General features: G+C 64.4%; 66 protein-coding genes and 2 tRNA genes. 59 read left to right on the forward strand and 9 right to left on the reverse strand.

Going from position 1 to position 48,223, the window contains the following annotated elements:
* A partial coding sequence (locus CH276_RS13915; RefSeq protein WP_254925921.1) for a TPM domain-containing protein occupies nucleotides 1-1,884 on the reverse strand: 1,884 nt, incomplete at its 3' end.
* A gap of 221 nt (nucleotides 1,885-2,105) precedes the next feature.
* Between CH276_RS13915 and CH276_RS13920 the strand changes: the two genes are divergently transcribed.
* The 7 genes from CH276_RS13920 to dnaG are packed head-to-tail and all read left to right on the forward strand — an operon-like array spanning nucleotide 2,106 to nucleotide 9,612.
* Nucleotides 2,106-3,020, forward strand: a complete 915-nt coding sequence (locus CH276_RS13920; RefSeq protein WP_094628765.1) for an ABC transporter ATP-binding protein — start codon at nucleotides 2,106-2,108, stop codon at nucleotides 3,018-3,020.
* Nucleotides 3,017-3,820, forward strand: a complete 804-nt coding sequence (locus CH276_RS13925; RefSeq protein WP_094628767.1) for an ABC transporter permease — start codon at nucleotides 3,017-3,019, stop codon at nucleotides 3,818-3,820. Before CH276_RS13920 ends, CH276_RS13925 begins: the two co-directional genes overlap by 4 nt.
* Nucleotides 3,821-3,866: 46 nt before the next feature.
* Nucleotides 3,867-4,976 carry a sensor histidine kinase gene (locus CH276_RS13930; protein WP_094628865.1) on the forward strand — a complete coding sequence of 370 codons (1,110 nt, stop codon included), beginning with the start codon at nucleotides 3,867-3,869 and terminating at the stop codon, nucleotides 4,974-4,976.
* A gap of 12 nt (nucleotides 4,977-4,988) precedes the next feature.
* The gene (locus CH276_RS13935; protein WP_094628769.1) at nucleotides 4,989-5,597 is read left to right on the forward strand and encodes a response regulator transcription factor; all 609 of its coding nucleotides are present in this window, start codon (nucleotides 4,989-4,991) and stop codon (nucleotides 5,595-5,597) included.
* A gap of 55 nt (nucleotides 5,598-5,652) precedes the next feature.
* The gene (locus CH276_RS13940; protein ID WP_094628771.1) at nucleotides 5,653-6,369 is read left to right on the forward strand and encodes a YdcF family protein; all 717 of its coding nucleotides are present in this window, start codon (nucleotides 5,653-5,655) and stop codon (nucleotides 6,367-6,369) included.
* Complete coding sequence (locus tag CH276_RS13945; protein ID WP_094628773.1) at nucleotides 6,370-7,644, forward strand: deoxyguanosinetriphosphate triphosphohydrolase; 1,275 nt, start codon at nucleotides 6,370-6,372, stop codon at nucleotides 7,642-7,644.
* A 51-nt stretch (nucleotides 7,645-7,695) separates the two neighbouring features.
* The gene (dnaG, locus tag CH276_RS13950) at nucleotides 7,696-9,612 is read left to right on the forward strand and encodes a DNA primase (RefSeq protein ID WP_094628775.1); all 1,917 of its coding nucleotides are present in this window, start codon (nucleotides 7,696-7,698) and stop codon (nucleotides 9,610-9,612) included.
* Here dnaG and CH276_RS13955 read toward each other — a convergent pair.
* Nucleotides 9,609-9,854 carry a hypothetical protein gene (locus CH276_RS13955; protein ID WP_032394749.1) on the reverse strand — a complete coding sequence of 82 codons (246 nt, stop codon included), beginning with the start codon at nucleotides 9,852-9,854 and terminating at the stop codon, nucleotides 9,609-9,611. The genes dnaG and CH276_RS13955 overlap by 4 nt on opposite strands.
* 160 nt (nucleotides 9,855-10,014) lie before the next feature.
* Here CH276_RS13955 and CH276_RS13960 point away from each other — a divergent pair.
* Nucleotides 10,015-10,087 (forward strand) — tRNA-Asn (locus CH276_RS13960).
* 267 nt (nucleotides 10,088-10,354) lie between these two features.
* Nucleotides 10,355-11,269 carry a ScbA/BarX family gamma-butyrolactone biosynthesis protein gene (locus tag CH276_RS13965; RefSeq protein WP_045194788.1) on the forward strand — a complete coding sequence of 305 codons (915 nt, stop codon included), beginning with the start codon at nucleotides 10,355-10,357 and terminating at the stop codon, nucleotides 11,267-11,269.
* Here the strand turns inward: CH276_RS13965 and CH276_RS13970 are convergent.
* On the reverse strand, nucleotides 11,247-11,888 hold the full coding sequence (locus CH276_RS13970) for a ScbR family autoregulator-binding transcription factor (protein WP_032394476.1): 642 nt from the start codon (nucleotides 11,886-11,888) through the stop codon (nucleotides 11,247-11,249). The genes CH276_RS13965 and CH276_RS13970 overlap by 23 nt on opposite strands.
* An 82-nt stretch (nucleotides 11,889-11,970) precedes the next feature.
* Here CH276_RS13970 and CH276_RS13975 point away from each other — a divergent pair, with 82 nt between their 5' ends.
* The 3 genes from CH276_RS13975 (at nucleotide 11,971) to CH276_RS13985 (ending at nucleotide 14,229) form a co-directional block, all read left to right on the forward strand.
* Entirely contained in the window at nucleotides 11,971-12,438 is a 468-nt protein-coding gene (locus CH276_RS13975) for an NUDIX domain-containing protein (protein ID WP_032394475.1), read from the forward strand.
* A gap of 74 nt (nucleotides 12,439-12,512) precedes the next feature.
* Nucleotides 12,513-12,710, forward strand: coding sequence for a hypothetical protein (locus tag CH276_RS13980; RefSeq protein ID WP_032394474.1), 198 nt, complete (start codon nucleotides 12,513-12,515; stop codon nucleotides 12,708-12,710).
* 52 nt (nucleotides 12,711-12,762) lie between these two features.
* Nucleotides 12,763-14,229, forward strand: coding sequence for an MFS transporter (locus CH276_RS13985; protein WP_094628777.1), 1,467 nt, complete (start codon nucleotides 12,763-12,765; stop codon nucleotides 14,227-14,229).
* A 9-nt stretch (nucleotides 14,230-14,238) separates the two neighbouring features.
* Here CH276_RS13985 and CH276_RS13990 read toward each other — a convergent pair whose 3' ends face one another.
* Entirely contained in the window at nucleotides 14,239-14,994 is a 756-nt protein-coding gene (locus CH276_RS13990; RefSeq protein ID WP_032394472.1) for a GAF and ANTAR domain-containing protein, read from the reverse strand.
* A 114-nt stretch (nucleotides 14,995-15,108) separates the two neighbouring features.
* Here CH276_RS13990 and CH276_RS13995 point away from each other — a divergent pair, with 114 nt between their 5' ends.
* The 4 genes from CH276_RS13995 (at nucleotide 15,109) to CH276_RS14010 (ending at nucleotide 18,467) form a co-directional block, all read left to right on the forward strand.
* Nucleotides 15,109-15,576 carry a universal stress protein gene (locus tag CH276_RS13995; RefSeq protein ID WP_032394471.1) on the forward strand — a complete coding sequence of 156 codons (468 nt, stop codon included), beginning with the start codon at nucleotides 15,109-15,111 and terminating at the stop codon, nucleotides 15,574-15,576.
* A 106-nt stretch (nucleotides 15,577-15,682) separates the two neighbouring features.
* A complete protein-coding gene (locus CH276_RS14000; RefSeq protein ID WP_094628867.1) occupies nucleotides 15,683-17,473 on the forward strand; it encodes a TIGR03767 family metallophosphoesterase in 1,791 nt (596 codons plus the stop codon).
* Nucleotides 17,470-17,820, forward strand: coding sequence for a hypothetical protein (locus CH276_RS14005; RefSeq protein ID WP_032394469.1), 351 nt, complete (start codon nucleotides 17,470-17,472; stop codon nucleotides 17,818-17,820). The genes CH276_RS14000 and CH276_RS14005 overlap by 4 nt, the downstream gene beginning before the upstream one ends.
* Entirely contained in the window at nucleotides 17,817-18,467 is a 651-nt protein-coding gene (locus CH276_RS14010; RefSeq protein ID WP_141214710.1) for an EI24 domain-containing protein, read from the forward strand. The genes CH276_RS14005 and CH276_RS14010 overlap by 4 nt, the downstream gene beginning before the upstream one ends.
* Here the strand turns inward: CH276_RS14010 and CH276_RS14015 are convergent.
* From CH276_RS14015 to CH276_RS14030, 5 genes are all read right to left on the reverse strand, one after another.
* A complete protein-coding gene (locus tag CH276_RS14015) occupies nucleotides 18,408-19,025 on the reverse strand; it encodes a YdeI/OmpD-associated family protein (protein WP_094628869.1) in 618 nt (205 codons plus the stop codon). The genes CH276_RS14010 and CH276_RS14015 overlap by 60 nt on opposite strands.
* A 286-nt stretch (nucleotides 19,026-19,311) precedes the next feature.
* The gene (locus CH276_RS14020; RefSeq protein ID WP_094628781.1) at nucleotides 19,312-20,415 is read right to left on the reverse strand and encodes a tyrosine-type recombinase/integrase; all 1,104 of its coding nucleotides are present in this window, start codon (nucleotides 20,413-20,415) and stop codon (nucleotides 19,312-19,314) included.
* Complete coding sequence (locus tag CH276_RS28205; protein WP_141214711.1) at nucleotides 20,412-20,639, reverse strand: DUF3263 domain-containing protein; 228 nt, start codon at nucleotides 20,637-20,639, stop codon at nucleotides 20,412-20,414. The genes CH276_RS14020 and CH276_RS28205 overlap by 4 nt, the downstream gene beginning before the upstream one ends.
* The gene (locus tag CH276_RS28210) at nucleotides 20,636-21,061 is read right to left on the reverse strand and encodes an ImmA/IrrE family metallo-endopeptidase (RefSeq protein ID WP_176459251.1); all 426 of its coding nucleotides are present in this window, start codon (nucleotides 21,059-21,061) and stop codon (nucleotides 20,636-20,638) included. The genes CH276_RS28205 and CH276_RS28210 overlap by 4 nt, the downstream gene beginning before the upstream one ends.
* 66 nt (nucleotides 21,062-21,127) lie before the next feature.
* Nucleotides 21,128-21,763: a helix-turn-helix domain-containing protein gene (locus CH276_RS14030; RefSeq protein ID WP_094628785.1), complete on the reverse strand. Its 636-nt coding sequence runs from the start codon at nucleotides 21,761-21,763 to the stop codon at nucleotides 21,128-21,130.
* A 273-nt stretch (nucleotides 21,764-22,036) separates the two neighbouring features.
* Here CH276_RS14030 and CH276_RS14035 point away from each other — a divergent pair, with 273 nt between their 5' ends.
* The 43 genes from CH276_RS14035 to CH276_RS14250 form a co-directional block, all read left to right on the forward strand.
* A complete protein-coding gene (locus tag CH276_RS14035) occupies nucleotides 22,037-22,294 on the forward strand; it encodes a transcriptional regulator (RefSeq protein ID WP_094628787.1) in 258 nt (85 codons plus the stop codon).
* A gap of 57 nt (nucleotides 22,295-22,351) precedes the next feature.
* Entirely contained in the window at nucleotides 22,352-23,167 is an 816-nt protein-coding gene (locus CH276_RS14040; RefSeq protein ID WP_094628789.1) for a phage antirepressor KilAC domain-containing protein, read from the forward strand.
* Entirely contained in the window at nucleotides 23,164-23,427 is a 264-nt protein-coding gene (locus CH276_RS14045; protein ID WP_094628791.1) for a helix-turn-helix domain-containing protein, read from the forward strand. Before CH276_RS14040 ends, CH276_RS14045 begins: the two co-directional genes overlap by 4 nt.
* A complete protein-coding gene (locus CH276_RS14050; RefSeq protein WP_217901353.1) occupies nucleotides 23,424-23,843 on the forward strand; it encodes a dATP/dGTP pyrophosphohydrolase domain-containing protein in 420 nt (139 codons plus the stop codon). Before CH276_RS14045 ends, CH276_RS14050 begins: the two co-directional genes overlap by 4 nt.
* A 58-nt stretch (nucleotides 23,844-23,901) precedes the next feature.
* Nucleotides 23,902-24,210 carry a hypothetical protein gene (locus CH276_RS14055; RefSeq protein WP_094628793.1) on the forward strand — a complete coding sequence of 103 codons (309 nt, stop codon included), beginning with the start codon at nucleotides 23,902-23,904 and terminating at the stop codon, nucleotides 24,208-24,210.
* A gap of 47 nt (nucleotides 24,211-24,257) precedes the next feature.
* Entirely contained in the window at nucleotides 24,258-24,485 is a 228-nt protein-coding gene (locus tag CH276_RS14060; RefSeq protein ID WP_141217272.1) for a hypothetical protein, read from the forward strand.
* Nucleotides 24,482-24,853: a hypothetical protein gene (locus CH276_RS14065; protein WP_094628797.1), complete on the forward strand. Its 372-nt coding sequence runs from the start codon at nucleotides 24,482-24,484 to the stop codon at nucleotides 24,851-24,853. The genes CH276_RS14060 and CH276_RS14065 overlap by 4 nt, the downstream gene beginning before the upstream one ends.
* A 184-nt stretch (nucleotides 24,854-25,037) precedes the next feature.
* Nucleotides 25,038-25,250 carry a hypothetical protein gene (locus CH276_RS14070; RefSeq protein WP_094628799.1) on the forward strand — a complete coding sequence of 71 codons (213 nt, stop codon included), beginning with the start codon at nucleotides 25,038-25,040 and terminating at the stop codon, nucleotides 25,248-25,250.
* Nucleotides 25,251-25,416: 166 nt separating this feature from the next.
* Entirely contained in the window at nucleotides 25,417-26,187 is a 771-nt protein-coding gene (locus CH276_RS14075) for a hypothetical protein (RefSeq protein WP_141214714.1), read from the forward strand.
* Between the two features lie 211 nt (nucleotides 26,188-26,398).
* Complete coding sequence (locus tag CH276_RS14080) at nucleotides 26,399-27,703, forward strand: helicase-related protein (RefSeq protein ID WP_094628803.1); 1,305 nt, start codon at nucleotides 26,399-26,401, stop codon at nucleotides 27,701-27,703.
* On the forward strand, nucleotides 27,700-28,665 hold the full coding sequence (locus CH276_RS14085) for a DNA-methyltransferase (protein WP_094628805.1): 966 nt from the start codon (nucleotides 27,700-27,702) through the stop codon (nucleotides 28,663-28,665). Before CH276_RS14080 ends, CH276_RS14085 begins: the two co-directional genes overlap by 4 nt.
* Entirely contained in the window at nucleotides 28,662-29,513 is an 852-nt protein-coding gene (locus CH276_RS14090) for a PD-(D/E)XK nuclease-like domain-containing protein (protein WP_094628807.1), read from the forward strand. The genes CH276_RS14085 and CH276_RS14090 overlap by 4 nt, the downstream gene beginning before the upstream one ends.
* On the forward strand, nucleotides 29,506-30,624 hold the full coding sequence (locus CH276_RS14095; protein WP_217901354.1) for a hypothetical protein: 1,119 nt from the start codon (nucleotides 29,506-29,508) through the stop codon (nucleotides 30,622-30,624). Before CH276_RS14090 ends, CH276_RS14095 begins: the two co-directional genes overlap by 8 nt.
* The gene (locus tag CH276_RS14100; protein ID WP_094628809.1) at nucleotides 30,621-30,953 is read left to right on the forward strand and encodes a hypothetical protein; all 333 of its coding nucleotides are present in this window, start codon (nucleotides 30,621-30,623) and stop codon (nucleotides 30,951-30,953) included. Before CH276_RS14095 ends, CH276_RS14100 begins: the two co-directional genes overlap by 4 nt.
* A complete protein-coding gene (locus CH276_RS14105) occupies nucleotides 30,950-31,159 on the forward strand; it encodes a hypothetical protein (RefSeq protein ID WP_094628811.1) in 210 nt (69 codons plus the stop codon). Before CH276_RS14100 ends, CH276_RS14105 begins: the two co-directional genes overlap by 4 nt.
* Complete coding sequence (locus CH276_RS14110) at nucleotides 31,156-31,419, forward strand: glutaredoxin domain-containing protein (protein WP_094628813.1); 264 nt, start codon at nucleotides 31,156-31,158, stop codon at nucleotides 31,417-31,419. Before CH276_RS14105 ends, CH276_RS14110 begins: the two co-directional genes overlap by 4 nt.
* Nucleotides 31,416-32,204: a hypothetical protein gene (locus CH276_RS14115; RefSeq protein WP_094628815.1), complete on the forward strand. Its 789-nt coding sequence runs from the start codon at nucleotides 31,416-31,418 to the stop codon at nucleotides 32,202-32,204. Before CH276_RS14110 ends, CH276_RS14115 begins: the two co-directional genes overlap by 4 nt.
* Complete coding sequence (locus CH276_RS14120; RefSeq protein WP_094628817.1) at nucleotides 32,201-32,605, forward strand: hypothetical protein; 405 nt, start codon at nucleotides 32,201-32,203, stop codon at nucleotides 32,603-32,605. The genes CH276_RS14115 and CH276_RS14120 overlap by 4 nt, the downstream gene beginning before the upstream one ends.
* Before the next feature lie 337 nt (nucleotides 32,606-32,942).
* Nucleotides 32,943-33,323: a hypothetical protein gene (locus tag CH276_RS14130; protein ID WP_094628821.1), complete on the forward strand. Its 381-nt coding sequence runs from the start codon at nucleotides 32,943-32,945 to the stop codon at nucleotides 33,321-33,323.
* On the forward strand, nucleotides 33,320-33,829 hold the full coding sequence (locus CH276_RS14135) for a hypothetical protein (RefSeq protein ID WP_094628823.1): 510 nt from the start codon (nucleotides 33,320-33,322) through the stop codon (nucleotides 33,827-33,829). The genes CH276_RS14130 and CH276_RS14135 overlap by 4 nt, the downstream gene beginning before the upstream one ends.
* A complete protein-coding gene (locus CH276_RS14140) occupies nucleotides 33,826-34,143 on the forward strand; it encodes a hypothetical protein (protein WP_094628825.1) in 318 nt (105 codons plus the stop codon). Before CH276_RS14135 ends, CH276_RS14140 begins: the two co-directional genes overlap by 4 nt.
* On the forward strand, nucleotides 34,140-34,736 hold the full coding sequence (locus CH276_RS14145; RefSeq protein WP_094628827.1) for a hypothetical protein: 597 nt from the start codon (nucleotides 34,140-34,142) through the stop codon (nucleotides 34,734-34,736). Before CH276_RS14140 ends, CH276_RS14145 begins: the two co-directional genes overlap by 4 nt.
* 139 nt (nucleotides 34,737-34,875) lie before the next feature.
* Nucleotides 34,876-35,226 carry a hypothetical protein gene (locus tag CH276_RS14150; protein ID WP_094628829.1) on the forward strand — a complete coding sequence of 117 codons (351 nt, stop codon included), beginning with the start codon at nucleotides 34,876-34,878 and terminating at the stop codon, nucleotides 35,224-35,226.
* Nucleotides 35,227-35,404: 178 nt separating this feature from the next.
* Nucleotides 35,405-35,842, forward strand: a complete 438-nt coding sequence (locus CH276_RS14155; protein WP_094628831.1) for a hypothetical protein — start codon at nucleotides 35,405-35,407, stop codon at nucleotides 35,840-35,842.
* Entirely contained in the window at nucleotides 35,839-36,669 is an 831-nt protein-coding gene (locus tag CH276_RS14160) for a hypothetical protein (protein WP_094628833.1), read from the forward strand. Before CH276_RS14155 ends, CH276_RS14160 begins: the two co-directional genes overlap by 4 nt.
* Nucleotides 36,666-36,911, forward strand: a complete 246-nt coding sequence (locus tag CH276_RS14165; RefSeq protein ID WP_094628835.1) for a hypothetical protein — start codon at nucleotides 36,666-36,668, stop codon at nucleotides 36,909-36,911. The genes CH276_RS14160 and CH276_RS14165 overlap by 4 nt, the downstream gene beginning before the upstream one ends.
* A 540-nt stretch (nucleotides 36,912-37,451) precedes the next feature.
* Nucleotides 37,452-38,216, forward strand: a complete 765-nt coding sequence (locus CH276_RS14175; RefSeq protein WP_141214715.1) for a hypothetical protein — start codon at nucleotides 37,452-37,454, stop codon at nucleotides 38,214-38,216.
* Between the two features lie 329 nt (nucleotides 38,217-38,545).
* A tRNA-Ser gene (locus CH276_RS28505) sits at nucleotides 38,546-38,629 on the forward strand.
* 84 nt (nucleotides 38,630-38,713) lie between these two features.
* The gene (locus tag CH276_RS14180; RefSeq protein WP_254923849.1) at nucleotides 38,714-39,091 is read left to right on the forward strand and encodes a hypothetical protein; all 378 of its coding nucleotides are present in this window, start codon (nucleotides 38,714-38,716) and stop codon (nucleotides 39,089-39,091) included.
* A 12-nt stretch (nucleotides 39,092-39,103) separates the two neighbouring features.
* On the forward strand, nucleotides 39,104-39,331 hold the full coding sequence (locus tag CH276_RS14185; protein ID WP_094628841.1) for a hypothetical protein: 228 nt from the start codon (nucleotides 39,104-39,106) through the stop codon (nucleotides 39,329-39,331).
* Between the two features lie 139 nt (nucleotides 39,332-39,470).
* Nucleotides 39,471-39,800: a hypothetical protein gene (locus tag CH276_RS14190; protein WP_094628843.1), complete on the forward strand. Its 330-nt coding sequence runs from the start codon at nucleotides 39,471-39,473 to the stop codon at nucleotides 39,798-39,800.
* Nucleotides 39,760-41,388 carry a hypothetical protein gene (locus CH276_RS14195; RefSeq protein ID WP_094628845.1) on the forward strand — a complete coding sequence of 543 codons (1,629 nt, stop codon included), beginning with the start codon at nucleotides 39,760-39,762 and terminating at the stop codon, nucleotides 41,386-41,388. Before CH276_RS14190 ends, CH276_RS14195 begins: the two co-directional genes overlap by 41 nt.
* Nucleotides 41,389-41,401: 13 nt before the next feature.
* Nucleotides 41,402-42,673 (forward strand): DUF935 domain-containing protein, encoded by a 1,272-nt coding sequence (locus tag CH276_RS14200; protein WP_254923850.1) that lies wholly within the window; start codon nucleotides 41,402-41,404, stop codon nucleotides 42,671-42,673.
* Nucleotides 42,670-43,923, forward strand: a complete 1,254-nt coding sequence (locus tag CH276_RS14205) for a head maturation protease, ClpP-related (protein ID WP_141214716.1) — start codon at nucleotides 42,670-42,672, stop codon at nucleotides 43,921-43,923. Before CH276_RS14200 ends, CH276_RS14205 begins: the two co-directional genes overlap by 4 nt.
* Complete coding sequence (locus tag CH276_RS14210; protein ID WP_094628849.1) at nucleotides 43,923-44,333, forward strand: structural cement protein Gp24; 411 nt, start codon at nucleotides 43,923-43,925, stop codon at nucleotides 44,331-44,333. Before CH276_RS14205 ends, CH276_RS14210 begins: the two co-directional genes overlap by 1 nt.
* Nucleotides 44,334-44,336: 3 nt before the next feature.
* The gene (locus CH276_RS14215) at nucleotides 44,337-45,266 is read left to right on the forward strand and encodes a phage major capsid protein (RefSeq protein ID WP_094628851.1); all 930 of its coding nucleotides are present in this window, start codon (nucleotides 44,337-44,339) and stop codon (nucleotides 45,264-45,266) included.
* Complete coding sequence (locus CH276_RS14220; RefSeq protein WP_141214717.1) at nucleotides 45,242-45,649, forward strand: lipase chaperone; 408 nt, start codon at nucleotides 45,242-45,244, stop codon at nucleotides 45,647-45,649. The genes CH276_RS14215 and CH276_RS14220 overlap by 25 nt, the downstream gene beginning before the upstream one ends.
* A gap of 15 nt (nucleotides 45,650-45,664) precedes the next feature.
* Nucleotides 45,665-46,012, forward strand: coding sequence for a hypothetical protein (locus tag CH276_RS14225; RefSeq protein ID WP_094628855.1), 348 nt, complete (start codon nucleotides 45,665-45,667; stop codon nucleotides 46,010-46,012).
* Nucleotides 46,012-46,344 carry a hypothetical protein gene (locus tag CH276_RS14230; RefSeq protein WP_094628856.1) on the forward strand — a complete coding sequence of 111 codons (333 nt, stop codon included), beginning with the start codon at nucleotides 46,012-46,014 and terminating at the stop codon, nucleotides 46,342-46,344. The genes CH276_RS14225 and CH276_RS14230 overlap by 1 nt, the downstream gene beginning before the upstream one ends.
* Nucleotides 46,337-46,663 carry a hypothetical protein gene (locus CH276_RS14235; protein WP_094628858.1) on the forward strand — a complete coding sequence of 109 codons (327 nt, stop codon included), beginning with the start codon at nucleotides 46,337-46,339 and terminating at the stop codon, nucleotides 46,661-46,663. The genes CH276_RS14230 and CH276_RS14235 overlap by 8 nt, the downstream gene beginning before the upstream one ends.
* A complete protein-coding gene (locus CH276_RS14240) occupies nucleotides 46,663-47,070 on the forward strand; it encodes a hypothetical protein (protein WP_094628859.1) in 408 nt (135 codons plus the stop codon). The genes CH276_RS14235 and CH276_RS14240 overlap by 1 nt, the downstream gene beginning before the upstream one ends.
* 66 nt (nucleotides 47,071-47,136) lie before the next feature.
* Nucleotides 47,137-47,817 (forward strand): hypothetical protein, encoded by a 681-nt coding sequence (locus CH276_RS14245; protein ID WP_094628861.1) that lies wholly within the window; start codon nucleotides 47,137-47,139, stop codon nucleotides 47,815-47,817.
* A 125-nt stretch (nucleotides 47,818-47,942) separates the two neighbouring features.
* On the forward strand, nucleotides 47,943-48,223 hold a 281-nt coding region (locus CH276_RS14250; protein ID WP_141214718.1), incomplete at its 3' end, for a hypothetical protein.

Below are 48,223 nucleotides of genomic sequence, written 5' to 3' on the forward strand. Positions count from 1 at the left end.
ACCGAACCCGCCGCCACCGACGCCGCCGCGAAGCACACTGTTGATCAGAATGCCGCCGAGCACTGCGCCGGCGATGTTGCCGCCGCCGCTGCCGCCGCCGCGAGGACCGTGACGATTCTCCCAGTTCTGCACATCGGACTGGGCGATCTGCGATGCGCGCGAGGCCAATTGGCTGGCAGCGTGAGCATGCTTGAGGGCTTCGTCGGGGTTGTCCTGGCCCAGCTGCCGAGCCGCGCCGAGGTGGCGTTCGGCCTCGGACAGGCGCGTTCTGGCGTCGGCCCCCACACCGCCACGGCGGGTCGAGATGTAGTCCGCGGCCGCGGTGATCTGCGCCTGAGCGGCCGCGATATCGCGATCCAGACGGGCCCGCAGTTGGTCCTCGGCAGCCTTGTCCGCCGAGGCCTCGTCGACGATCTTCTCGAGTTCGGCGTCGGCCGCCGCGAGCGCGGTGTAACTGCCCAGAGGGTCCGAGGACTGCGCGGTCTCTGCGTTCTTCAGAGCCGCCTGCGCCGCCGTCATGGCCGACTGCAGTTCGGCCCCACCGTGTTCGGCCAAACCACGCGCCTGCTCGATGTCGCGGCGAACGTCCGCGATGGCGTCGGGCAGGGTGGCGATGGCATGCCGGATGTCGTCTCGCGCATGGTCGACGCCGTCGAGCAGGGTCTTGGCCTGATCGACGGCTCGTTCGGCCGTTCGAATGGCGGTCACAGCAGGTCCCTGCTTACCGGGCGGGAGTGCTGCCGCCTTGCGGCCGGCCTCGATGTTGTCCTCGGCCAGGGCCATTCGGTCCTTGGCCATCGTGACGTTGTCTGCGATCGAGGCCAGGGCGGAGGCGGCGAATTCCGAATGCAGCTGCGCGAGAACCGACTCGGATTGCGGAATTCTCACCGTCAAGCCGACGACCGCCTGGGTCAGCTCGTCGAGGTGGGCGTCTGCGTTCATCACGAGATCGCGGAACCCGTCGAATTCCTCCACCCGCGAATCGAGTTCGCGATCGGCCTGGCCACAGGAGGAGATGATCTCGACGAGCATCGCGCGACGCTGATCGGGAGTTTCCGGAATGGCGTCGTCGAGGCGTTGGCGGATCTCGAAGGCGGACGCGAGGGCCCGTTTGGCGTTGTCGTGGGCGGCGATGAAGGGTGCGGCCGCAGAATCTCCGAACTCTCCACGAGCGAGGTTCAATTCCTCTTCGCTGGCGCGTACTGCATTGTCGGTCTCGACCAGAATTTCCTTGGCACGGGTGTCGAGTACGTCGATGGGGAAGGCGGCCAGTGCGGCCGGATCGCTCGGGTCGATCTTCGCCACGGCCTCGACCTCGGCGGCGACGCGGGCCTTCTTGCGCCGCGACGAGTAGACGACGGCTCCGCCACCGGCCACGGCCAGTACGCCGACGCCGATCAGCAGGGGTGCGGACGAGCCGCCGCTGCCGCTAGAGGCGTACGCATCGCCGAGCGCACCCGCTGCTGCGATGGCCGCACCGGACCAATCTTCTTCGCGCAGTGCGGGTTCGACGTCATTGACCCGAATATCTTCCTGCTCGGACGAGGTGATCTGCGACAGTCCGGTGTTCACACCGAGGTAGTACGAACGGTCCACGGTCGCCACCGCGAGCAGAACGTCGCGCTGCCCGAGATCGCTCCTCGATGCAGTCTGCTCGGCCCAGCTCGCCGCCGACATGTTGTCGAAGTCAGCGACGTACGTGACCCACAACCGAAGCTGGCTGCTGCCGTAGAGGTCGTCGACGGAGGTCTGTACCTCGGCCATCGAGTCGGGGTCAAGTGCCTGGACGTTGTCGGTGATCTGCGTGGGCAGGCGCGACGGAGCCTCTGCTGAGGCGACCCCTGGCGCGAGCAGGACCGCCGCGAACAGGGTCAGGGCACCCACGGCGGCGAGACGACGAAATCGATGGACCGAGCTTCGGGCGGCTGACTTTCGAACGACTGTGGCGCTGCTGTGCCGCCGGTGCTGGACTGCCATGCGCTGAAATCTACCGGCTGGGCGGCGAGTAGATCGAGCAGGTCGATGTGGATGCATGACAGTTGTCACCTCGCAATCGTGACGCTCGAACGAGGTCGACGCTGCTCGATCGCAGCAGAGTGATTCCCATGACCACAACGAAGGCAGTCGAACTGCGAAACGTCACCAAGACCTACGGCTCGGTCCGGGCGGTCGACGGGCTCAGCCTGTCCATCGAACCGGGCGAGGTCGTCGCATTTCTCGGACCGAACGGAGCGGGAAAGACGACCACCATCGACATGATGCTCGGCCTGGCGACACCCACCACCGGGTCGGTGTCGGTGTTCGGGGGAACACCCGCGGACGCGATCGCCCAGGGCCGCATCTCGGCCGTCATGCAGACCGGCGGTCTGCTTCGCGACCTGACCGTCCGAGAAACCGTCGAATTGACGTCGGCACTGTTCGCCCGCACACGGTCGGTGAAGGAAGTCCTCACCCGGGCCGGCATCGCCGACATCGGAGATCGCCGAGTGGCCAAATGCTCCGGCGGACAGCAGCAGCGACTGCGATTCGCGCTGGCACTGCTACCCGATCCGGACCTGCTGGTGCTCGACGAGCCGACCACCGGAATGGACGTCGAAGGACGTCGCGACTTCTGGAACGCCATTCGCCAGGACGCCAGCACCGGCCGAACGGTGCTGTTCGCAACGCACTACCTCGACGAGGCCGACGCGTACGCGGACCGAATCGTGCTGGTGCGGCACGGCAAGATCGTCGCCGACGGCAGCGCCGCCGAGGTGAAGAACCTGGCGGCAGGGCGCACCGTCACCGCCACACTGCCCGGCGTCGACCAGTCGGTGTTGCTGGCTCTGCCGGGAGTGGACCGCGTCGACACACGTGGCGACCGGGTGATCGTCCACGGACGCGACTCCGACGCGGTGGCCCGGTACCTGCTCAACGACGCACACGCGACCGATCTCGAAATCGTCTCGCGCAACCTCGAGGACGCATTCCTCGCCCTGACCACCGACTCCGAAAACAACCTCGCCGGGAGCATCCGATGACCACGACTACGCAGTCCACAACCACCCGCACATCCGGCAGAGCCGTTGCCTGGGGCGGATTCTCGACCACGTTCCTCGGACTCGAAATCCGCAGACTGTTCCGAAACAAGCGCACGCTGATCTTCACGTTGGTCATGCCGCCGGTGTTCTTCGTCATCTTCGGCACGCAGTCGGACTTCCGCACCGACTATCCCTTTGCGCACGGCAACGTCACCGGTTACATCGCCCTCAGCATGGCCGTCTACGGAGCGATGCTGGCAACGACCAGCGGGGGAGCGATGGTGTCGGTCGAGCGGGCACAGGGGTGGAGCCGACAGCTTCGCCTGACGCCGCTCAGGCCCGTCGCCTACATCGTCACCAAGGTGCTCGTGGCCATGACGATGGGCGCGGCCTCGATCGTGGTGGTGTTCGTCGTCGCGAAGTTCCTCGGGGCGGACATGCCGATCTGGGTGTGGATCGTCAGCGGCCTGATCGGCTGGATCGGCTCGGCGGTGTTCGCCGCGTTCGGACTGTTCATGGGCTACCTGCTGCCCTCGGAGAACGTGATGCAGATCCTCGGACCCGTGCTCGCGTTCCTGGCGCTGGCAGGCGGACTCTTCGTTCCCCTCGGTGACAGCGGCTGGTTCCCGATGTTGGCCCAGTTCACCCCGCTCTACGGCTTGGCCACCGTGTCCCGGGCCGCGTTCGCCGGGACCGAAACCGGAACGTTGCTGGTCGCCGTGATCAATCTGGTGGTCTGGGCGACGATCTTCGTCACAGGCGCGGCGATGCTGTTCCGGAGAGACACCAAGCGTGCCTGAGACCGAAACCACTGATCGTGTCGCCCACAGGGATACCGTGGGCGACATGACCACGTTCACCGCCGATCTCCCCGAGGGCCGGGTCTGGCGGTACGGCTGGATGTTCGGAGCCATCTGGCTCATCTATCTGATCTATCCGTTGAACGAGATTCTGTCTCTGGAATCCGTGCCGGCCCGGGTCTTCGGGATCGTCGTGATTCTCGGCTTCGGTGTCGTGTTCACATCCACCTTCTGGCGTTTCCGCAACGGACACCGCCGAGGACATCCACTGCCGACGTCGCAGGCATGGATCGCGCTCGGGGTGATGGTGGCCCTGACTTTCGCGATGAGTGCCTTGGTCGGTACCACCGGTTTCGGCGCGACCGTCTACATAGCGGTTCTGGCGATGATGACCCTGCCGGTCCGGCAGGCCTGGGCGTTGGTGGCGGCGATGGTGGTGATCGTCGAAGCGGCTCCACGCTTCGTCGATTCCTGGGAGCCCGACAACTTCTTCGCCTTCCAGCTGCTGATCAGCGCGGCCGCGGCTTGGGGAATCACTCAGGTCTTCCAGCGCAATCACGAATTGGCCGTGGCCAGGCAACAATTGGCAGACCTGGCCATCGTGGCCGAACGCGAGCGCATGAGCCGGGACGTGCACGACATCCTCGGTCATTCCCTGACCGTCATCACCGTCAAGAGCGAACTGGCCGGCAGGCTCATCGAGATCGACCCCGCCCGAGCGGCCGTCGAGATCGCCGAACTGGAAACCCTTGCCCGGCAAGCACTTGCCGATGTGCGCAGCACCGTCGGGGGAATGCGACAGGTCGACATCGGATCCGAGTTGGCCAGTGCACGAACCGCATTGACCGCTGCGGGAATCGATGCCGAACTTCCCGATGACGCCGACGTGGTGCCACTGCGACATCGAGAACTGTTCGGTTGGGTGATCCGGGAGGCGGTGACCAATGTGGTCCGCCACTCGAGCGCACGACATTGCCGAGTGACGCTGACGGCGTCGAGCATCTCCATCGTCGACGACGGAGTGGGACCGGCAGACAAGGATTCCGGCGGCAACGGTCTGCGGGGTCTGGGAGAACGAGTGGCCGCCGCGGGTGGTGCACTGACGATCGCCCGGGTGCCGACCGGTGGTTTCAGGGTGGAGGTACACGGTGAATAGGACGCAGGCGCAATGACCATCACACTCCTGCTGGCGGACGACCAAGCCCTGGTGCGGGGAGCGCTGGCAGCTCTGCTGGGGCTCGAACAGGATCTCGACGTCGTCGCCGAGGTGGGACGCGGGGACGAGGTCGCCGCTGCCGTTCTCGAACATCGACCCGACGTCGTCCTGCTCGACGTGGAGATGCCCGGTAAGAACGGTATCGAGGTCACCGCCGAACTGGCCCTGATCGCACCGGAGTCGAGAGTGCTGATCGTCACCACATTCGGGCGACCCGGCTACCTGCGGCGCGCGATCGATGCGGGTGCATCGGGTTTCGTGGTCAAGGACACCCCAGCCAAGCAGTTGGCCGACGCCGTTCGGCGCGTGCACATGGGGCTTCGCGTGGTCGATCCGACGCTGGCGACCGAAACCCTCACCGACGGCGTCTCTCCACTGACGGCCCGAGAGCAGGAGGTTCTCCGGGCGGCCGCCAAGGGCGGGACGGCGGGATCCATCGCTGCTCAGGTCCACCTCTCGGAGGGCACAGTACGCAATCATCTGTCGTCGGCCATCGGTAAGACCGGCACCACTACCCGGGCCGAGGCGGTACGGGTGGCCGAGGACAGAGGGTGGCTCTAGGTCGTTCGGGGCGCGCCGTGACCACGCCGACGAGCAGGCCTGGCAAACTCGAGGGGTGAATTCAACTCTCGACCGAGATTCGTACGGAGATCCGTACGACGATCGGTATGCCCCGGACCCCGGTCCCGAGCGCCTGGGCTTCTTCGGAACGCTCGGACGCTGGACCGGTCGGCTCGTCGCGGGAGTGGTGCTGATGTCGCTGGTGCTGGTCGCGGGAACAGCAGTGCGGGTGTGGCAGGTAGCGCGCATCGACGACTATTCCAAGGCGGACGCCATCGTGGTGCTCGGTGCCGCGCAGTACAGCGGCACGCCGTCGACGGTGTTCGAGGCACGACTGTCCCAGGCCGCGTCGCTGTACGAGCAGGGTATAGCCCCCGAGATCGTCACCGTCGGTGGCAAGCAGGAGGGGGACCTGTTCACCGAGGCCGCATCGGGCCGCAACTATCTGATCGATCAGGGCGTTCCCGCCGACGCCATCGTTGCCGTCGAGACCGGCTCGGACACACTGGAGAGCATCGAGGCCGTGAGCAACACCCTGCGCGAGCAGGGCAAGTCGTCGGTGGTGTTGGTCAGCGATCCGTGGCATTCACTTCGCACCCGAACCATGGCGCGCGACGCGGGCCTGGACGCCTGGACCTCGCCGACGCGCACCGGTCCGGCCGTCTACACCAGAGAATCCCAGGCGCACGGAATCGCCAGGGAGACAGGCGCTCTGCTGTGGTATCAGCTGACCCACTTCACCGCGGACTTCTCCTACACGGCAGGCCAGTAGATGACCGGCACGTACTCGGCCCACGACGTCGAACGATTCGTCCCCGAACCGCCCAAGACCGCGGGACTGCGGGCCGGGGCAGACAACGCCTCGCACCGAAGCGCCTTCGCGCGCGATCGAGCGCGCGTGTTGCACTGCGCCGCACTGCGCAGGCTCGCCGACAAGACCCAGGTCACCGGACCGCGAGACGGAGACACCCCACGCACGCGGTTGACGCACTCGCTCGAAGTTGCCCAGATCGGCCGCAGCATCGCCGAAGGACTCGGCAGCGATCCCGATCTGGTGGACCTGGCCGGGCTGGCGCACGACATCGGCCACCCGCCGTACGGGCACAACGGCGAACGCGCCCTCGACGAAGTGGCCCAGGATTGCGGTGGGTTCGAGGGCAATGCGCAGAACCTGCGCATTCTCACCGGACTCGAGCCGAAGATCCTCGATGCCGACGGTCGCAGCGTCGGGCTCAACCTGACCCGAGCCTCGCTCGATGCCGCCACCAAGTACCCCTGGATCCGACCAGCCCCGGGCGCGAAATTCGGTGCCTACGACGACGACTCCGCCATTCTGGGTTGGGTGCGTGACGGTGCCCCGGACAAACACAAGTGCCTCGAAGCGCAGAGCATGGACTGGTCCGACGACGTGGCGTACTCGGTGCACGACGTCGAGGACGGTGTGATCGACGCTCGAATCGACCTGCGGGCGCTGTCCGATCCGATCGAGCGACGCGCCCTCGCAGAACTCGGCGTCTCCGAATTTCGCGGACTCGATGTCGATGAACTGATCGAGGCCGCGGATCGCCTGTCGAGGATGCCCGTCGTGGTCGCGGTCGGACGCTACGACGGAACTCTCGCCGCATCGGTAGCGCTCAAGCACATGACCAGTGAACTCGTCGGCCGCTTCGCCACCGCCGCCATCGAGGGCACGCACGAGAAGTACGGCACCGCGCCGTTGAGTCGCTACGACGCCGATCTCGTGGTGCCGTCGATCGTCGGCTCGGAGGTTGCGCTGCTCAAGACCATGGCCCTGCGGTACGTGATGTCCGACGCCGGACACAAGATCCGCCAGGAGCGTCAGCGCGATCGCATCCACCGCGTCGCCGAGTGGTTGATGCGCTCGGCTCCGGGCGAGCTGGACCCCATCCTGGTGCCCGCCTGGCAGCGGGCCGACAGCGATGCCGAACGGACCCGAGTGGTCGTCGACCAGATCGCGTCGTACACCGAGAGCCGACTCGAACTGATCGACAAGCGTTCCCTCGGAGCTCAGGCCAGCTGGGGCTGACCGCTCGCGACCGAATGTGGGTGCGTCGGGATCGGGACTAGACTGCCCTTCGTGGCCGGCCGAATTCCTGAACGCGACATCGCCGCCATTCGCGAACGCACACGGATCGAAGACATAGTCGGCGACTACGTCTCTCTCAAGCGCGCGGGCGGCGACTCCATGAAGGGGTTGTGCCCCTTCCACGACGAGAAGTCTCCGTCGTTCCACGTCCGTCCCAACCACGGTCACTATCACTGCTTCGGCTGCGGCGAGGGAGGCGACGCCTACTCCTTCCTCCAGAAGATCGAGCACATCTCCTTCGTCGAGGCCGTCGAGCAATTGGCCGATCGGTTGAACTACTCGATCTCCTACGAGGGCGGCGGGCCGTCGGTTCAACGCGATCGCGGCACCCGAGCGCGCCTGATCGCCGCGAACGCGGCCGCGCAGGAGTTCTACGCGGGCAGGCTCGGCGGTCCCGACGCCCAGGCTGCGCGGGACTACCTCACCGAGCGCAACTTCGACGGGCATGCCGCCTTGGCATACGGCTGTGGTTACGCGCCCGACGGCTGGGACACCCTCACCAAACACCTGCTGGGCAAGGGCTTCGAGGCCAAGGAAATAGTCGACGCGGGGTTGGCGACACCCGGTAAGCGGGGGACGCCGATCGATCGCTTCCGGCGTCGGCTGGTGTGGCCCATTCGCAGTCAGAGCGGCGACGTCATCGGCTTCGGCGCGCGCAAGCTGTTCGACGACGACACGATGCCGGGCAAGTACATCAACACCCCGGAAACGATGCTGTACAAGAAGTCTCAGGTGTTGTTCGGCCTCGATCTGGCGCGCAAGGAGATCGCGAAATCGCATCAGGCCGTCATCGTCGAGGGCTACACCGACGTGATGGCGATGCACCTGGCAGGCGTCAAGACTGCGGTGGCGTCCTGCGGAACCGCATTCGGCGAGGATCACCTGGCGATGCTGCGTCGATTGATGATGGACGACAGCTACTTTCGCGGTGAAGTGATCTACACCTTCGACGGCGACGAGGCCGGCCAGGCGGCCGCGATGAAGGCATTCGAGGGTGATCAGAAGATCGCCGGTCAGACGTTCGTCGCCGTCGCGCCGGACGGAATGGACCCGTGCGATCTGCGCCTGAAATCCGGCGACAACGCCGTTCGCGATCTCGTGGCCAGGCGCACTCCGATGTTCGCTTTCGTCGTCAAATCGCTGCTGCGAGAACATGATCTCGATACGCCCGAGGGGCGCGTCGAAGCATTGAAGCGAACCGTCCCCGTGGTCGCCCGCATCAAGGATGCGTCGCTGCGGGACGAGTACGCGCGGCAGCTCGCCGGCTGGACCGGGTGGGACGACACCGCGATGGTGCTCGCCCGCGTGCGCGACGAGGCGAAGAAGGGTGCCCGAGGCGACTCGAGTGGAAAACGCGTGCCGTTCGAGAAGCGTCAGGCAGCGCCCGCCGAAGCCCCCGCCGGGCCGCCGCGTCCCAATCCCACCGATCCGTCCCTGTGGCCGCAACGGGAAGCGCTCAAGGCGGTATTGCAGATGCCCGCGATGGCAGGAACGGTGTTCGATTCGCTCCCGCCGGAAAGCTTCCATCACCCGGCGTACGCGGCTGTGCGCGACGCAGTGGCCGCTGCCGGCGGCACCGCTGCCGGGCTGGGCGGAGGGGAGTGGGTCGACGCCGTGGCCAAACAGGCCAAGGACACCGTTGTCGTGTCGTTGGTCACCGAGCTCGCCGTCGACCCGATGCGCGTGGCCGACGACGCCCTCACCCGCTACATCTCGGGCGTGCTCGCGCGACTCCAGGAGGTGTGGGTCGGCCAACAGGTGGCGGAACTCAAATCGAAACTGCAGCGCATGTCGCCGGTGGAGAAACCCGACGACTACAACGCGCTGTTCGGCGACCTCATCGCCCTCGAGCAGTACCGCCGCAGTCTGCTCGAGCTCGCCGTCGGGAGTGTGGCCGAGGTCGGTTAACGCCGCAGCTGATCGCGGGGAACGAAGACCTGGGTCTCGTCGTCGATCGGCTTCATCGGTTCCAGTCGTGGCTGGGTGTTCAGGGAATCGGACAGCTTCTGACGGCCGACCTCGATCGCCTTCTTGGTGGCCGGGCTCGACGCGACGGCGCTCGCCGTCTTGCGAATCTGCTCGTACCGGCCACGTCCCGCCTTGGCACCGAGTACGTAAGCAGCTCCGGCCGCCAGTACCAAACGAATCATCAGTAGGTCCTCCCATAGGGCGTGCGGCTGTTCTTCCATCTTGCCCGACGAACCTCGAGCAGGGCGATTTGGTACTCGGCAGAACCCGATTTGGTAGTAGCAAGGGGGTGTGCGCTATTGTTTCCAACGGCTCGCACGAGAGTGTGACGCCGCGAGGTAATCCCCCATAGCTCAATTGGCAGAGCATTCGACTGTTAATCGAAGGGTTCCTGGTTCGAGTCCAGGTGGGGGAGCGCAGTCCCCGTCCGGTTCGCCGGGTGGGGATTTTTGCTGTCGGGGGTAGGCCACCGGAGCCCAGGCGCGGCGCAGGAACGTACCGGACATGTGGTACCGCGAGTTCGAGCTAGATAACAGATCGTGACGGTTATTTCTGTATATCGAATGAATGAATCCCGTCGACCGATGTCAGTTTTGTCGGTCGTCCGCGACATACTGAACGAGCGATCCCGGTGGCTCGACAGTGCTATTAAAAACCGGGTCGGTCGGTTTTAAGGGGCTTCATGAGTTTGAGTTACGCAGCAACCGTTCCACGACACCTCGTGCATCGGCGGTCTCCGGCCGACGTTCTGTTGACCGATTACGAGACCGTCGACGGCACCCATCGGGCGGCGGTCCAGTTCCCCACGTCGCATCGCATGTTCGCGCCGGTTCGCCGAACCCACGACTCGTTGATGGTGGCCGAGGCTCTACGCCAGGCAATCAGCCTCTTCTCCCACGTCAACCACGGCGTGCCACTCGATCACGTGGTGTTCATCGAGCACTCTCGCTTCGAGATCCTGGACCCGCTGTCGGTCGACGACATCGAAGACTCGCTCGTCGCAGAGTCGATCACGACCGACGTGACGTTCGAGAACGAGTCGCTGGACAACATGAAGCTCTCGGCCCGACTCCTGAACGGCACCCACCTCGTCGCGTCGGGGACGGCGTCGGTCCGGACCATCGGACCCGAGGTGTATTCGCAGGTTCGGAAGTCGACCGTTGCCGACCCCCACTTCCGTTTCCTGCCGGCCGGAACCGAGGTGGTCCCGCCGTCCTCCGTCGGACGCCTCGATCCGTCCGACGTGGTGCTGGCGCGGCACACATCCGACGGAACCATCGTCGTCGCGCCGGATCCGCGCAACCTGGCGATGTTCGACCATTCGGTCGAGTACCTGCCGGGCGTCACGATGCTCGAGGCAGCCCGTCAGGCTCTACGCTTGGCCACCGGAACACCGGCACTGGATTTCACCTCCTGCGAGGTGAGGTTCATGGGATTCGCCGAGTGGACCAACCCGTGCTCGGTGATCGTCGACACGGACTCCACCGACGGCGTCTTCCGTATTCAGTTCGAGCACGACGGCGCGGTGCTGTCGGCGATGTCCGTCACGGCGACGTCCGAACCGTGGTTGGCTCCTACCGATCGCTCCAGTCGATAAGGGCGTCCTCGGCAACTGACATCGCCCGCGGGAGGCGTCGGCGCGGCACCACAGCGGGCAGCAACATCTGCCACATCTCGGTCAGCCGCTGCTGTAGATCGGCACGTCCGGTCAGCATCTCCGAGACCGTCTGCACGCCGGTGAACGACGCGACGATGTAGCGGCCGAGCGTGAGTGCGTCCATACCGTCGACGATGTCGCCCTCGGCCTGAGCGCGTGCGGCCAGATCGCCCATCTTGCCGACCCAGTCCTCGAACGCTTGCGCATTGGGACTGCCCACGATGGCCGACTCCAAAGTCAACCGCATACCCCCGCGGGCGATCGATTCGGTCTGCAGTTGGCGTCCCAACTCCTTGCTCACCAGGATCAAGGCGTCCAACGCTTTCGGCGTCCGCTCGATGACGATGGCGCTCGCACTCGCCGCCATGGCCAGTTGCGCGTCGATCACGGCCTGCGCCAGATCTTCCTTGGACGAGAAATGGAAATACATCGCGCCTTTGCTGACCCCGGCATGGGCGATGATGGTGCTCAAACTTGCTGTGCCGTAACCGAACTTCTCGAAACTGGCGGCAGCACCTTCGAGTACGGCCTGCCTGGTGGACGCTGCACGCTCCTGCATCGGTCGACAATAACTGTTACCCGGGTTCGCGGCACGGCGTGCAGCAAGACATTCTCCTCCGGATTGATGGCAGGCTGAGACCATGGTCGATACGAGCGCAGGAATTCTGTTGTACCGCGTCGGAGTCGACGGTCCGGATGTGCTGATCGCTCACCCCGGCGGACCTTTCTGGGCTCGCAAGGACGACGGAGCCTGGTCGATCGTCAAAGGTCTGATCACCGACGGCGAAGACCCGTGGACGGCGGCGCAGCGAGAATTTCGCGAGGAAGTCGGGATCGACGTTCCCGCGGGAGATCACATCGAACTCGGCACGGTCACGCAGCGCGGCGGGAAGATCGTCACCGCGTTCGGCGTCGAGTCCGATCTGGATGTGTCGAATGCGGTGAGCAACACATTCGAGATCGAATGGCCTCCGAAATCCGGCATCATGACATCGTTTCCCGAGGTCGACCGCGTCGAGTGGTTTCCACTGGCTCAGGCGAGAGCGAAGTTGCTCGCCTCGCAGCACCCATTTCTGGACGCGCTGGAGGCAGTTGTCGCGGCACGGTAGTTTCGGCGCGGGTTCCCAGGGTATCCACCGGCCGGAAATGACGAGGGTCGCGGATGCAGGGTGGGAATCGAATCATGACGACGATGGATACGGCGGGCGCGAAAACCGTCTCGGAGGGAACTCGTGCCGAGACTTCGGTCGTGGATACATCGGTCGTGGAGACATCCCTCGTGGAGACTCAGTGGGGTGGCCGAATCGTCGCATCGGCGTTCGTGGTTCTGGCCGGCGGACTGTCGTGGGTCTTCGTCGCAACGGCAATGATCGGCCAGTGACCGAGGATCGGTCGGCCGATACCGCCCGGCGACAACGACGAAGGACAACACAGTGACCGACGGCATCGCCTCTGCAACCCCACCGGCAACGGAGGTTCCCAAACGCGCCTGGCAGGCGCTCGTGGTCCTTCTGCTCGCAATGTTCATGGCGTTGCTCGACACCACGATCGTCAACGTGGCGCTGCCGACGATCAGCACCACGTTGGAAGCGTCGGAATCGGTTCTGTCGTGGATCATCTCGGGGTATGCACTCGCCTTCGGCCTGGCTCTCATCCCGGCAGGCAAGGTGGGCGACCGGATCGGCCACAAGTGGGTCTTCTTCACCGGGCTCGCCCTCTTCACCCTCGCGAGTTTCGCGTGTGGGCTGGCTCAGGACGATCTGCAGCTGGTCGTCGCGCGAGTCGTGCAGGGTCTGGCCGGCGGTATGTTCGTCCCCGCGGTCACGGCGTTCATTCAACTGCTGTTTCCAGGTCCGGTGCGAGGCAAGGCATTCGCCATCATGGGCGCGGTCATCGGCGTCTCGACTGCGCTCGGACCGATCGCGGGCGGCCTCATCATCCAGGCTTTCGGCGACGAGAACGGCTGGCGGCTGGTCTTCTGGGTCAACCTACCGATCGGAATCGTCGGTCTCGTCGCGGCTGCAGTGCTGCTCCCGAGCAAGACCGACACCGAACCGACGGCCCGCCCAGGAATCGACTGGCTCGGACTGTTGCTCATCTCGGCAGGACTCATCGCACTGCTCGTTCCGCTGATCGAGGGCCAGGAATCGGGCTGGCCGATGTGGACCTACCTGACGATCGCCGCAGGCCTCGGCCTCATCGCGCTGTTCGGCCGGTGGGAAGTGATCCGGAGCGGCCGCGGACAGAATCCGTTGGTGCCGCCTCGATTGTTCACCCGTCCCGCGTTCACCGGAGGTGTGATCCTCGCGCTCGTCTACTTCGCCGCCTTCACGAGCATCTTCTTCACCATCTCGCTGCTGTGGCAGACCGGGCTGGGCAACACGGCACTGGCATCGGGACTGGTGTCCATACCGTTCGCCATCGGCAGCATCATTGCCGCCTCGCAGAGCAACAGGCTGACGATCCGGCTCGGTCGTACCGTTCTCGTACTCGGGGCCTCGCTCGTCTCGATCGGGCTGATCTGGCTGTGGATCATCCTTGCGACCAGCTCCGCCGACACGATCTCGCACTGGACGCTGTTGGTTCCACTGTTCATCGCAGGTCTGGGCAACGGCGCGTTCATCGCACCCAACGCGCAGTTCATCGTCGCGACCGTCGATCGCGACGACGCGGGAGCCGCGAGCGGGGTCATCTCCACCATGCAGCGCGTCGGCTCCGCGATCGGCATCGCCGTCATCGGTAGTGTGCTGTTCGGATCTCTGACCATCACCGGCCCCGATACCGTCGGCTCCGGCTTTCTGCACGGCGCGGCCATGGCGATGGCCGTGAGTGCCGCGTTCAGTCTCGTGGCACTGGCGTTGGTGTTCGCGCTCCCCAAGAAGGTCCAGAGTGGGCACTGAGCGCACAGCTCAGGACTTCAAGCCCTTGCTGTGCCGATCGACCACGGTTGCTGCGAGGTCGGCGATCTTGACGTTCAGGTCCTGAGAGGACTTACGCAACAGGGCGAACGCCTCGTCGCCGGACACATCGTGCAGAGCCATGATCAGGCCGATCGCCTTGCCGATCTCACGGTTGCTCTCGAGTCCGTCACGCAGAGTCGACGCCTCCTGACCGTTCATGACCGCAGCAACGGCGACGGCCGTGAACGCCGTCAGAATGATCGCCTTGCTCGCGCTGTCGGCGTCGAACACACCCGGCTCGTCGGTGAACAGGTTGAGCGCGCCCACCTTCTGATCGTCCACCTTCAGGCGAAATCCCATGGCCCCTCGCACCGGCGTGCGGTTCAACACACCGCGAGCCATCGCGGGCCACTGCGTCGGTGTCCGGAAGTCGGCCTCGAGCTGCGCCGCCTCGCTGGTGATCGCGTCCAGACACGGGCCTTCGCCGGTGGCGCGCTCGATGTCGTCGATGACACGAGCGACGTCGTCGGAGGCCGCGACGGTGACGGGCTTTCCGTGACGCATCAGCATCAGGCTGGCGTGATCACAGTGGGGAACGATCAGCACGGCGGCATTGCAGATCGCGGTGTAGATCTCTTCCGCGCTGCTGCCTCGGTACACGATGTCGGCCAGTGCGGCGAACACGGTGGCCGGGTCGGTCACCGGGCCGTCGGTGGAGCCTGCAGGAACGGCTGGAGGTCCGCTCGGCTGCGATTCGTCGTTCATTGGTTACTTCCGTCCAGTGTGTGAGCATCGAGTGACCGGGACTCGGAGTGCATCAACCGTACCGTCACCGGATCGGGTGGCCGATAGGACGGGTCTCAGCAGTAGCCTCGACTGGTGAGCGACGCACAAGGATCCACCGGTTTCGAGTACGGCCACGACGGTCCGAAGTCGATCGTGGTGGGTGTCGACGGTTCCGATTCCTCCTGGCGCGCCGCCGCCTATGCGGCAGGGCTCGCTCGTAGGCAGCGGTCTCTGCTGGTGCTGGTGTACGTGCAACCCATTGCGACGGCGTCGTGGGGCCAGGCCGGCATCTCTCTCGTCGAAACCGGCCAGCAGATCGCCGACGAGTTGCTCGAGTACGTCCGTGCCTCCGCTGCACGATTCGGGGATCGGGAACACGTGCGGTGGGAGTTCCGGACCGCGCAGGGCGACCCGTACAACGGGCTGATCGCCGTGGCAGAGCAACTGCGCACCGACGCGGTCGTGGTGGGGGCGTCCGAGACTGCAGGCCACCGAATCGCAGGTTCGGTGGCGGTGCGGTTGGTCAAAGCAGGCCGCTGGCCGGTGACCGTGGTGCCCTGAACGATCCGAAATCGAGCCTGTCTGCCGTCGGCCCTGTAAAAATAGGCAGTCACCTCGTCGGATGCGAGGCGGACGTGGTGCCGTTCTCGAGGATCCGAGGAGTTCCATGGCTGGGCTGTCGCGTCGACACTTCATCGCTCGGGTGGGCGCGCTCGCGGCGGCCTGGGGAATTGCACCCCACGTGCTGGGTCAGGCTCTCGTTGCGCGCGCCCAACCTGTGGAGGCGGACGGGACCGGAACACTGGCGCAGACGATCCTGCGAACCTCGACCGGGCCGGGCAAGTACCGCGTACTCGGTACCGGACCGGGGGAGCCCTACGTCGCTCGCCTCGACGTCCTCGGACGAGCACCGAGTCCATCGAGAGTGCAGGCGCGCCGGTCGCTGCTCTACCTCGGACACCTCTCGGACATGCACGTCATCGACGCGCAGTCGCCCGGACGCATCGAGCCCATGATCGTTTCCGACCACGCCGCCTGGGGCTCGGCGTTCCATCCGCAGGATCCGCTGACCGTGCACGTCACCGCGGCGATGGTGAAGGCGTTCGCGGATGCGCGGATCAGCCCGGTCACCGGCGCACCGATGGGGGCGGCCGTGGTCACCGGGGACAGCGCCGACATGCATTCTCATCTCGAACTACGCTGGTACATAGACGTTCTCGACGGAGTCCCGGTTCGGCCGACGAGCGGGGCCGCGAACGTCTTCGAGGGTGTTCAGGCCTGGCCGGAGGCGCAGTGGGCCTATCGGCCCGGTGACCCGTCGGGAGGATCGTTCGGCGACTACGGATTCCCGACGCTTCCCGACCTCCTCGACCAGGCGATATCGGGCACCGTCGAATCGGTGGGTCTACCCGTGCCGTGGTACTCGGTGTACGGCAACCACGACACCCTGTTGCTCGGCACCTTCGATCTGTCCTCGCAACTGCACGCGCTCGCTGTCGGTGGTCGCAAGGCGTACACGCTCGAGGCGACAGCCACCTCGGCACTGGCCGGCTACGCCTCGACGGCCAGTCCGCTGCAACGAATGGTCGATGCGCTCGGCGTGGGATCCGGTGCGCGACCGGGGTTTCGCGCGGTGTCCGCCGATCCGGCTCGATATCTGTTCGAGCAACGCGAGTTCATGGCGGAGCACTTCGAGACCACCCCGACGCCGGGTCCGATCGGTCACGGCTTCACCCAACACAACCTCGACTCCGGCGAGACCTGGTGGACCGCAGACCCCACCCCGAACATTCGCACGTTCGGGCTGGACACGTGCAATGCCGTCGCCGGTCCCGACGGTGCGGTTCCGGAGAACCAGTTCGAATGGCTCACCCAGCAATTGGAGCGGGCGCAGGCCGAGAACAAGCTCGTACTGATCTACACGCACCACAACAGCCTGACACTGGAGAACCGAGCACAGCGGCCAGGGCAATCGGTGAAGCTCTACGGCGCAGACGAATTCGTCGATCTGCTGCTGAAGTATCCGGTGGTGATCGGTTGGCTCAACGGCCACACCCACCAGAACCAAATTCTGGCGCACTCGCGAGACGGACGAGGATTCTGGGAGATCACCACCGCGTCGTGCATCGATTTCCCGCAGCAGCAGCAGGTGGTCGAGATCGTCGACAACCGAGACGGGACACTGTCGCTGTTCACCACCGTTCTCGATCACGCATCTCCGGTCACGCCCGGAAACAGTGGCAGCTACCTGGATCTGGCGTCCCGTAGCCGTGAGTTGGCAGCCAACGACTGGGCCGAGAATCCGCTGATGCGGAGGGGTTCGCGCCTCGATCGCAACACCGAGCTGCTCCTGCCTGCACCGTTCGATCTGAGCAGCATCACCGACGCCGCCCTCGAGCAGCAACACCTGGACGAGCACGCCAGACTGATCGCCTACGAGACGAGGCAGGGCCGATGAACAGTGTTCGCAGGACGATCCTGCTGTTGTCCGTGCTGGTGGCGTGCGCGGGGTGCTCGCAGACCGCCGCACTCGCCCCGGTCGGTGGTGCCGAGCTCGGTGACCTCCGCTACGCAGTGAACGACGTCCTGTTCGAGAAGGGGATCGAGATCCTGGTCGCACCGGTGTGCTCGGGTACCGGAGCCGATATCGAATGTGCCGGGGAGACAACCGACAACGAGGCGATCACAGGTTCGGCCACCTCGGACGACGCGAGCACCGTCGAAGTCAAGGTCGGTACGGAGGTCCTCTACTCGGGGTCGGTGCAGGACGTGCTCGATCGCAATTCGACGGTCGGTGCACCGTGAGGGGGAGTGTGGTTCTCGCTGCCGTGGTGGTCGTGTCGGCACTGGTTCAGGCGCTGACCGTGCTGGGGGATCCGGTTCCGACGTCGTCCCTCGGTTTCGCGGGGCTGGTTGCGGCCTCCGCCGCGGCACTGGTGATCGCACTGTGGATCACCGCATCGACGGCACTCGACGTGGTGGACGGCAAAGCGTCCGGTGCACTGGGTCGGGCATGGCGACGGCCGCGCGTCCTGGTGTGGTGTGTAGTGCTCACTCTTGTGGCCGTTGCGCTGGCAATTCTTTTCCCTCTGCTCCCGGCCATCGTGATTCTGGTTGCGCTGCTGATACTTCCGGCCGCGGTCGACGGCAACCGAAATCCGTTTCGCGCTGCGTTGCACATGGTCCGGTGGTCTCCGGGGCGGTGCGCAGTCGCGGCGGTCGTCACGATCCTGGCCTACGTCCTCGGCTGGGTTGTGCCACTGCTACTGGGATTCTTCGTCACCGGTGTCGTGGCCGCGTTCGTGACGTGGCTGTGGTTCGGGGCAAATACCGCTGCGTTGCTGGTCCTTTGGTCGCGGCTGTATCGAAGGGCGGCGATGCTTCGACGGCACTCAGCCGCGGGCTCGCCGACCGGCCGCGGCCTCGGCGACGATGTGCGCGATTCGAGCTGAGCGAGTGGCGTCTCGCGCAGCGCTGACGACCCACCACAGCATCTGTTTGCGGGCACTGGGCGGAAAACCGTCCCAGGTGCTCCGGGCGTTCGGGTCTCGGTTCAGGGCAGTTGCGAGTTCGAGTGGTTCCTCGAGGTCTTCGACCTGATCGGCAATCGTCCACCAGCCGTTGGCCTTCGCGGCAGCGATGGCACGTCGGCCTGCTTCGGTCATGAGGCCGCTGTCTTCCATATCGGCTGCGCGTTGTCGGTTGAGCCGGGTCCACGGACTCTTGGGCCTGCGTGGTGTGAACATCTGCAGGCTGCGCTCGTCGTCGAAGTTGCTGCCGGTGGAATCGATCCAACCGAAGCAGATGGCTTCCTCGACGGCGTCCGGGTACGGGCACCGTGGCCGGGTGGTGGTGTTGCGCCACGAACACAGCCACACGCCACGGGTGGATGCATGATGGAGCTCGAGCCAAGTACGCCACTGTGTCCGAGTCTCGGCGTGAAAAATCGGGTACTCGAACTTCCACGTCGGCGGGTGGTCGGATGCCGTCGGCGGCTCCGGTGACGTCACGTGCTCGCGCAATCTACTGCTGCCGGTGCCACCTCGCCGCGGTTCCACATTGCTTCAGTGTGCTCGCTGTCGAGGACATCTGCTGTCCCATTGCCGGGTGAAGATCGCGAACACCGGACCTCGTCGTGGGGCGGGCGGGGCTCGAACCCGCGACCAATGGATTATGAGATCGTACCGGGGTGCAGGTCGGAGCGCGAAACCTGTTGTGATCAGGCACTTTATCGACCGGTGTTACCTGCTGAACTTCGGTGTTAACTCGTATGTGTGGGCAAAGTGTGGGCAAGAATCAGGCATCTCGAACCACTCTCAGCGCCGTCACCGATGCGGTCGATGGCCCCTCGATTCGATCCGCGACGTCGTTCAGATCGTCCTCGAACAGTCCCGCGTAGAGATCGAGCGTCATGGCGGCCGACGCGTGACCGAGCATCCGCTGGACCGCCTTCACGTTCGCACCGACCGAGATCGCGATCGACGCCGCCGTGTGCCGCAGATCGTGCGGTGTGATGCGGGGGAGCCGCGCGTCGACGACGGCCCGATCGAACCAGTCTCGCCGCGCATTCTTGTTGCGGAGCACGCCGCCCGCCGGGGTTGAGAACAGGAGATCGTCCGGCCCCTTGCCCGCGGTGCTCTCCGTGATGCGCTCGGCGAGCCATGCCGGGACCGGCACCGTGCGGCTGGCGTGAGTCTTCGGCGTGCCCCAGTTCAGCAGGCCATTGATCTCGGTCACCGACTCGGCCACGGTGAGCCGGCGGCGGCCACCGTCCCATCGCCGGACCTTCATCGCGGCCATCTCGCCCCACCTCAGACCGGTGAACCCGAGGGTGAGGATGACGAGCTCGCCCGGGCCTGCCTTCTCGGCCAGAGTGAACAGTTGCTCCCTCGTGAGGAACGTCGGGTCGTCGTGCCGGGCGCGCGGCAGGTTCAACTTCTCGGCGGGGTTCGCCGGAATCCTGTTGTCGCGCACAGCGACCGCGAGGATCATCGACATCGCGTGGTGCGCTTTCCTCACCGTCGACGGTGCCCGGTCGCGCGAAAGTTCGTTGATCCACGCCTGCAGGGCGGGCCTCGTCACCTTCGCGACGTTCGTGTTGTCCCAGCGCGGCAGGATTTGTTGCTCGAGCGTCTGCCGGTACCGCTCCCGCGATGAAGGCTTCACGTCGATCTTGCTGTCGAACCACTGCTCGGCGAGCTGGCCGACGGTGACGAGCCCGGCGGCGGGGGAGACGTAGCGATTCTGCATCTTGTCGACCTCGACGAGGTTGCCCCACTTCTCGGCATCATCTTTCGAGTGGAATCCGCGCTTGTCGGTCGATCGGCCGTCCGGCGTTCGGAATCGAACACGCCACCGTTCGCCCTTCGCGGTGGTGTATCTGCTGACCGTTGCCATCATCCGGCCCTTCGTAGTTTCGCTCGGCTGTCGCGGATGCGGCGCAGTCGTTTCACGAGGACCGGGTCGGCCTTGAGGGCGTCCGGGTCGTCGAGCAATGCGGCGAGAATCTGATAGTAGCGTACAGCCGACAGTCCGAGCTGGTCTCGAATGTCAGCCTCCTTGTTGCCTGGCGCTGTGTACCAACGCTTTTCGAACTGCAGGATCTTTGCCTGTTGTGGTGTCACGGCTGTCTCCGTTCGAGTTCTTCGTCGATAAATGCGCGCTCGTCGTCGGTGAGATTGCGAACGCGGGTGAGCAGGGTGGGCAGATCGACCCACAGCTCCTCGGCCGCCTCGTCGTCGATGCGGTACCGATTCCATGCGATGACGTCGACGAGGCGATCGAGCTCGATCAGTCGCTCGGCGGTGATCCGATCGACGGCCTCTTCCTCGCGCAGCGCGAGGCGCTGATCGGCCGGCACCGGGCCGCGCTCGACGTGCACGATCTCATGGGTGAGGGTGCAGCGCCGCTCGCGCTGGTTCGATCGGCGGTTGATCTGAATGCCGTCGGCCGTCCATGTTCCGAGGCAGCCTGTGCCACCGTCCGGATACGCGACGTGGACGTGTGGATGCTCGTCTCGGAGGTGTCGCCACGGGTGCCAGGTCATTAACACACCATGCGGTACGCCACCGACAAATTACGCAGGTGTAATTATCTGACCTGCGGAAACGCGCTACTCGTAAGGAATTCCGAGGCGCTCGCGGATCTCGTCCTCGGTCTCACCCTTGCGTGCCGCGAGCTCGTGGTCAGCCTGTGAGCCTTGATCGTCGTCGATCAAGGCTTCGAGCTTGTCGTCGTCGACATGACTGATTCGTACTACGTTCCGCGCTCGCTCGCCCAGGCTTGCTGCAGCCGACCGGAAGTCTGATGAATCAGCACCTATGGGGGCTCCTGATTGGCCGCGGCCGCTGCTCGCGCCGCTGTGCTCCTGGCTGCCCTCTTGCGTCCTCGGTTGCGTGATTTCGTCATAGCTTGCTCCCTTGCTTGAGGCTTCGATCCGCCTCTTGAGTTCGTTCAGTAGTGCATCGGTCGGTACCTCTCCAAGCTCCAGCGAAATCGGCGAACCATCGTCGATGTAGCCGACTAGCGAACGGGCCGCGGCGGTGCGAACTCGTTCCACTGGAATGCCGAAGCCCTTAGCGAGGGCCTCCAGCGTTTCCTTGTCGGGCATCTGCCCGAGATGGTCCCGCTGATCACGCATCAGCTTGGAGATGTGCGAGCGAGTCAACCCAGAACGGGTTACGAGGTCTGCCTGCCGCAGGCCTTGATCGTCTAGTTGCTTCTGGATGAAGCGCTTGAACTCGTGCACGTTGAGAAGACTCCTGCACTATCGATAGAACTACCACCGGCGGATTCGACCGGCGTCAACCAGGAAAAGCTGCGTACACGCAACATTCTGTCAACTAGCGAGCTACGAGTCCATCCGCCCGTGACCTGCGACGTGCTGAATCACAACGGCGTAAGAGTTGACCAATCGTCAACCGCTATGCCACTATCTGGGTCTAACTTGTTGACAACGAATCGGGTGAGAGGCAAACTGATGAACGCGACCACACGGCGCAAACGATCGAGAGGGGTTTGGATGCAAGTCCGCGACCCGGAGTTGCTCGTGAAGTACATGGAGAATGCCGACTTCTCGCAGGCGCGTCTCGCCCGCTATGTCGGATGTTCTCGCCAGTTCATTCACCTGCTTGTGACCGGAGAACGCACAACGTGCACGAAGCAAATCGGCGCGCTCATCGAGGAGGCGCTGCGCGTCCTCCCGGGCACGCTTTTTGTTCCCAGGTTGTCGCCCACTACGACGCGTAACGCGTCTCGAAAGAAGACGGCTGCCGCATAGAAAAAGCCGCCACCTGGGCGAACAGGTGACGGCCACGACAACACAGATTGGAATGCAATGTCAGACCTGACTCTACCAACGGCACGCGCCGAGCGTGATTACCTCGCCGAGCGCGTCGACGTTCTCGACAAGGTGGGCGTGCTCGCGACACTGGCCGACGACATCCACGTCACCACCGACATGGTCGCCGCGTTCTACGAGGTGCCCATCAAGACGGTGCAGACAATTGTTCAGCGCAATTGCGGCGAGATCGAAGAAGACGGGTACCGCGTCGTCACTCGTGGGGCTTTCGAGGAGGCCTTCAACGTGAAGGTCACCTCCTCCGCTCCCAGGATTGCCCTCTACCCGCGCCGCGCAGTTCTACGCGTCGGCATGCTCCTGCGTGATAGCGGAGTGGCCCGACTTGTCCGCACCTACCTCCTGGACGCTGAGCAGAACGATCATCCGGCCGCAGCCGCAGAGCTGACCGAAGACGAGATCGTGCACCGCGCGCTGCAGATCACCTCGCGCAAGGTGAAGGAGCTCGAGGCGACCGTCGCCGATATGGCTCCGAAGGTCGATGCCTACGAGCGGTTCATCGACGGCGACGGAACGTACGCGATCGGCGCTGCCGCGAAGATCCTCGGACGCGCGCAGAACCGCCTGTTCGCGGATCTCCGTAACGCGGGAATCCTGATTGCCAAGGGGTCGATGAAGAACACGCCCTACCAGCGGTACATGCATCACTTCGAGGTGAAGGCCCACGACTTCGAGCGGTCCGACGGCTCGACCGGCACCTCGTACACAACGAGGGTGCAGCCGTCGGGGCTCGCGTTCATCGCGCGGAAGCTCGGCCTGTCCGCAGTGCTCGACCTGGAGGCGGTGCCAGCATGACCGCCCCTGATTCCCCGGTCCTGACCGTGAAGGAAGCTGCCGCCTACGCGCGCTGCGGCACCAATCACCTGTACCGCGCGCTACGCACTGGTGAGATTGTCGCCACCCAGGGAGGCCGACCAGCCCCATATCGCAAGGGCACGTGGCGGATTCATCGCGACGCGCTCGACGCATGGCTGCGGGGGAGTAACCCCGAGCAGGCGTCGACGAAGCTCAAGCGCGTCACTCCCGAGCCGCGTCGGTTGCGGAGGTCGGCATGAACGCCCGCGCGATCGCCGAGATCATCACGGACTACTGGCCGCATCGCATGTCCAACGCTGCGGCGGACGCGATCGTCAAGTACGTCGGCAGGCACGCGATCGATCCCACTCACCTTGCGCGGCAACGCTCGTTCAGTCTCCTCACCTTCGGCCCCGGGAAGCGGACCGAGGGCGTGCTGGACCACATCACGAAGGAGATCGCCGAGGTCCGCGCCAAGCCGGACGACATCTCAGAGTGGGCCGACCTCGCGATCCTGACGTTCGACGGTGCACTTCGACAGGGCTTCGAGCCCGAAGAGATCATCGCCGCGATCAAGGCGAAGCAGGAGAAGAACGAGGGCCGAACCTGGCCCGACTGGCGAACCATGGATCCGAACAGGGCGATTGAGCACGTCCGCGATGGCGGTGCCGCATGATCCGCCGTCTCCGTTCCCACCTGATCCTGTCCTGCATCCTCGTCGGAGCACTGGCCGCGTGGCAGTTCTGGCCGGCGTCATGACCTTCATCGCCCGCGGCGAGGTCTACGACTACCCGCCGTACGCCGAGTGCGATCTCGACGCCCTGATCGAGTGGCGAATACGCGCCTTGGATCAGGCGACCAATCTCGCCGTCGAGTTCTGCCATGCGCTGGTCTGGCGGCTCGCCGGTATCCCGCCGCTGAACCTCGACTTCATCCATGAACTACCCGCTGCCGCCGGGCTGAGTGGCGCGGGTTCCCCAGGTGCCGGTGAGCGGTGCATCACCACTGCTCCCGGCACCCCAAACGAAACGAGAAACGAATGAACGAGCCCAGAATCCGCGTGGGTGTGGACATCCGGTTGCGTGCAACCGTGAGCCGCGAGCTTCCGGAGTGGCTGATCGAGGAACTCCACGAGGCGAAGGTCGACCTGACGGACCCGGACGCCATCGAAGCTGCGCTTGAGAAGCGGCTTCGACGCCATGGCGAGGAAGACCCGGAGTCGATCGGGTTCCCTCACGAGTACTACGAGGGCGTCATCGAAATCGATGACGTGGAGATCGACGATGTCACGGTATTGCCAGCGGGGGAGAAGCCATGACCGCCGCGCTCACCGTCACTGTCGAACGCCACTACGACGCAGGCCCCGACCTACCGCCGACGATCATCGCCAGCGGCCTCGTCGGAAAGCTGCCGCGCACGACGCGGTTCAACCCGAACCTGTACCCCGATCCGATCGGGCGCGCACGCCACCTCGCCAAGGTGATCGGTCGGGCGAACGGTCAATCGGGCAAGGCATTCTCGGAGCACTGGACCGCCATCGCCGACGAGCTGGAGAAGGTCGAGGCCGAGGGCGGCCGCGTCACCCTGCGCTGCTCGAAGTGCGACCGTGTCATCGCTGTCGTGAGCGCGCCGGCACCGAGCGTTCCGATCACGTGCACGAATCACGGATCGGCGGTGGCTCGATGAGCGACTCGCACGTCAAGATCGGAACCATCTCCGCAGGTGACCACACGACCGGTCCGCACGCTTCTGTGAGGTGCTGTGGATACCCACCGTGCATCGGCGCGGCGAGTCGATACGTCCATGCGCGAACTGGCAAACCCGCACGAGAGCTGTTGACGTACACGGAGGCACGGTTGGGGGTCACCCGATGAGCGAGTACATCCAGGTCGACCATGGCCGCATCGTCGTCGACGACGTACTCGAGAAGCCCAAACGTCACCTCACCCTCGTCGCGTCGGACAACTGGCCGACCGAGGCCGACACCGATCCGTACGAGCATCAGTCCAATCCCGTGACCGTCGCGCTGTGGTGCGCGCTGATGTCCATCGCCATCGGATTCGTGACATGGGCGGCGTGGTGAACAGCGACGATCCCGCGTCCGACTGGGACGCCGAAGACGAAACCGACAGAGCCTACGAGCTATGGCTCGACAAGAAACTCGGAGTAGCGCAGTGACAACACTTGAAGCTCCACCAGACATTCCTGCCACCCGACGATGCTTTGGCTCGTCCGACTGTAGAAGGCGCGTGACCACACGTGGAATGTGCCGCGCGTGCTACGAGAAGTTTCGTATTCGACAGAAGGCGTACGGCAGGTTCGAGTCCGAGTACGTCGACGCAGGGCCTGCGCGTGCTCACGTTGAAGCACTGCTGTCGACCGGACTCGGTGCACGTCGCGTCGCCGAATTGGCGGGCGTAGAACGTAAGACCATCCGGTGCCTGATCCTGGGCCGACCCGACCGCGGTACTGGACCCAACAAAGCAGTTCGACGTTCGACCGCGGCGCGGATTCTCTCGATCGCCCTGCCCATCACTGCATGGCGTACGGCTGCGCCGGGTACGCGAGTAGCGAGCACGGGAACGGTCCGCAGGCTCCGAGCGCTCGTTGCAATCGGGTGGACACAGGAGGTGCTAGCCGCGGATCTCGGCATTCATCCGACGGGGCTCGGTCGACTCACAGCCGGACAGGCGACTCACTGCACTGCGCGCCGCGCTCGCGAGGTTGCCGACATTTTCGACCGTTGCCACATGCGGCAGGGGCCGTCGGAGATCTCCCGTAGGCGAGCGCAGCAGAAGGGGTGGGCGCTGCCGCTCGAATGGGACGAGGAGTCCATCGACGATCCGAATGCAAAGCCCGCTAGTGATTCTCGATGGAACGCAGCATCGGCCCGCCGGGAGCGGATCGAGCAGGTTGCCGAGCTGACCGAGCGTGGCCTGACATCCGCGGAAATCGCGGACCGGCTCAGAGTCTCGCAGCGGCAGGTCATCCGATACCGCGGGCTGGCGGTGGCGTCATGAACGAGGGCCACGTCCACGGACAGGATCCCGAGACCGGCGTCTGGTGTGACAAGCGAGATCAGTCCTGCTACACGGTCGGGCGTCTCTGCGGGTCTCGGCATCCCGAGTATCAGGGTCACCGCTCAGTCACCTGCGGGCGCATCGCAGGCCATTGCCCCGACGTGCACCGCGGGTGGTCGCCATCGATGCATCTGGTCGATTGGAGTGCGGCATGAGCTATGCAGACTTCCTGTCCGCCAAAGCCGTCCTCGCAGAGCGTCCAGGTCGCATTGTTTCGACTGCTGACGTCCACTCGATGCTGCACCCGTGGCAGGCCGAGCTCGTCGCATGGGCGGTTCGAACCTCACGAGCGGCATTGTGGGCCGACACTGGTCTCGGCAAGACGCTGATGCAGGTCGAGTGGGCACGACTGTCTGGCGAGACCGCGTTGATCGTAGCCCCGCTGGCCGTGTGCAGGCAGACGGTTCGCGAGGCCGCCAAGGTCGGCGTAGCTGCGACGTTCGTACGCGACTCCGCCGAGATCACTGGACCGGGCATCTGGGTCACGAATTACGAGATGGTGCCGCACTTCCCGGCGTCACTCTTCGACGCTGTGGTGCTCGACGAGTCGTCCATCCTCAAGCAGTCGGACGGCAAGACGCGCACCATGCTGATCGAGCATTTCGCACTGGTGCCGCACCGTCTCGCATGCTCGGCCACGCCGGCACCGAACGATCCCGAGGAGCTGACGAATCAGGCCGAGTTCCTCGGTCGCATGACGCGGACGCACATGCTCGCCGCGTACTTCGTCCACGATCAGGACGGCTGGCGGCTCAAGGGTCATGCCAAGGCCCCGATGATGCGGTGGATGGCGTCGTGGGCCGTCGCCCTCACGAAGCCCTCCGACATGGGCGGCGACGACACCGGATACGACCTTCCGGGCTTGTCTGTGGTGCCACATCTGGTTCACGCCGAGATCCCCGTCCCCGAGGGGCAGTTGTTCGCAACCGAACTCGGAGGTGTTGGCGGCCGCGCCGAGGTGCGAAAGCTGACGCTCGACGCCCGTGTCGCCGAGGCGGCCACGCTGGTTGCGTCCGAGCCGAACGAGCCGTGGCTGCTGTGGTGCGGACTGAATGCGGAGGCCGATGCACTGGCCAAGGCGATACCGAGCGCGGTCAACATCCACGGCGCGATGCGTCCGAACGAGAAGGCCGACGCGCTACTGGCGTTCGCCGACGGCGACATTCAGCACCTGATCACCAAGCCGCAGATCGCCTCTCAGGGATTGAACTACCAGCATTGTGCCCGCATGGCATTTGTGGGACTGGGCGACTCGTACGAGCAGTACTACCAAGCAATCCGACGGTGCTACCGCTACGGCCAGACCCGTGTCGTCGAGGCCCACGTCATCCTCTCCGATCTGGAATCGCAGATCGCAGCGAACATCGCCCGCAAGGAACGGCAGGCATCCGACATCACCGCCGCACTTGTCGCCGAAATGCGCAGAGCGCGAGCAGAAGTGGAGTACGCAGCATGACCGACCCATCAGACCCATACGTGACCGACCGCGCGTCCGGCGAGAACTGGACCCTGCTACTCGGCGACTCGTGCGAACGCCTGTCCGAGATCGACACCGACAGTGTCGACCTGTCGGTGTGCAGTCCGCCGTTCGACTCGCTGTACACCTACAGCCCGTCCGTGCGCGATCTTGGCAACAGCGCCAGCCGAATCGAGTTCCTCGAGCACTACCGCTTCATCGTCGCCGAACAGCTACGGGTGACGAAGCCCGGCCGCAATGCCGCAATCCATGTGCAGCAGGTCGCAACAAAGAAGGCTGTCGACGGCTATATCGGGCTGACCGACTTCCGTGGCGATGTGATCCGCCTGTTCCAGGCCGAAGGGTGGATCTTCTACGGTGAGGTAACCGTATGGAAGGACCCTCAGGCGCAGTCGATCCGAACGAAGGCGCACGCTCTTGCGTTCGCGACGAAGAACCGTGACTCGTCGAAGTCTCGGCCCGCACTGGCCGACTATCTGCTGATCTTCAAGAAGCCGGGCGACAACGCCGTGCCGGTGAAGAATGCCGTGATTGACGGCGAGGTCACCAACGACGACTGGATCGACTGGGCGTCGCCAATCTGGTCCGACCATCACGAGGGCGGATGGTTGGACGGAGAGAACATCTCGCCGGTCTGGTGGGGCGTCAAGGAGACGAACACGCTGAATACGCGCGTCGCGAAGGAGAACGGCGACGAGCGGCACATCGCGCCACTGCAGCTCGACTTCATCGACAGGTGCGTCCGCCTGTGGTCCAACCCCGGCGAGCTGATCCTGACGCCGTTCGCGGGCATCGGGTCCGAGCTGTACCAATCGGTGAAGCTCGGCCGTCGCGCGATCGGCTGCGAGCTCAAGCCCAGCTACTGGAAGACGGCCGTCGACAATCTGACCCGCCTCGAATCCGACTTGGCGGTCCCGACGCTGTTCGGGGAGCCAGCATGAGCGACCTCGTGGAACAGCCCGGCCAGTACGACGGCATTCCCGACTCGGAGTACCACGCCGACAGGGGATCTCTGTCGTCATCCGGCGCGCGCAAACTCCTCCCTCCGTCGACGCCGTTTCAGTTCAAGTGGGAACGCGACAACCCGCGCACCGAGACGAAGGATTACTTCGACCTCGGTCACGCCGCGCACACGCTCGTGCTCGGCGAGGGTGCCGAGATCGTTGAGCTCGAATTCGACGCGTGGACCACGAAGGCGTCGAAGGAAGCTCGCGACAAGGTCTGGGCCGAGGGTAAGACGCCGTTGCTGTCCAAGGACTTTCGTAAGGTCCACGAGATGGCTGCGGCCATCAAGCAGCACCCCCTGGCCGAGGCGCTGTTCTCGTCCGGTGTCGCCGAACGCTCGCTGTACTACCGCGACGTCGAGACCGGCGTGATGCTGCGGGCCCGACCCGACTGGCTGCCGACGCAGGGCCGAGGTCGGCTGATCATCACCGACTACAAGACCGCGGCGAGTTCGGACCCGTCGAAGTTCGGTAAGTCGGCCGGCGACTTCGGCTACCACCAACAGGACGCGTGGTACCGCGATGCCGCGATCGCACTCGGCCTCGACGACGACCCTGCGTTCGTGTTCGTCGTCCAGCAGAAGGAAGCGCCGTACACCGTCAGCATCGTCGAACTCGACCGCGATGCAGTCAATCTCGGTCGTCGACTCAACCGAGCTGCGATCGACCTGTACGCGAAATGCGAAGCCAACAACCACTGGCCCGGATGGGGCGATGAGCCCCACCTCGTGAGCCTGCCCAGTTACGTCCATTACAAAGCCGAGGAGATCTTGAGCAATGTCTAGTCCCGCCCGTTACCAGCCACTCGCACAGCCGCCCGTTCGTTCGACCACGAGCCAGGCGACACAGATCGAGCAGTCCCGCGCCGTCGCCGAGGTCCAGGCCGCAGTGCTCGTCGCGCAGCAGAACCCGCGCAACAAGTCGATCGCTGTGTCGGAGATGCGTGACTCCACCGCGCAGAAGTCCGTCGCCGAGAAGGCGTTCTTCTCGTTCCCTCGAGGCGGTCAGACCGTGTCCGGCCCGTCGATCCACATCGCCCGCGAACTCGCGCGGTGCTGGGGAAACATGCAGTACGGCCTGGCCGAGCTGCGTCGTGACGACGACAAGGGGGAGTCGGAGATGCAGGCGTTCGCCTGGGATCTCGAAACGAACGCGCGCAACACCTCGACGTTCATCGTTCCGCACAAGAGAGACAAGACCGGCGGCCCGGTGAAGCTCACCGACATGCGCGAGATCTACGAGAACAACGCCAACTCGGGCGCTCGTCGCGTCCGTGAGTGCATCTTCGCGATCCTGCCGTCGTGGTTCGTCGACGAGGCCGAGGATCGCTGCCGCGAGGCACTGCAGGACGGCGGGGGAGTGCCGCTGGCAACTCGCATCGCCAATTCGATCCAGCACTTCGAGAACGCCGGCGTCTCGCGTAAGCAGCTCGAGGCGAAGGTGGGCAGCTCGTCGAGTGAGTGGAGCGAGAACGATCTGACCGAGCTCGGCATCACGTTCACGTCGATGCGGAATGGCGAGATCACCCGCGATGAGGCATTTCCTCCCGTGAAGCTGAGCGCGGCCGAGATCAAGGCGGACCGCGCTGCCGCGCCGGCCGACTCCGCCAAGGGTGAGGAGGCGACGCCGACGGAACCGCCGGAGGACGACGGGCCCGTCGATGGCCCGATCACAGAGAAGCACGGCCGCGAGCTGGCCGAGGCGTTCAAGTCGAACAAGCTCACTCGATGGGCGGATCGTCTGAAGTGGTTGCGCGACAACTCGATCATCGGCAAGCAGGAAGAGCCCGAGAACGGGATCGCAGGCCTGTCCGATGCTCAGGCCGTCGTGGCGCTCGACGTGTTCGACGAACTCGCCAAGGTGAACGAGCCAGCGAACGGCGGTGAGCCAGCATGACCGCAGCTGAGGTTTTCCAGACGAAGCCCGAGAAAGTCCAGGCGATGCAGTTCAAAGGCTGGCGGAACGCCGTTGACATCCAACGTTTCGCGCTTTGCTCCGTGTTCGTCCCCGCCGGTTACGAACACCATCTGCGGTACGAGCGTGAACATGATCGCAGCAACGGCCATGTATACGAGGAGAATGCGCCTGGGTTCCTCGCGGTTCTTACCGCCGGTGGCGATTGCCGCGTCAACGAGGGCGGTTGGGTGATCGTCGACAGCGCTGGCGCGATCTCGGTCGCCACAGAGAAGGCCTTTGCCGAGGCGTACGAGCTGGTGATCGCATGAGCGCCGTCGACGATCAACTTCTCTTGTCCGAGAACCGCGCCACCCGTGCCGCCGAGGCGCTGTACGACGAGCGCATGGGCACGCACGCCATGGTCGAGGCGGCCCTCGCGCAGCGGGATGCGATCCACGCCCTGACCCTCGCGATAGTCGAGATGTCGAAGCCGTCTCACGTCGAGATCCACGTCGATAACGGGGTGACTCAGTGAACGTCACCCTGTACTCGCAGAAGAACTGCATGCCCTGCACCGGCACCAAGCGCGCCCTCAAGCGCAACTCCATCGAGTTCACCGAGGTCGACGTTGCGTCCGCACCGGACGCCGCCGACCCGATCCTTGAGCTCGGCTACCGCTCCACGCCCGTCGTCATCGTCGAGTTCGACGAGGGCGGGCGGGACCACTGGGACGGCTACCGGCCCGACAAGATCGAGGCTCTGGCGTACCTCGTGGCTGAGGGGAGGGGCGCATGATCGACGTCTTCGTAGCTCGCGGAACAGGCAACGCACGCGGGCCTCTGAGCGACATGTGCGGGCTCGTGACGCGCAAGCTCAACCCCCAGAAGTTCCGGCTCGGCGAGGTCGACTACCCGGCAACCATCGGCCGGATCGGCGCATCGGACGGCAAGGGCTTCCCGCTCGACGTCTGCGTCGACATCGGAGTCCGCGATCTCGCGTGGAAGGTGCGCAACTCGCCGAACCGCGCGGGCATCATCTCGTACAGCCTCGGCGGGATCGTGGTCTCACGGTTCCTCGAGGGCGTCGAGCGCGGCGACTTCCGCAACGCGAACGGCACGAAGCTCGACGTCGCATTCGTCGTCAACATCGCCAACCCCTCACGTGCACCCGGGGATTCGATCGTGCCCGCGCCGGGCTTCGGTCTGCACTCGTCGCACGGGAAGTGGCCGGCGGGCACCGTCGTCTACGAGCTTGCTAACCCGCGCGACATCATCTGCTCGACCGATCGCTTCAGTCCGGCTCGGCGGATCGCGGCAGGGCTGTCCCCGTACGCAGCGTTGGAGCTGAACGAGTCCGACCCGTTCAAGAGCATCGATGCGCTGCGGTCGACGGACTGGCTCGCGCGTCTGCGCGGCGGTTCGTACACCGCGGCCGCCGCGGGATTGCTCGGGTATCTGGTGCCCTATGGCAACCCCGGTCGTACGCAGCACACCTGCTACGGCGTCGAGAACGTTCCCGGCACGAACGTCACGTGGACGGATTGGGCTGCGGCTGAGATCAATCGGGGGTGGGGGAAGTGAGCGAAAGATTCTGGCACGGAGGCGCTCCCGGCCTGCGGGTCGGCGACATCATCGAGCCGCGACCGAACGGCGACACTTCGCATCTCGTCGACGACTGCCCTACGTGCGAGGCGCGTCGGGCAGGCAATCCGCTCACCGACGACGACAACGACTCCGGGCTGATCTACGTGACGACTGATCGAAACTATGCGCGGGTGTACGCCGCAGGTTATCCACGTGGCGCGCTGTATCGCGTCGAACCGATCGGCGAGGCCGTCGACCGATCCGAGCATGACCCCGCGCCGTCCTGGGGTTACCCATCGGCGCGCGTGCTGGCCGTGTACGACGCCTGCGTGACCATGACGCCTGCGCAGATGCGTCGAGAGCAAAAGCGATTCAGCTCGCCAGTCGGGATTCGGTGAACCACATGGTTACTACCGTTCCCCGCAAGAGCCGAAAGCTGCGCAAGTGCGGCTGTGGAAAGCGGATCGCGATAGGGGATTGGTACGTCGAGCACACGACATTCCCCGGCGACGACTCCGGTTACGCGGACGATGCCGGCCACCCTGTCCGTATCGCTGAATGCCGTTCGTGTGCCGAACGGTACGGCCGCGATGTGTTGTTCGACTGCACCCACGAGAACGTCTCGGTGCGGAAGCGATTCTCTGGAATCGGACCGGGGCTCACAGCCGAGAGCGTCCGAATCATCTCGGCTCGCTGCGTTCGGTGCGGGAAGAACATGCGATCGGAGGTGTCTCGATGACCCCCGAGGAACTCGAGGCGATCGAAGCTCGAGCCAACGCAGCCACCGAAGGACCGTGGGGCACACGCGTCGCTGACACCGGCATCCGAAGTTCGTATCCCTACGCATGGGTGACCAAACAACGTGGCGAGATCGCAACTGCGATAGTCGAGCGCCATCAGGGCGGCACGGTCGAAGATGTTGAGTTCATTGCCCATGCCCGCGAGGACATTCCGGCTCTGTTGGCTGCGGTGCGGGAACGGGACAACACCATCGCCAAGGTTCACGAACTGATGCAGTCCTGGGACAACGGCGAGTACGACGACAGTCACCAGTTCTCACCTCACCACTTCGTCAGGCATCTCCGCGCTGCCCTCGACCCACAGGAGACACCATGACCACCGAGCGCGAGATGCTCGATCTCGTCCATCAGCGGTACGCAGCGGCATTCAACGGCACCAGTCCGCGGTACGTCGTCGCCGAGCATGTCCAGTTCAACCCGACGTGGGCCACGCGCTGTCTCGACGCGGTCGTAGCGGACATGTGGCCGTCCGAGGGATTCGCGATGCACGGCATCGAGATCAAGTGCAGCCGCGGTGATCTGAAGCGTGAGCTGGATCATCCCGAGAAGGCCGCGACGTTCTCCGAGCACCTGGACTACTTCTGGCTGGCCGTGTCCGAACTGAAGGTTCTGAGCAACCTGACGGTGCCCGACCAGTGGGGCATCCTGATCATCCGCTCGGGAAAGCTGTGCGTGAAGCGTCAGGCACGTCGGTTGCGTCCGAAGGTGACTGGATATCAGGAACGTGATCCGTTGCCGCGCAACGTCCAGGTGGCGCTGCTGCGTGCCACTCGCAAGACGTACGAGGCACGGTCTGCGGTCGCTTCGGCGGTGGTGTTGTGAGCACAGTGAACCCCACACACATCGACATCATGGCCGAGGAACTGTGCGAGTACGTCGCCGGAAACCCGCACATGAAGCCCTGGTCCGTGATGGTTGTGAAGCATCTGGTGTCGAAGCTGACGGACGCCGGCTACAGCATCGTGCCCAACGCAGTGCTGACGGAACTCACCGACCCGGACAAGTGCTCGTTCGACCACAACGGCGGATGTCAAGCACACGGACACTTTCCACCCAACGACGATCAGGCTTGGACGTGCCCTGTGGAGGACGCGAAGAACATCCTCGCTACTGCGGCTGAGGGGGAGAAGGCATGAGCAACATCGATCTCGATTCCGCCCAATCCCTCGCCGACGCAGCAACTCCCGGCCCGTGGACTGCCACGCCGCCGATCAAGGCCGACGACCCGTTCGGCAACTACTGGGGTGTCGGCACCGCGTCCGACGGCATGCTCGAACGGTTCACGGCCGACGTTGCGCCACATCTCAACGCCGAGAACGACGCTCGGTTCGCGGCGCGAGCTCGCGAGCTGGTGCCAGCCCTGATCGCACGGGTTCGCGAGCTGGAGTCGGCGGGCCCCGACCCTGAGAAGGTCGAGGATCAGCTGCTTCTCGAGTCGCTGACCACGACCGACGGGTCGATCGACGTCAAGATCGTCACCAACGGTGAGGATGCTGAGCGCGTGATGCTGGCGATCTCGGACTCGATGGGCGAGATGCTCGATACCTACGAGGCCGCGAACTACGTCGAGTTCACCGTCAGCAAGCGCGGTCGACCGACGTTCGTCACCACCATCCGTCGGTTCGGAAAGCCGACGCCGCACGAGCTGCGACAGCAGGCCGAGGCGGAGCGGGACGAGTGGCGCGCGAGGGCCGAAGCGGCCGAGTCGGAACTGGAGGGGTCCCCGTGACCCTCTTCATCATCGCCGGACTCGCGATCGCAGTGGCGAGCTACCGCGTCTATCGGTCGCTGCAGGAGTCGGATGTTGATCGTGCTCGAGGGTACCCAGCGGGGTCCTTCGAGCGCCGAATACTCGAAGGAAGGCAGTAATGGGACTGCCATGGATACGGCTCGATACGAGCACTTTCGACCATCCAAAGATGCTGTTTTTGGTCGAAGAGAAGCAATTTCGGCCAATTTATGTCCACCTTTCGGGCATGGCCTACACCGGAAAGCATGGTTTGGACGGCCTGATTCCGAAGGCTGCATTGCGCGTAATCGGCGGCACCGTCAACGACGCGAAGAAGCTCGTCGAGGCGGGACTGTGGAACGAGGTAGCGGGCGGATGGGAAGTGCACGGGTGGACGGAATACCAGTTCAGCAGCTCGGAACACGAGGCGCGACGCCAGAAATTGAGCGAGCGCGGACGGAAAGGGGCGCAGGCGAGATGGGACAAGTAGAGGTGCGACAAGCATGCAACAAGCATTACTCGAAGCAATGCGTAAATCGTCGATGCCTAAATGGCACGGACGGACGGACGGACTTACGTAAGAACTCCAACTACAGAAAAATCTCTTCGTCTGCAGTAAGAAACGTACGCGAGATTCGAGCGGATTCTTCCTCGGCGGGGGTAGCGAAATGACGTTATCCACAGGCTCGGCGATCACGATCGAGCTCCCATGGACCACCCCGCCGCTGTCGATGAACGACCGTGGGGCGTCCGTCCAGGCCGCCCGAGCGAAGGCCGCTCAGATCGCCCAGATTCGTTCGGATGTCTACTACCTGGCTCACGGTGCCAAGTTGCCCAAGAACGTCGGGCACGCGGTCGTACAGCTCCACTACCGCCCGGGGACGAACGCCCGCCGCGATACCGACAATCTGATCGCTACCGCAAAGCCGATATTCGATGCCCTGGCCGGCGCTGCAGACGGCCTCGTCGGATACGGGCTCGTGCCCGACGACATCCCGCAGTTCATGTCCAAGCCCGAGCCGATCATCCACCAGACCCGCAAGGGGCAGGCGCGGATGTGGCTCGACATCACGATCTCCGATCAACCGAAGGAGTTGCCCGAATGAGCGACATCATCGACGACATCGATGCGCTGGTCGATTGGCAGATGGAGCAGGAATCCAGCGGATACGACCACAACATCAACCAGGCGGAGTGCCGGATCTGTGGTGGCCAGTGGCACGGCCTCGCGATCACCGAGGCAATGCGCAAGTTGCGGATCCGATACCAATCGGCTGAGTTCTACGCGGACTTCACTGGCTTTCGCGAGCCGCTCGAGCGTGTTCTGGGCGAGCTCGACGCGTATCGGCACGCCGACGACGACAGCGAACTCCTTTGTCCTGGATCGGAGTTCATTGGACCGTGGGCAACGAAGTCGCAACTGTACGTTCTGCGGACTGTGCGTCGAGCGGTCTCTCGAGCGCTGGAATGGAATCACGACCCTCGGCAACTCGATCTGGCGCTGTACCCACCTGCGTCATTGCCAGTAACGACTGGCGTCAGGCCTATCAACGGCGAGGTTTTCGTCATTGGCCGCGAGGGCCAGCGAATGCCATTGGGGCACTCGGCATCGATCGTCATAACCGACGAGGCAAGAGAACTCGAACGCCGAATGTTCGCCGGACGTCAGGATCCCGTGCGAATAGTGACCGAGGCGTACTTCTCCGTGCCCGCTGGCAGTCCAATGGCCAGATGGATTGCTGGCGAACCCGATGCGGTGAGCGAACACGATCGGCGGGTGTTGCGCAATCTCACGGACGACGCGCCGACAACCCCTCGCCAGCGCGCACTCCCGCAACCATCCACCACTCCGCCGATGTGGGCACACGATCCGACGCGATCACGCCGGCCGAGGCGCAACCGAAACCAACCGACGAGGCAGGGGATCGCATGAGCGAGGTAGTGCAGGTGATAGTTCCGGGCCCGCCCATGGTCGATGGCGAGCGCAAGCCGTTCTCGGTTGCCGAGCACATCGAGAACGTGATCACCGCGTTCGATGTGGCTCGGGATCGTGTCTGTGACCGCATCCTCGCCGAGGCTGAGGATCGATTGACCGAGCGTCGGGATGCGCTCGAGGGGAAGCCCGAGATCAACGAGCACGACGAGCGCGTGTCGGCATTGAAGGAGAAGCGATGAGAGAGCAAAACATTTGTACCGCAACATCGGTCGACCCGCGGGTGGGTCGTCACGACGAGGCAGTGCGATGCGAGTTGCCCGATGACCACGCGGGCGGGCATCGGAGTTCGATTTCACAGGAGCCCTATCCGCCGATGATCTTGGGATGGACGACGGTCGTCCCGCTCGGCAAATTGGCCGAGAGGTGGCGAGCTAGAGCCGAGGATATCGCCGATCTAGACGAGACGGCCTGGCGCACTCTCCGAGACTGCGCTGACGAGCTGACGGAATCACTCAGGCAAGCGAGCCAAGGCCTCGGCATCACGATCAACTTGATAGGCGGCCGGTGATGAGCACTGTGAATGAGCGTCGAGCGAGGCGCATTGGCAGCATTCGCGAGGTGCGAGCGTCGAGGTTGTTGCGCGAAAAGTGGGCCCGTGAGGATGCGTTGCTCGACCAATACGAAGCTCAGCAAGAGCTGAAGCGAGTAGAACTCGAAACGTGGGTTCGGCCTGAATGGGTGAGGGTCGCGAGCGATGAACGACCATGGTGGAGGTTCTGGTGACCGACGACCATCTACTCATCCCGCGATTCGTTCTCACCGCGATGAGCGACACCCTGCGCAAGATCCCCGCTCTGGCAATCGATGTCGAGATCACCGCAACGCGGCAGGATCGACTCGGCACGCGTCAGGGTGGGGGAGGGTCACCGCGCGAGAAGGTCTACCCGCTCCCGTTCGACGAGGCCGGATCGGAGGCGATGTGGATCCTGCACAACGTGCTCGCGACCTGGGTACGGCACGTGTGTGAGTACCGGCAGATCGAGTTCATTCCAGTGGGTTACACGCACTGGCGTCGGTACATCGGGCCGATGCGCGAGCACGAACGCGTCGTTCCGCCTGCTTACAACGCAGACACGCCCGCGTGCCTGGCGAAGTGGCTCGATGCGCACCTGATCAGCCTGGCGATGACCGAGGGCTGCGAGGAAGCGCCGCACGAGATCAAGGATGCGTACGAGCAGGCATTCGCGTGCACCGATCGGCCGCCACGTGAACGATTCGCCGCGGTGACCGACAGCAAGATCGAGCGCGCGAAACGGCAACGGCTGAACCAGGCTGGGATCGTTTCTCTCGCAGCAGAACTCGGTGGTGATTGGGAAGGGCTGAACAAGAAGCGGTTCGAGACATTGCTCGGCGCATCGAAGATTCGGCCAGTGCCCGGGCCGTGGCGGCCGGATTGGCCGGCGGTGTACGTCGTGGGCGAAGTGTTCGACGCACACGAGCAGTACCCGTCGAGGAAGCGCAATCGGGAGCGGGTTTCGGCCTGATCGCAGGTTGACTGCTTAAGTGCCCACCCGTTTGCTACGCTAACGCGCAGTGAGAGTGGTGACCATTCCCCATCGCTCACAATCTCCTCGATCCAGCGTCAAGCCTCCTGCCATCTGGAATCTCCAGGAGAAGCAACCCATGATGCCCACGCGCTAGGTCACGACTGCGCTGGGTCGAGGTCATTCGTCCACCTGCGCACACAGCTTGCGAGGTGGCGGTTCACAACTAAATAGGTCGATGGTCCGTGCGTTGCATCGGGTGGTTTGGTCACCACTGTTGTGCGTCGCGGAACCAAACGCGAGCGTAACTGCTACGCCATCGACCACATGGAGAGTCAACCGCTAGTGGTAGCGGGACCGCTTCGAACGCGGCACGGTCCGAAAGGGCAGGGGTTCGACTCCTCGTCTCTCCGCTCACAGTGGAGGTATACATGCTCGATTGGCTGATCTACAACCTCACCCGAATCATCGTGCGACTCACAGTAATGCGTCGGTAGATGGCAGGGCTGACCACTACTGAGCGTGGCTATGGCTGGTCACACGAGAAGGTCAGGGCTCAGCTCATGGCCGACCATGTGGATGGGTCACCGTGCTGGTGGTGTGGCCTTCCCATGTTCCGTGAGAAGACAGCGAACTGGGATGGCGAGTCGCTACACGCCGACCACTCGGAAGAGCGAGCGCGTGATGGTGGTGATGCTGACCGCCTGCTCCACGGCATCTGCAACAAGCAGCGTGGTGGTGGCTCACGTGATGACCAGAGGCCCGCTGTCACTGGCGTGGCCATGGATGAGCGCATGCCCGACGTCGTGGTGTCGCCCGAGGATGAGTCGCTCGACATCGGTACGACGTGGTTCGACTGGCCCACGATGGCCTGACAAGGAGACGAAATGCCCGAAGGTACGAAACATCCCGCGACACAGCACATGCTCGACCTGTTCGAGTACAAGCACTTGCCGCCCCATCTGGCCGCCGTGAGCGCACCGGTGTTCGACATCGCGCACCGCATGGCAGACAGCCTCGAAAGCGGCCCCGAGCTGACGACTGGCCTCCGCAAGCTGCTCGAGGCGAAGGACTGCTTCGTCCGTCAAGCCGTGATCGACTCGCGTCAGAGTTGATACCCCTAGCGGGTATGCACGCATAACGCCTGGTCAGGCCCACCCCCTCGGATATTACAGAGGGGGGAGGGGTACTCCCGACTGCCGGAGTCAGGACGGATTTTTTTACGAGGCTCGAAACTGACGCGCAGGGGGCTAGATGGACAGTCTCGACGACGGCGGACAAGAGCTACTTGAGGAGCTCGCGGTCGACGGCGACTCGTACGAGATGACCGCTCTCATCACCGAGGTGTGCAGGATCAAGGACCGCCTTGATCGGCTCCATCGTGTGCTGACTGGCGACGACGACCTCTGGATGCGCTTGATTCCAAGCCGTGGGGACGCAGAGGTGCTCGAAATCCGTATCGACAGCGCAGCTCAGGAGTCGCGGCAGTTGGCAACCGTCTTCCGGCAGATGCTCGCAGAGGTGAAGAGGAGGCGTGCGGAGAATGGCGACGCCGCTGACTACGACCCCCTCGACGATCTGTGAAGAAGACATCGATGCGGCCTTCGCGGACATCATTGCCGCGGAGTGGCCTCGGCTAGAGGGTCGCCAGACGCCCAATTCGTTGGCCTACACCCCTGGCGAGACCGAACTTGGCCGCAAGGCAGTCGAATTGGCAAAGCGCTCGGCGTCGCACATCCGCGCGATGCCGTGGCAGTCCTGGTCGCTCGAGCGAATCATGTCCAAGGACGCCGACGGCACCTGGACGCATCCTGAGTGCTGCCTGATCGTTCCGCGCCAGAACGGCAAGTCCCTCATCTTGTCGATCCGAGTGCTGTACGGCATCTACAAGCTCGGAGAGAAGATCGTCTTCTCTGCACAGCAGTGGGAGACCGCAAAGTCGCTCTGGAAGCGCACCTGGAACATTGTCAAGACGACTCCCTGGATGCTCAAAAGGGTCGAGTCGAAGACGTGCTCTCAAGGTCGAGGCACGATCGTGCTCGCATCCGGTGCCGAAGTGGTTTTCACGACGCGCTCCGCAAATGCCGGGCGCGGACTCGACCGGGTCGACCTCGAAATCTACGACGAGGCGTACGACCTGACCGAGGCGGATATGGCCGCCTTGTCTCCGACCAAGATGAACTCGGATGACCCGCAGACCATCTACACGTCGTCCGCGGTCAATCAAGAGCAGCACCCGAACGGAAAGGTGCTTGCTGCAGTTCGCGAACGGGGCCTGGAGGGCGAGGAAGGACTTTTCTTCGCCGAGTGGATGTCCCCGCTCGAGCAGGATCGTTCACGGCCGGACACCTGGCGCTGGGCGAACCCGTCGTTCGGCGTGATCCAGACGGTCAAGAAGCTAGCGGCCGAGCTACGGAAGTTCTCGACCGTGGCGGGCATGAAGAGCTTCGATGTCGAATACCTCGGCCGGGGTGACTGGCCGTCCGGAAACCTGACGCCGAAATGGGCCGTCATCGATCAGGACCAATGGAACGACCTGAAGGTGTTCGAGCGGCCCGAATTCGTCGGACCGAAGGCGATCGGTGTCGATCGCACGATGGATCGCGCACTGTGGTGCATCGCTGCCGCACAGCGCACGACCGCAGGTCGAATCCACGTCGAGGTCGGCTACTTCCGGCCCTCGACGCAGGCCGGAATGGTCGAGAATCTGACCTCGCTCGTCGGGATATGGGATCCGTGCGCGACCGGCACCGACGGTAAGTCGCCGTCGACCGTGCTCGAACCGCTACTCGCAGCACCGGGTACGGATATCGAGCTGTCCAAGTCGAACACGGGTCAGATTGCGGTCGCCTGCACGGGAATGCTCGACGACATCGAGTCGGGAATGCTCTCGATCGCCGATCAGCCCGCGCTGAACGCATCCGCCGAGGGTGCCGTCAAACGCGAACTGCCGGGCGGCGATTGGGTCTGGTCGAAGCGCGGCGAGGCGCAGATCGCGCCGCTGAATGCCGTGACACACGCCCGCTGGGCGCTGCTGACCTACGAGTCCCGATGGTCAGGCCCGCCGGTATCGCCCGCGTGGGACAGGGAACCGCAGACCGACAACCAATTCGGCGCTGGCTCATGGCAGTCGAACCCGCGCGACTTCGATGCTCTCGCAGTTGGATTTTGAAAGGTGGTGACCGATGGCAGATATCGTCGCTCCGTCGTACGAAACCGGTTACGTCACCGATCAGGCCACGGCCTTGCAGCTATGGAACGAGGACGAAGAGCTCGTCGAACTGCAGTGGCCGCAGTGCAATCGCATATACAGCCGCATGATGAAAGAGGATGGGCGCGTTTCGTCGGTCCTCCAAGCGATCGGACTGCCGATTCGCAGTGCGAACTGGTGGGTCGATCCGAACGGCGCTCGCGACGAGGTCACTGACGACGTTGCGCGCAACTTGGGTCTTCCCATCCTCGGTACCGAGCCGGACTCGTTGCCACGCATGCGCGGCCGATTCTCTTGGGCGCAGCATCTGCAGACGGTTTTGCTCATGCTGCCGTATGGGCACAGCTTCTTCGAGCAGGTCTACTCGATCAACGACGACGGATCTCGCGCACGGCTGCATAAGTTGGCACCGCGACCACAGAAGACGATCTCGGACATTCTCGTCGCGCTCGATGGCGGGCTCGAGGCCATCGAGCAGTACGCACCTGCGAGTAACAAGCGGGTGGTGTACGGCCTCGGAAAGGTCAAGATCCCGGTCTCGCGTCTGGTCGCGTACGTCCGCGACCCCGAGCCGGGTGACTGGAAGGGCAGCTCGATTCTGCGGCCCGCCTACAAGCACTGGCTGCTCAAAGACGAGTACCTGCGGCTGCAGGCGGCGACTGCGCGTCGGAATGGCATGGGTGTGCCCGTCGGAACTGCAGCAAAGAACGACGAGACCGAGGTCAAGCACATGCAAGACCTCGCGTCGAGCTATCGGGGCGGCATGTCGTCCGGTGTCGGTTTGGCACCCGGCCAGACGCTCGAACTCAAGGGCGTCTCAGGCAATTTGCCTGATATGCAGGCCGCGATCAACTACCACGACAAGTCGATCGCACTGGCCGGCCTCGCCCACTTCCTCAATCTCGATCGCGGCGGTTCGTATGCGCTCGCATCGGTACTTGCCGACCCCTTCGCTCAATCCGTGCAGGCACTCGGCGAGTTCATTCGCGACATATCCAACGCGCACGTTGTCGAGGATCTGGTCGACATCAACTTCGGCCCGGATGAGCCCGCCCCGCGAATCGTCTTCGACGAGATCGGTTCTCGTCAGGACGCAACGGCCGCCGCCCTCGGGACGCTCGTGCAGAACGGGTTGCTGGAGCCCGACGACGAGCTCAAGATCGCACTCCGCCAGAAATTCGGACTCACCGCGCCGGACCCAGACAGCGCCGACGAAGCGCCTGACACCGAAGGAGCGGACCAGTGAGTCACGCCAACCGAAACAGGATGGGAGTTCCGATCAACGCCGCGAACGCGAAGCGCGATTGGTACCGCATTCAGAACAAGGCCGACGACGACGGGCCTGCCGAGATCTACATCTACGACGAGATCGGCGAATCGTTCTGGGGCGGCATCAGTGCCAACCAGTTCGCACGAGACCTGGCCGAGATCACCGCCGACGAGATCACCGTGCACATCAACTCTCCCGGCGGGTTTGCGTACGACGGCATCGCGATCTTGAACGCACTGCGCGGGCACAAGGCGAAGGTCACCACGATCGTCGACGGTCTCGCGGCCAGCGCTGCGTCGATGATCGCGATGGCGGGCGAAGTCGTGGTGATGAATCGCAACAGCCAGATGATGATTCACGACCCCAATGGTGTGTGCGTCGGCAACCCCAAGGACATGGCCGACTACGCCGCCTACCTGGACAAGATGGGCGAGAACATCGCCAGCATCTATGCCGAGCGCGCGGGTGGTGACAACGCCGAATGGCGCACCGCCATGCAGGCCGAAACCTGGTATTCCGCTGAGGAAGCCGTCGATGCAGGACTCGCCGATCGAGTCGAAGGCACCGATGCCGACGCCGAACAGGCGACCAACAAGTTCGACCTCACGATTTTCAACTACGCGGGACGCCGAGCAGCGCCGAACCCGGCCAATCTCACACCCCGCCCCAAGAATTCCTCTGCCACCGAGGCCGGGGACGCAGGAAAGGAGGGCACTGTGCCCACACTCAAGGAAGGCCTCGCTGAGCGCTTCGGATTCGACGTCGACGCCGACGACGAGACCGCACTGTCAGCCGTCGACGAGGCGCTCGCAGAGCAGACGTCCGAGACCGGCGGAGCCGCGGACGCCAACGGCGAACCGACGCCGTCGCAGGTCTCGAACTATGCCCGCAAGCACGGTCTGACGATCGTCGATCAGGCTCAGTACGACGAGGTCGTCGCCTCGGCATCGCAGGGTCGCGAGGCGCGTAATCAGCAGCTCCGCGATTCCGACGAAGCGCTCGTGACCAACGCGATCAAGGACGGCAAGTTCCCGCCCGCCCGACGCGAACACTGGCTCACAGCACTGGCCGCGGATCGGGACGGAATGACGCAGGTCATCAACGACCTGCCGAAGGGGCTGGTGCCGGTCGCCGAGATCGGCCACGGCCAGAACGAGTCGACCGATGTCGACGAGGTCACGAACATTCGCGAGAGCGATGCCTACAAGGGTCTGGAGGGCTTCTGATGCCGGGAATCACAGTCAAGTTCGAGAAGGGTCGGATCACTCACACGGCCGAGGCAGCCATAGTCGGCGGCCAGGTCGTGCATCCGGGCGTCGGCCCTCGAAGCGTTGTTCCGGCGACCGCAGACTCCGCCAAGGTGCTCGGCGTCGCATTGACGGACGCCGCGCCCAAGGTCGCACCAGCTCCCGGAATTCTCTACGTCGGAACGGATCAGGTCACTGTTGCGTCCGCACCCGCCGTCGTGCCGGTCAAGTCCGATGGATCCGCCGGCCCCGGCGATCTCGTCGTCGTGGGCGTCAACGCTGGCGTCAAGAAAGCAGCAGCGGGCTCTACTCTCGCTCAGACCCTCGGTCGCGTCATCGAGAAGAACACCGACGCGGACAACACGGTCCTCGTCCGATTGGGAGGCTGATTCATGGTTACCACAAAGTCGACCGTCTCGATCGACGACGGTCGAAACATCACTGTCGATCAGATCATGGGGCAGCCCAAGGCGATCCCGCAGCGCGTCATCGATCTGGTGCGCGACAACATCATCGGTGAGGCGATGTTCCGCAACGCCGGCAATCCCGGCAGCCTGCTCGTGCAGTTCGAGCGTTCGGTCCCGCTGTTCCTCGATGGAAACCCCGAGGCCGTCGCCGAGTTCGGCGAGATCCCGGTGTTCGACCTGGGCGAGGGGCTGCCCGAGGTCGCCCGTGGCGTGAAGACCGCTGCGGCCGTGCGAGTCTCGCGAGAAATGCGCGACTTCAATCAGATCGACAAGCTGCGTAAGCAGATCACCGGAACCGCGAACACGATCATCCAGGCGAACGACCTGGGGTTCCGGTCCGCTCTCGAGGCGGCGTCGGTGCCCGAGGTCGCGGCGACCGCCGAATGGGAGGACGCGACCAGCAAGATCCGTTCGGACATCAAGGAGGCCGCGAAACTCGTTGCGGGCGCGCTCCACAACGGCGACCCGACCAAGCCGAAGGGTTACCGTCCGGACACGCTGGTGCTCAACAGCGCTCTGCTGTACGACTTCATGGACAACGAGGAGTTCAACAAGATTTACGTCGGCAACGTCGCGGATCAGTCGATCACCTACACGGGCCTGCTCCCGAACAAGGTTCTCAATCTGAACGTCCTGCACTCCCCGCTGTGGCCGATCGACCGCGGACTCGTCTGCCAGCGCGGCATCACGGGCTTCTACGCCGACCCTCGCCCACTGGAGGGCACCGGGATGTACCCCGAGGGAGGCGGTCCGAACGGTGGTTCGACCGAGTCGTGGCGCTCGGACACCACGCAGATCCGCATGATCGGCGTGGACGAGCCCGAGTCTGCTTGCTGGATCTCCGGGATCGCGTGATGGGCGGCGCATACGTCATGGTGGCGTCCCTCTGGAGAGACCGCGCGGGAGTTCGCCATCGTAAGGGTGACCTCCTCGACCCGCCCGAGTCCGAGGTCGACCGTCTGATTCGCGCCGGCGCGATCAAGCTCGCGAGCGACGCGGCCGAGCAGGCAGTGGACGACGAAGCGGAGCGGCAGGCGGCTGAACAAGCCGCAGCAGCGAAGGCTGAAGCCGATCGCCAGGCTGCACTGCAGGCGCAGGGTAAAACCCCTGCGCCGCGGCCGAAAGCCGCAGCCACAGAGGTGGCGTGGGAGAAGTACGCAGCACTGCGTGGGGTCGCGACCGATGGTCTGAACAAGGACCAGCTCATCGCGGCCGTCGACAAGCTCGACGCGAAGTAGCGAAGGGGGTGCGACGTGGCCGAGTTCGCGACGCCGAATGACATCTCGAGCACCCTCACCGAGTCGGAGACGGTCGACGCCGCGGCCAAGATCGCCGCGGTCTCGCAGTGGATCACCGACAAGAAGCCGGATCTGGCCGAAGGTCACCCGCAAGCCAAGTACGTCGTGGTCGACGTCGTTCGCGCCGCGCTGGCGAACAAGAAATACGCCGGCCACACGCAGTACTCGCGGACGGTCGGCGGCGTGACCCGGTCGGGCACGCTCGTCGACCCGGGCGGCTCGATGGTCATCACCGATTTCCACAAGCAACTGCTGGGAATCTCGTTGGCGATCATGCCGCAGTATCACTTCGGGGACTGCTGATGGACGAGCTCGGCAATCAGACCGTCAAGGTCGTCGATCGAGTCCGCGGCAAGCGCGGCGTGATGACCGAGGTGGCCACAGCCGAATATCCCGGCTGCTCGGTCCAACCTGCAGCCTCGACTGAGGGTGTTCCGCTGGAACGATCCGAGCAGTGGATCCTGTACGCGCCGCCGGGCTTTCCCGAGTCGACCGAGAACGTTCTCGCTGTCGACGGCATCGGGGAGCGCCTGCACGTCGACGGCGATCTCCAGACCTGGTTCGACGAGGACGGCATCGCCGATCACGTCTGGGGAACACTCGTGGAGTGGAAAGGGGGAGCGGCCAATGGCTGACCCGAAGCCCGGCACCTTCCGCTACACCTCGCGCGACGAGAAGGCGGTCATGCGATCGAGAGCAGTGCGATCGGCAACGAGCAGGGGAGCGGACCGCGGCATCGCTGCATTCCGTTCCGCCGCTCGCGTACCGGGCGGGACCGGCCAACTCTCGGCCATGGTCCGCAAGGAACCGGCCGTCGGCCGCGACGGACGCCCGGGACACCGGATCGTCGCCTATTCGCCTGGCAACCTCTCGGCACTGTTCGGGACCAAGCGATCGAAGAAAGTCCGTGCGGTGGCTGCAGCGGTGCAGGCAATCAAGCGAGGGGGCCGCTGATGGTGGTGGAACTGGACGAGACGCTCTATCCGAACGTCGAAGACGTGCTCATGTCCTTCCTGTCCCCGCTCGCCGAGACCGACACCGAGCCGCCGACCGACGACGACGGAATCGGCATCCAGATCAATCGGGTTGGGGGCAGTGACGACGGCATCACTGACTACCCGCGCGTGAGCGTCATCTGCCACCACCCCGACCCGCGCGGCGCATCGAAACTGGCGCGCCGAGTGCAACAGCGATTGCAGAACATCGCAGGCAACGACATCGAAGTCGACGACGAACCGAAGCCGGTCTGCGTCGACTTCTGCCGGACGGACACTCCGCCCGAGTCCGAGCCGTACGAAAACCCCGACCAGCGGCGAGAGATTGCCTACTACGTCCTGGGATTGCAGCGACCTCGCTCGTAATCGATCACCCCTCTTCTGGCCCATTGCTGTTGCTGTGGGCCATTTTTCATGCCTTAAGGAGGCACCATGCCCAGCAGAGTCGGTCAACTCGAGGTCGCCCGTCACCAGCGCGAACTCATCATCAAGCCCAACGAAGCCCACGTGTTCGGAATGCCGATGACCGTCCCGGTGATCGAGCACATCACCGCAGGCGCACAGTCTGCACTCGCAGAGCTGCCCGAAGGCGCGTACGACTTCGGGTTGCTCAGCAAGGACGACGCCATCACGCTCTCTCGCGAGATGGAGAAGTCCGACATCAACGCGATCGGCTACTCCAACCCGGTCAAGTCCGACTTCACCTCGGACGTCTCGGGCATCAACTTCACCGGCCTGGAGACCAACCGCCACAACATCGAGAACAACCTCGGCGTCGATCTGTCGGCGATGCTGGCCGACGCGGTCACCGGTGAGGTCGCGTTCGACCAGCCGACCGTTGCGCAGATCCGCCAGCAGCGGTACCTGCTGATCTCGAAGGCGAACTCGGGCGTCGACACGATCTACTACGCCCGCCTGTTCCTCGCCGGTGAGGTCACCGAGATGGGCGAGCAGACCATCACCGACGGTGAGGGCTCGCTCACGTGGCCGACCGTCGTCAACGGCATGGTCGACACCGAGTACGGCGCATCCATCCGCCACTACTTCGGCGGCCCCGGCTGGGATCGCGTGCTCGAGGATGCCGGATTCACGAAAGCGCCAGTGACCCCTTGACGCCCCTGCTGCCGGGGATCGACCTGTTCCCCGGCAGCGACGTGTTCCCCGGCTGAGCGGCGGAGGGGACGCGGGGGCGATCTCGACCGCTCATCCATCAGGTTCACAGCGAGAAGGAAATGTCGATGCAGTTCACGAAGCGACTTTGGAAGAACAAGCCGGACAACACCACGTCGATCGACGCTGCGAACCTGAATCGCTTCGAGGACGCGCATGCCGCTGCGGCCGAGGAATTGGGGACCAAGGCGAACGCTCAGGCGGTGGCCGACGCGCTAGCGACGAAGCTGTCGGAAGCGGTTGCTGACACTCGTTATGCCCCCGTCGATGACGTGCCCGTGCTGTACCAGAACGAGATCCGCAGCATCGGTGACCTCGCCTACGTCTCCCACGTCACTCCGCAGCAATT

Origin of the sequence: Rhodococcus sp. 06-470-2 (genome assembly GCF_002258235.1) — a bacterium.
Taxonomy (GTDB): domain Bacteria; phylum Actinomycetota; class Actinomycetes; order Mycobacteriales; family Mycobacteriaceae; genus Rhodococcoides.

What these genes read in the sequence shown, in the direction of transcription:
- CH276_RS14185 (WP_094628841.1), top strand. Translation starts at nt 39,104, where the DNA reads ATGCCCGAAGGTACGAAACATCCCGCGACACAGCACATGCTCGACCTG.
- CH276_RS14130 (WP_094628821.1), top strand. Translation starts at nt 32,943, where the DNA reads ATGACCCCCGAGGAACTCGAGGCGATCGAAGCTCGAGCCAACGCAGCC.
- CH276_RS14150 (WP_094628829.1), top strand. Translation starts at nt 34,876, where the DNA reads ATGGGACTGCCATGGATACGGCTCGATACGAGCACTTTCGACCATCCA.
- CH276_RS13920 (WP_094628765.1), top strand. Translation starts at nt 2,106, where the DNA reads ATGACCACAACGAAGGCAGTCGAACTGCGAAACGTCACCAAGACCTAC.
- CH276_RS14065 (WP_094628797.1), top strand. Translation starts at nt 24,482, where the DNA reads ATGACCGCCGCGCTCACCGTCACTGTCGAACGCCACTACGACGCAGGC.
- CH276_RS14100 (WP_094628809.1), top strand. Translation starts at nt 30,621, where the DNA reads ATGACCGCAGCTGAGGTTTTCCAGACGAAGCCCGAGAAAGTCCAGGCG.
- CH276_RS14070 (WP_094628799.1), top strand. Translation starts at nt 25,038, where the DNA reads ATGAGCGAGTACATCCAGGTCGACCATGGCCGCATCGTCGTCGACGAC.
- CH276_RS13925 (WP_094628767.1), top strand. Translation starts at nt 3,017, where the DNA reads ATGACCACGACTACGCAGTCCACAACCACCCGCACATCCGGCAGAGCC.
- CH276_RS14090 (WP_094628807.1), top strand. Translation starts at nt 28,662, where the DNA reads ATGAGCGACCTCGTGGAACAGCCCGGCCAGTACGACGGCATTCCCGAC.
- CH276_RS14005 (WP_032394469.1), top strand. Translation starts at nt 17,470, where the DNA reads ATGAACAGTGTTCGCAGGACGATCCTGCTGTTGTCCGTGCTGGTGGCG.
- CH276_RS13945 (WP_094628773.1), top strand. Translation starts at nt 6,370, where the DNA reads ATGACCGGCACGTACTCGGCCCACGACGTCGAACGATTCGTCCCCGAA.
- CH276_RS14040 (WP_094628789.1), top strand. Translation starts at nt 22,352, where the DNA reads ATGTCAGACCTGACTCTACCAACGGCACGCGCCGAGCGTGATTACCTC.
- CH276_RS14180 (WP_254923849.1), top strand. Translation starts at nt 38,714, where the DNA reads ATGGCAGGGCTGACCACTACTGAGCGTGGCTATGGCTGGTCACACGAG.
- CH276_RS14095 (WP_217901354.1), top strand. Translation starts at nt 29,506, where the DNA reads ATGTCTAGTCCCGCCCGTTACCAGCCACTCGCACAGCCGCCCGTTCGT.
- CH276_RS13975 (WP_032394475.1), top strand. Translation starts at nt 11,971, where the DNA reads ATGGTCGATACGAGCGCAGGAATTCTGTTGTACCGCGTCGGAGTCGAC.
- CH276_RS14155 (WP_094628831.1), top strand. Translation starts at nt 35,405, where the DNA reads ATGACGTTATCCACAGGCTCGGCGATCACGATCGAGCTCCCATGGACC.
- CH276_RS14020 (WP_094628781.1), bottom strand. Translation starts at nt 20,415, where the DNA reads ATGATGGCAACGGTCAGCAGATACACCACCGCGAAGGGCGAACGGTGG.
- CH276_RS14190 (WP_094628843.1), top strand. Translation starts at nt 39,471, where the DNA reads ATGGACAGTCTCGACGACGGCGGACAAGAGCTACTTGAGGAGCTCGCG.
- CH276_RS14200 (WP_254923850.1), top strand. Translation starts at nt 41,402, where the DNA reads ATGGCAGATATCGTCGCTCCGTCGTACGAAACCGGTTACGTCACCGAT.
- CH276_RS13955 (WP_032394749.1), bottom strand. Translation starts at nt 9,854, where the DNA reads ATGATTCGTTTGGTACTGGCGGCCGGAGCTGCTTACGTACTCGGTGCC.
- CH276_RS14050 (WP_217901353.1), top strand. Translation starts at nt 23,424, where the DNA reads ATGAACGCCCGCGCGATCGCCGAGATCATCACGGACTACTGGCCGCAT.
- CH276_RS14215 (WP_094628851.1), top strand. Translation starts at nt 44,337, where the DNA reads ATGGTTACCACAAAGTCGACCGTCTCGATCGACGACGGTCGAAACATC.
- CH276_RS14085 (WP_094628805.1), top strand. Translation starts at nt 27,700, where the DNA reads ATGACCGACCCATCAGACCCATACGTGACCGACCGCGCGTCCGGCGAG.
- CH276_RS14035 (WP_094628787.1), top strand. Translation starts at nt 22,037, where the DNA reads ATGCAAGTCCGCGACCCGGAGTTGCTCGTGAAGTACATGGAGAATGCC.
- CH276_RS13930 (WP_094628865.1), top strand. Translation starts at nt 3,867, where the DNA reads ATGACCACGTTCACCGCCGATCTCCCCGAGGGCCGGGTCTGGCGGTAC.
- CH276_RS14235 (WP_094628858.1), top strand. Translation starts at nt 46,337, where the DNA reads ATGGCTGACCCGAAGCCCGGCACCTTCCGCTACACCTCGCGCGACGAG.
- CH276_RS13980 (WP_032394474.1), top strand. Translation starts at nt 12,513, where the DNA reads ATGACGACGATGGATACGGCGGGCGCGAAAACCGTCTCGGAGGGAACT.
- CH276_RS14210 (WP_094628849.1), top strand. Translation starts at nt 43,923, where the DNA reads ATGCCGGGAATCACAGTCAAGTTCGAGAAGGGTCGGATCACTCACACG.
- CH276_RS13970 (WP_032394476.1), bottom strand. Translation starts at nt 11,888, where the DNA reads ATGCAGGAGCGTGCAGCGTCCACCAGGCAGGCCGTACTCGAAGGTGCT.
- CH276_RS14195 (WP_094628845.1), top strand. Translation starts at nt 39,760, where the DNA reads ATGGCGACGCCGCTGACTACGACCCCCTCGACGATCTGTGAAGAAGAC.
- CH276_RS13935 (WP_094628769.1), top strand. Translation starts at nt 4,989, where the DNA reads ATGACCATCACACTCCTGCTGGCGGACGACCAAGCCCTGGTGCGGGGA.
- CH276_RS14245 (WP_094628861.1), top strand. Translation starts at nt 47,137, where the DNA reads ATGCCCAGCAGAGTCGGTCAACTCGAGGTCGCCCGTCACCAGCGCGAA.
- CH276_RS14135 (WP_094628823.1), top strand. Translation starts at nt 33,320, where the DNA reads ATGACCACCGAGCGCGAGATGCTCGATCTCGTCCATCAGCGGTACGCA.
- CH276_RS13990 (WP_032394472.1), bottom strand. Translation starts at nt 14,994, where the DNA reads ATGAACGACGAATCGCAGCCGAGCGGACCTCCAGCCGTTCCTGCAGGC.
- CH276_RS14165 (WP_094628835.1), top strand. Translation starts at nt 36,666, where the DNA reads ATGAGCGAGGTAGTGCAGGTGATAGTTCCGGGCCCGCCCATGGTCGAT.
- CH276_RS14045 (WP_094628791.1), top strand. Translation starts at nt 23,164, where the DNA reads ATGACCGCCCCTGATTCCCCGGTCCTGACCGTGAAGGAAGCTGCCGCC.
- CH276_RS14000 (WP_094628867.1), top strand. Translation starts at nt 15,683, where the DNA reads ATGGCTGGGCTGTCGCGTCGACACTTCATCGCTCGGGTGGGCGCGCTC.
- CH276_RS14230 (WP_094628856.1), top strand. Translation starts at nt 46,012, where the DNA reads ATGGACGAGCTCGGCAATCAGACCGTCAAGGTCGTCGATCGAGTCCGC.
- CH276_RS28210 (WP_176459251.1), bottom strand. Translation starts at nt 21,061, where the DNA reads ATGACCTGGCACCCGTGGCGACACCTCCGAGACGAGCATCCACACGTC.
- CH276_RS14080 (WP_094628803.1), top strand. Translation starts at nt 26,399, where the DNA reads ATGAGCTATGCAGACTTCCTGTCCGCCAAAGCCGTCCTCGCAGAGCGT.
- CH276_RS14105 (WP_094628811.1), top strand. Translation starts at nt 30,950, where the DNA reads ATGAGCGCCGTCGACGATCAACTTCTCTTGTCCGAGAACCGCGCCACC.
- CH276_RS14115 (WP_094628815.1), top strand. Translation starts at nt 31,416, where the DNA reads ATGATCGACGTCTTCGTAGCTCGCGGAACAGGCAACGCACGCGGGCCT.
- CH276_RS14240 (WP_094628859.1), top strand. Translation starts at nt 46,663, where the DNA reads ATGGTGGTGGAACTGGACGAGACGCTCTATCCGAACGTCGAAGACGTG.
- CH276_RS13965 (WP_045194788.1), top strand. Translation starts at nt 10,355, where the DNA reads ATGAGTTTGAGTTACGCAGCAACCGTTCCACGACACCTCGTGCATCGG.
- CH276_RS14145 (WP_094628827.1), top strand. Translation starts at nt 34,140, where the DNA reads ATGAGCAACATCGATCTCGATTCCGCCCAATCCCTCGCCGACGCAGCA.
- CH276_RS14160 (WP_094628833.1), top strand. Translation starts at nt 35,839, where the DNA reads ATGAGCGACATCATCGACGACATCGATGCGCTGGTCGATTGGCAGATG.